Annotated in this window: 54 protein-coding genes, 1 tRNA gene, 2 pseudogenes and 2 riboswitches (1 of these 59 running past the window's edge); of the genes and pseudogenes, 35 read left to right on the top strand and 22 right to left on the bottom strand. The window is 57.2% G+C overall.

The genetic code is table 11. The features are described from left to right. Positions 1-74: 74 nt before the first annotated feature. Positions 75-176: riboswitch (TPP riboswitch) on the top strand. Positions 177-213: 37 nt separating this feature from the next. The 3 genes from RLO149_RS19630 to thiQ are packed head-to-tail and all read left to right on the top strand — an operon-like array spanning position 214 to position 3405. Next, positions 214-1194 (top strand): thiamine ABC transporter substrate-binding protein, encoded by a 981-nt coding sequence (locus RLO149_RS19630; RefSeq protein WP_013963824.1) that lies wholly within the window; start codon positions 214-216, stop codon positions 1192-1194. Beyond that, positions 1170-2726, top strand: coding sequence for a thiamine/thiamine pyrophosphate ABC transporter permease ThiP (locus RLO149_RS19625; protein ID WP_013963823.1), 1557 nt, complete (start codon positions 1170-1172; stop codon positions 2724-2726). Before RLO149_RS19630 ends, RLO149_RS19625 begins: the two co-directional genes overlap by 25 nt. Further along, positions 2713-3405 (top strand): thiamine ABC transporter ATP-binding protein, encoded by a 693-nt coding sequence (thiQ, locus tag RLO149_RS19620; protein WP_013963822.1) that lies wholly within the window; start codon positions 2713-2715, stop codon positions 3403-3405. Before RLO149_RS19625 ends, thiQ begins: the two co-directional genes overlap by 14 nt. A 99-nt stretch (positions 3406-3504) precedes the next feature. Here thiQ and RLO149_RS19615 read toward each other — a convergent pair whose 3' ends face one another. After that, positions 3505-3957 (bottom strand): 6,7-dimethyl-8-ribityllumazine synthase, encoded by a 453-nt coding sequence (locus RLO149_RS19615; RefSeq protein ID WP_281015736.1) that lies wholly within the window; start codon positions 3955-3957, stop codon positions 3505-3507. Positions 3958-4031: 74 nt separating this feature from the next. Next, a riboswitch (FMN riboswitch) is annotated at positions 4032-4184 on the bottom strand. 63 nt (positions 4185-4247) lie between these two features. Between RLO149_RS19615 and RLO149_RS19610 the strand changes: the two genes are divergently transcribed. The 5 genes from RLO149_RS19610 (at position 4248) to RLO149_RS19590 (ending at position 8443) form a co-directional block, all read left to right on the top strand. Next, positions 4248-4874 (top strand): FMN-binding negative transcriptional regulator, encoded by a 627-nt coding sequence (locus RLO149_RS19610; protein WP_013963820.1) that lies wholly within the window; start codon positions 4248-4250, stop codon positions 4872-4874. Between the two features lie 40 nt (positions 4875-4914). Beyond that, positions 4915-5526 carry a glutathione S-transferase gene (locus RLO149_RS19605; protein ID WP_013963819.1) on the top strand — a complete coding sequence of 204 codons (612 nt, stop codon included), beginning with the start codon at positions 4915-4917 and terminating at the stop codon, positions 5524-5526. Positions 5527-5723: 197 nt separating this feature from the next. Then, positions 5724-6284, top strand: a complete 561-nt coding sequence (petA, locus tag RLO149_RS19600; protein WP_013963818.1) for a ubiquinol-cytochrome c reductase iron-sulfur subunit — start codon at positions 5724-5726, stop codon at positions 6282-6284. A 12-nt stretch (positions 6285-6296) separates the two neighbouring features. Further along, on the top strand, positions 6297-7640 hold the full coding sequence (locus tag RLO149_RS19595) for a cytochrome b (protein WP_013963817.1): 1344 nt from the start codon (positions 6297-6299) through the stop codon (positions 7638-7640). Positions 7641-7654: 14 nt separating this feature from the next. Continuing rightward, positions 7655-8443, top strand: coding sequence for a cytochrome c1 (locus RLO149_RS19590; RefSeq protein ID WP_013963816.1), 789 nt, complete (start codon positions 7655-7657; stop codon positions 8441-8443). Between the two features lie 362 nt (positions 8444-8805). Here the strand turns inward: RLO149_RS19590 and RLO149_RS23870 are convergent, their stop codons facing one another. The 5 genes from RLO149_RS23870 to dapF form a co-directional block, all read right to left on the bottom strand. After that, entirely contained in the window at positions 8806-8961 is a 156-nt protein-coding gene (locus RLO149_RS23870; RefSeq protein ID WP_013963815.1) for a hypothetical protein, read from the bottom strand. A gap of 123 nt (positions 8962-9084) precedes the next feature. After that, positions 9085-9759 (bottom strand): Crp/Fnr family transcriptional regulator, encoded by a 675-nt coding sequence (locus RLO149_RS19585; protein ID WP_013963814.1) that lies wholly within the window; start codon positions 9757-9759, stop codon positions 9085-9087. 100 nt (positions 9760-9859) lie between these two features. Next, complete coding sequence (locus RLO149_RS19580) at positions 9860-10219, bottom strand: putative quinol monooxygenase (RefSeq protein ID WP_013963813.1); 360 nt, start codon at positions 10217-10219, stop codon at positions 9860-9862. Positions 10220-10305: 86 nt separating this feature from the next. Next, complete coding sequence (gene mtaB / locus RLO149_RS19575; RefSeq protein WP_013963812.1) at positions 10306-11559, bottom strand: tRNA (N(6)-L-threonylcarbamoyladenosine(37)-C(2))-methylthiotransferase MtaB; 1254 nt, start codon at positions 11557-11559, stop codon at positions 10306-10308. Further along, a complete protein-coding gene (gene dapF / locus RLO149_RS19570; protein ID WP_044025454.1) occupies positions 11556-12389 on the bottom strand; it encodes a diaminopimelate epimerase in 834 nt (277 codons plus the stop codon). Before dapF ends, mtaB begins: the two co-directional genes overlap by 4 nt. A gap of 107 nt (positions 12390-12496) precedes the next feature. Here dapF and RLO149_RS19565 point away from each other — a divergent pair. After that, positions 12497-12572 (top strand) — tRNA-Lys (locus tag RLO149_RS19565). Positions 12573-13603: 1031 nt separating this feature from the next. Continuing rightward, positions 13604-15102, top strand: a pseudogene (locus RLO149_RS19550) (IS1182 family transposase). A gap of 192 nt (positions 15103-15294) precedes the next feature. On the opposite strand, the gene RLO149_RS19540 reads toward RLO149_RS19550, so the two are convergent. The 4 genes from RLO149_RS19540 to RLO149_RS23925 all read right to left on the bottom strand — a co-directional run bounded on the left by RLO149_RS19540 (position 15295) and on the right by RLO149_RS23925 (position 17194). Further along, the gene (locus RLO149_RS19540) at positions 15295-15660 is read right to left on the bottom strand and encodes a carbohydrate ABC transporter permease (RefSeq protein WP_281015735.1); all 366 of its coding nucleotides are present in this window, start codon (positions 15658-15660) and stop codon (positions 15295-15297) included. A 277-nt stretch (positions 15661-15937) separates the two neighbouring features. Continuing rightward, complete coding sequence (locus RLO149_RS24560; RefSeq protein ID WP_425357865.1) at positions 15938-16093, bottom strand: hypothetical protein; 156 nt, start codon at positions 16091-16093, stop codon at positions 15938-15940. Between the two features lie 52 nt (positions 16094-16145). Next, on the bottom strand, positions 16146-16271 hold the full coding sequence (locus RLO149_RS24385) for a hypothetical protein (protein ID WP_281015708.1): 126 nt from the start codon (positions 16269-16271) through the stop codon (positions 16146-16148). 449 nt (positions 16272-16720) lie between these two features. Continuing rightward, positions 16721-17194: a hypothetical protein gene (locus RLO149_RS23925; RefSeq protein WP_217517510.1), complete on the bottom strand. Its 474-nt coding sequence runs from the start codon at positions 17192-17194 to the stop codon at positions 16721-16723. 208 nt (positions 17195-17402) lie between these two features. On the opposite strand from RLO149_RS23925, the gene RLO149_RS19525 reads away from it, so the two are divergent. The 8 genes from RLO149_RS19525 (at position 17403) to RLO149_RS19490 (ending at position 25862) form a co-directional block, all read left to right on the top strand. Next, positions 17403-18383 (top strand): P-loop NTPase family protein, encoded by a 981-nt coding sequence (locus RLO149_RS19525; RefSeq protein ID WP_013963804.1) that lies wholly within the window; start codon positions 17403-17405, stop codon positions 18381-18383. Beyond that, complete coding sequence (locus RLO149_RS19520; protein WP_013963803.1) at positions 18380-19903, top strand: ABC transporter transmembrane domain-containing protein; 1524 nt, start codon at positions 18380-18382, stop codon at positions 19901-19903. Before RLO149_RS19525 ends, RLO149_RS19520 begins: the two co-directional genes overlap by 4 nt. Position 19904: 1 nt before the next feature. Next, positions 19905-21482, top strand: coding sequence for a sensor histidine kinase (locus RLO149_RS19515; RefSeq protein WP_013963802.1), 1578 nt, complete (start codon positions 19905-19907; stop codon positions 21480-21482). 74 nt (positions 21483-21556) lie between these two features. Next, positions 21557-22228: a response regulator transcription factor gene (locus RLO149_RS19510; RefSeq protein WP_013963801.1), complete on the top strand. Its 672-nt coding sequence runs from the start codon at positions 21557-21559 to the stop codon at positions 22226-22228. 314 nt (positions 22229-22542) lie between these two features. Beyond that, the gene (locus tag RLO149_RS23865) at positions 22543-22704 is read left to right on the top strand and encodes a hypothetical protein (protein WP_158308172.1); all 162 of its coding nucleotides are present in this window, start codon (positions 22543-22545) and stop codon (positions 22702-22704) included. Positions 22705-23797: 1093 nt separating this feature from the next. Then, a complete protein-coding gene (locus RLO149_RS19500; RefSeq protein WP_013963799.1) occupies positions 23798-24139 on the top strand; it encodes an SH3-like domain-containing protein in 342 nt (113 codons plus the stop codon). Beyond that, the gene (locus RLO149_RS19495) at positions 24130-24675 is read left to right on the top strand and encodes a nitrile hydratase subunit alpha (protein ID WP_083825488.1); all 546 of its coding nucleotides are present in this window, start codon (positions 24130-24132) and stop codon (positions 24673-24675) included. Before RLO149_RS19500 ends, RLO149_RS19495 begins: the two co-directional genes overlap by 10 nt. Further along, positions 24672-25862 (top strand): amidase, encoded by a 1191-nt coding sequence (locus tag RLO149_RS19490; RefSeq protein ID WP_013963797.1) that lies wholly within the window; start codon positions 24672-24674, stop codon positions 25860-25862. Before RLO149_RS19495 ends, RLO149_RS19490 begins: the two co-directional genes overlap by 4 nt. Here RLO149_RS19490 and RLO149_RS19485 read toward each other — a convergent pair. The 6 genes from RLO149_RS19485 to RLO149_RS19460 are packed head-to-tail and all read right to left on the bottom strand — an operon-like array spanning position 25851 to position 33298. After that, complete coding sequence (locus RLO149_RS19485) at positions 25851-26324, bottom strand: RidA family protein (protein ID WP_013963796.1); 474 nt, start codon at positions 26322-26324, stop codon at positions 25851-25853. The two genes, RLO149_RS19490 and RLO149_RS19485, sit on opposite strands and share 12 nt — an antisense overlap. Continuing rightward, on the bottom strand, positions 26321-28126 hold the full coding sequence (gene atzF / locus RLO149_RS19480; protein WP_013963795.1) for an allophanate hydrolase: 1806 nt from the start codon (positions 28124-28126) through the stop codon (positions 26321-26323). The genes RLO149_RS19485 and atzF overlap by 4 nt, the downstream gene beginning before the upstream one ends. Next, positions 28086-29774 carry a dipeptide ABC transporter ATP-binding protein gene (locus RLO149_RS19475; RefSeq protein WP_013963794.1) on the bottom strand — a complete coding sequence of 563 codons (1689 nt, stop codon included), beginning with the start codon at positions 29772-29774 and terminating at the stop codon, positions 28086-28088. Before RLO149_RS19475 ends, atzF begins: the two co-directional genes overlap by 41 nt. A 4-nt stretch (positions 29775-29778) precedes the next feature. Beyond that, positions 29779-30657, bottom strand: coding sequence for an ABC transporter permease (locus RLO149_RS19470; RefSeq protein ID WP_013963793.1), 879 nt, complete (start codon positions 30655-30657; stop codon positions 29779-29781). Then, positions 30654-31688: an ABC transporter permease gene (locus RLO149_RS19465; RefSeq protein WP_013963792.1), complete on the bottom strand. Its 1035-nt coding sequence runs from the start codon at positions 31686-31688 to the stop codon at positions 30654-30656. The genes RLO149_RS19470 and RLO149_RS19465 overlap by 4 nt, the downstream gene beginning before the upstream one ends. Before the next feature lie 2 nt (positions 31689-31690). Beyond that, positions 31691-33298 carry an ABC transporter substrate-binding protein gene (locus tag RLO149_RS19460; RefSeq protein WP_013963791.1) on the bottom strand — a complete coding sequence of 536 codons (1608 nt, stop codon included), beginning with the start codon at positions 33296-33298 and terminating at the stop codon, positions 31691-31693. A gap of 137 nt (positions 33299-33435) precedes the next feature. Here RLO149_RS19460 and RLO149_RS19455 point away from each other — a divergent pair, with 137 nt between their 5' ends. The 9 genes from RLO149_RS19455 to RLO149_RS19415 all read left to right on the top strand — a co-directional run bounded on the left by RLO149_RS19455 (position 33436) and on the right by RLO149_RS19415 (position 41825). Beyond that, entirely contained in the window at positions 33436-34338 is a 903-nt protein-coding gene (locus RLO149_RS19455; protein ID WP_013963790.1) for a LysR family transcriptional regulator, read from the top strand. Between the two features lie 155 nt (positions 34339-34493). Continuing rightward, positions 34494-35609, top strand: coding sequence for a BMP family ABC transporter substrate-binding protein (locus tag RLO149_RS19450; protein ID WP_013963789.1), 1116 nt, complete (start codon positions 34494-34496; stop codon positions 35607-35609). Between the two features lie 3 nt (positions 35610-35612). Further along, positions 35613-36716: an ABC transporter permease gene (locus RLO149_RS19445; protein ID WP_013963788.1), complete on the top strand. Its 1104-nt coding sequence runs from the start codon at positions 35613-35615 to the stop codon at positions 36714-36716. Next, positions 36716-37639 (top strand): ABC transporter permease, encoded by a 924-nt coding sequence (locus tag RLO149_RS19440; RefSeq protein ID WP_013963787.1) that lies wholly within the window; start codon positions 36716-36718, stop codon positions 37637-37639. The genes RLO149_RS19445 and RLO149_RS19440 overlap by 1 nt, the downstream gene beginning before the upstream one ends. Positions 37640-37651: 12 nt before the next feature. Continuing rightward, complete coding sequence (locus tag RLO149_RS19435) at positions 37652-38668, top strand: formamidase (RefSeq protein ID WP_013963786.1); 1017 nt, start codon at positions 37652-37654, stop codon at positions 38666-38668. Then, complete coding sequence (gene biuH, locus RLO149_RS19430; protein ID WP_013963785.1) at positions 38665-39339, top strand: biuret amidohydrolase; 675 nt, start codon at positions 38665-38667, stop codon at positions 39337-39339. The genes RLO149_RS19435 and biuH overlap by 4 nt, the downstream gene beginning before the upstream one ends. After that, positions 39336-40832: an ABC transporter ATP-binding protein gene (locus RLO149_RS19425; protein ID WP_013963784.1), complete on the top strand. Its 1497-nt coding sequence runs from the start codon at positions 39336-39338 to the stop codon at positions 40830-40832. Before biuH ends, RLO149_RS19425 begins: the two co-directional genes overlap by 4 nt. After that, positions 40832-41500 carry a cysteine hydrolase family protein gene (locus RLO149_RS19420; RefSeq protein ID WP_013963783.1) on the top strand — a complete coding sequence of 223 codons (669 nt, stop codon included), beginning with the start codon at positions 40832-40834 and terminating at the stop codon, positions 41498-41500. The genes RLO149_RS19425 and RLO149_RS19420 overlap by 1 nt, the downstream gene beginning before the upstream one ends. Beyond that, positions 41493-41825 (top strand): cupin domain-containing protein, encoded by a 333-nt coding sequence (locus RLO149_RS19415; RefSeq protein ID WP_013963782.1) that lies wholly within the window; start codon positions 41493-41495, stop codon positions 41823-41825. The genes RLO149_RS19420 and RLO149_RS19415 overlap by 8 nt, the downstream gene beginning before the upstream one ends. 121 nt (positions 41826-41946) lie before the next feature. On the opposite strand, the gene RLO149_RS19410 is transcribed toward RLO149_RS19415, so the two are convergent. The 4 genes and pseudogenes from RLO149_RS19410 to RLO149_RS19385 form a co-directional block, all read right to left on the bottom strand. Beyond that, positions 41947-42888: a hypothetical protein gene (locus tag RLO149_RS19410; protein ID WP_148264409.1), complete on the bottom strand. Its 942-nt coding sequence runs from the start codon at positions 42886-42888 to the stop codon at positions 41947-41949. A gap of 1076 nt (positions 42889-43964) precedes the next feature. Further along, positions 43965-45463: pseudogene (locus RLO149_RS19395) on the bottom strand (IS1182 family transposase). A gap of 335 nt (positions 45464-45798) precedes the next feature. Next, complete coding sequence (locus tag RLO149_RS24555) at positions 45799-45960, bottom strand: carboxymuconolactone decarboxylase family protein (protein ID WP_425357853.1); 162 nt, start codon at positions 45958-45960, stop codon at positions 45799-45801. A 263-nt stretch (positions 45961-46223) separates the two neighbouring features. Continuing rightward, positions 46224-47135, bottom strand: a complete 912-nt coding sequence (locus RLO149_RS19385; RefSeq protein ID WP_013963777.1) for a LysR family transcriptional regulator — start codon at positions 47133-47135, stop codon at positions 46224-46226. A 131-nt stretch (positions 47136-47266) separates the two neighbouring features. Here RLO149_RS19385 and RLO149_RS24425 point away from each other — a divergent pair, with 131 nt between their 5' ends. The 3 genes from RLO149_RS24425 (at position 47267) to RLO149_RS19370 (ending at position 48427) form a co-directional block, all read left to right on the top strand. Next, a complete protein-coding gene (locus tag RLO149_RS24425; protein ID WP_013963776.1) occupies positions 47267-47491 on the top strand; it encodes a DUF1127 domain-containing protein in 225 nt (74 codons plus the stop codon). Beyond that, on the top strand, positions 47481-47696 hold the full coding sequence (locus RLO149_RS23990) for a DUF1127 domain-containing protein (RefSeq protein ID WP_013963775.1): 216 nt from the start codon (positions 47481-47483) through the stop codon (positions 47694-47696). Before RLO149_RS24425 ends, RLO149_RS23990 begins: the two co-directional genes overlap by 11 nt. Before the next feature lie 179 nt (positions 47697-47875). Then, positions 47876-48427: a GNAT family N-acetyltransferase gene (locus RLO149_RS19370; protein WP_013963774.1), complete on the top strand. Its 552-nt coding sequence runs from the start codon at positions 47876-47878 to the stop codon at positions 48425-48427. 151 nt (positions 48428-48578) lie between these two features. Here RLO149_RS19370 and RLO149_RS19365 read toward each other — a convergent pair whose 3' ends face one another. Continuing rightward, complete coding sequence (locus tag RLO149_RS19365) at positions 48579-49154, bottom strand: metallophosphoesterase family protein (protein ID WP_013963773.1); 576 nt, start codon at positions 49152-49154, stop codon at positions 48579-48581. A gap of 41 nt (positions 49155-49195) precedes the next feature. Next, positions 49196-50137 carry a homocysteine S-methyltransferase family protein gene (locus RLO149_RS19360; protein WP_013963772.1) on the bottom strand — a complete coding sequence of 314 codons (942 nt, stop codon included), beginning with the start codon at positions 50135-50137 and terminating at the stop codon, positions 49196-49198. 850 nt (positions 50138-50987) lie between these two features. Here RLO149_RS19360 and RLO149_RS19355 point away from each other — a divergent pair. The 5 genes from RLO149_RS19355 to RLO149_RS19335 form a co-directional block, all read left to right on the top strand. Beyond that, positions 50988-51572 (top strand): ANTAR domain-containing response regulator, encoded by a 585-nt coding sequence (locus RLO149_RS19355; protein ID WP_044025757.1) that lies wholly within the window; start codon positions 50988-50990, stop codon positions 51570-51572. After that, positions 51569-52702 (top strand): CmpA/NrtA family ABC transporter substrate-binding protein, encoded by a 1134-nt coding sequence (locus RLO149_RS19350; protein WP_013963770.1) that lies wholly within the window; start codon positions 51569-51571, stop codon positions 52700-52702. Before RLO149_RS19355 ends, RLO149_RS19350 begins: the two co-directional genes overlap by 4 nt. 260 nt (positions 52703-52962) lie before the next feature. After that, positions 52963-54333, top strand: a complete 1371-nt coding sequence (locus RLO149_RS19345; protein WP_013963769.1) for a CmpA/NrtA family ABC transporter substrate-binding protein — start codon at positions 52963-52965, stop codon at positions 54331-54333. 75 nt (positions 54334-54408) lie between these two features. Further along, positions 54409-55482, top strand: a complete 1074-nt coding sequence (locus tag RLO149_RS19340) for an ABC transporter permease (protein ID WP_013963768.1) — start codon at positions 54409-54411, stop codon at positions 55480-55482. 5 nt (positions 55483-55487) lie between these two features. Next, positions 55488-56511: the 5' portion of an ABC transporter ATP-binding protein gene (locus tag RLO149_RS19335; protein ID WP_013963767.1), read on the top strand. Its footprint extends 635 nt past the window's final position; only the first 1024 of its 1659 coding nucleotides appear in the window; its start codon is at positions 55488-55490; its stop codon lies beyond the right edge, outside the window.

Raw genomic sequence — 56511 nt, 5'->3', positions numbered from 1 at the left:
CAGGTGCTTAGCCGCGCAGACCGAGCGCCTCAAGCCCTTATCGCTTGCCAAGCCCCGCCGCGCGTAATACGTCCCTGCTTACCTCGGGGGGCCAATCCGGCTGAGATGCGCACGCGCGCGGACCCGTAGAACCTGAACCGGTTAGAACCGGCGGAGGGAAGGTTGAGCATATCATCCTCTTTCGCCGTTCGACGCATTTGAAAAGGATAGATCATGCGAAGAACTCTGATAACTGCTGGCATCGTGTTGGCCTCGCAGGCTGCGGCTGAAACGCCCGTGCTTACCGTCTACGCGGGCGATTACTTTACCTCCGAATGGGGGCCCGGCCCGATGATCGAAACCGGGTTTGAAGAGATTTGCGGGTGCGATCTGCAGTTTTCGACCGGTGATCTTGTGCCGCGTTTGCTGTTGGAAGGCGCGCGAACCAAGGCTGATGTCGTGATGGGTCTGACGTCGGATGTCACATCCAAAGCACGTGCGACCGGCTTGTTTGCACCGCACGGGCAAGACAACGGGGCGCTGACACTGCCGGTTGACTGGACGGATGACACCTTCTTGCCATTCAACTACGGGCATGCGGCCTTCGTTTACAATACAGCGACAGTTGCCAACCCGCCCGCGAGTTTCGAGGCCATGCTGGACATGCCCGATGATGTAAAAATCGTCATTCAGGACCCGCGCACGTCTTTGTCGGGTCTGGCGCTGGTGCTTTGGGTGCAATCTGTCTTTGGCGATGACGCAGGCGCGGCCTGGGAAAAGCTCGCGCCGAACATCCTGACCGTGACCAAGGACTGGTCGGCCAGCTACGGCATGTTTACCGATGGCGAAGCAGACATGGTACTGAGTTATACCACCTCACCCGCCTACCACATGTTTGCCGAGGATGATTTCACCAGACAGGCCGCGATTTTCCCCGAGGGCCACTATTTTATGGTCGAAACCGTCGGCAAGATCGCAGCGACGGATCAGCCTGAACTGGCCGATGCCTTCATGGCCTATGTGATGAGCCAGAGCTTTCAATCCTCGATCCCCGCGGCCAACTGGTCGTTGCCATCTGCGTTGCCGCAGGATCAATGGCCCGAAGGCTGGGCGCAATTGCCGCTGCCGGACAAGGTGCTGTTTTACTCCGAAGCCGATGCAACCGCGCTTCAGGCAGAAGCCATTGAGACATGGCGCGCAGCGCTCAGCCAATAAGCGGACGTGCGGGGATCGTTGCGGGCACCTTGGTGGTCGCGGCGGTCCTGTTGGCGTTTCTTGGCATCGGTTTGCGGGCCGAGGCCAGCGCGGGCTTTGGGGCTGCGGAATGGCAAGCCATCCGCTTTACTGTTGTGCAGTCCGTCCTGTCCGCGTCGATATCCGTGGTGCTGGCCATTCCGCTGGCCCGTGCGCTGGCGCGGCGTGACCTGCCGGGACGTCAGATGCTGATCACCTTGCTGGGTGCGCCTTTTATCCTGCCGGTCATCGTCGCGGTTCTGGGTCTGCTGGCCGTATTTGGTCGCAATGGGTGGGTCAATGCCGCCTTTGGCACCTTGGGTTTGCCGCCGGTGTCGATCTATGGCTTACACGGTGTGGTATTGGCCCATGTGTTCTTCAACCTGCCCTTGGCCACACGCCTGTTGCTGCAAGGCTGGCAGAGCATCCCGGCAGAGCGGTTTCGCCTTGCCGCGCAACTGAACCTGTCGCCATGGGTTATCTTTCGCACCATTGAGGTGCCGCTGCTGATCCGTATTCTGCCCGGTGCGGCCGCCTTGATCTTTGTGATTTGTCTGACGAGCTTTGCGGTTGCTCTGACACTGGGGGGCGGTCCGCGCGCGACGACAATCGAACTGGCCATCTATCAGGCGTTCCGCTTTGATTTCGATCTGTCAAAGGCGGCTTTGCTGTCGGTGATCCAGCTTGTTCTGGCGGGCGGCGCTGCCGTGCTGGCGCTTTGGATCATCCCGCAGATTTCACTGACCGGTGGGATGGACCGGCCGGTGCAACGATGGGACGGGCGCGGCGGTCTGCAACGGTTCGGGGACGGCGTCGCGATCCTGCTCGGTGCTGGGTTTTTGTTGCTGCCGCTGTTCTCGGTGGCGGTGTCAGGGCTGATCGGCCTGCCAGAGGTGCCCGCCTCGGTGTGGCGCGCGGCGCTGACCTCGCTCTGGGTGGCGGGTATCAGTGTATGCGTTTTGCTGGCCGTTGCGCTGCCTCTTGCCGGCTGGATCGCCATCCATGCGCGGGGCAGTGTTGAGGCTATCGGCCTTTTGGGACTGTCTGCATCGCCTTTGATGATCGGCACCGGGTGGTTCATCCTGATCAACCCGATTGCTGATCCTGTCAGCCTGTCGCTTTTGGTAACGGCAGTGGTCAACACGCTGATGGCGCTGCCCTTTGCGCTGCGCATCATGGTGCCGGGAATTCGCGAGGCGCTACAGTCGCATGGGCGGCTGTGCATGACCCTGAACATGACCGGGTGGACCACCTGGCGCTGGGTGATCCTGCCGCGTGCGCTGCCGCAGATCGGGTTCGCCGCTGGGCTGACGGGCGCACTGTCGATTGGTGACCTTGGCGTCATCGCACTGTTCTCGGACCCGGATCGCACAACGCTGCCCTTGCAGATGTATCGCCTGATGGGGGCCTATAAGACCGAAGCGGCGGCGGGTGCTGCGCTGATATTGCTGGCCATGGCACTTGGCATTTTCTGGAGCTTTGACAGGGGGGCGCGCTGGTATGCTCGTACTTGACAACGTATCAATCGCCCAAGGCAGCTTTGCGTTGGACGCGGATTTCACGGTGCAACAGGGGCGCAAAGTTGCTGTAATCGGGCCCTCTGGTGCGGGAAAGTCAACGATACTGGGCGCGATCAGTGGCTTTATCCCGCTTGCCCGGGGGCGTATCCATCTGGCGGACAAGGACGTCAGCGACGCGGCACCCGGTGATCGGCCCATCGCGATGCTGTTTCAGGACAACAACCTGTTCCCACACCTGAGTGTTGCGCAAAACGTCAGCCTTGGCCTGCGCCCCAACCTCAAGCTCAGCGCGGATGACAAGGCCCATGTTGCTGCCGCCATAAGTCGGGTTGGCCTCGCGGGGTTTGAGGCGCGCCTGCCGGGGGCCTTGTCAGGCGGTCAGCAAAGCCGCGCGGCACTGGCGCGCGTTCTCGTGCAGAATAAGCCGCTTGTGCTGTTGGATGAACCCTTTGCCGCGCTTGGTCCTGCCTTGCGACATGAGATGCTTGATCTGGTCGCAGAGCTGGCAACCGAAACGGGGGCGACGCTGCTCATGGTGACACATGCGCCGGAAGACGTCGCGCGGATTGCAGATGACGTGATCTTTGTCGAAGGCGGGGGCGCGCATGCGCCTGCACCTGCGGCGGATCTGATGAACAACCCGCCGCCTGCATTGCGCGCCTACCTCGGTTAGAGCGTCATGCGAAAAACCCGGATCATCCAGTGCTGCGTGAAATCAGAGATTTCAACGCGTCAGTTGATATGTGATGTTCCCGGTATTTCGTCAGACGCCTCATGCGGCGCTGCGCGCGCTGAGCGACTGGCGGGTTTTGAGGATACCCAAGGCCGCCTGCGCCGCTTCGCGCCCCTTGGTGGCGAAATGACTGCGGTAGATTTCGTTGTGATGATCGGTTTCCTGATAATGATGCGGTGTCAGGGATACGGATAACACCGGCACACCTGTGTCCAGCCCCGCGCGCATCAGACCATCCACGACCGTCTGGGCCACGAAATCATGTCTATATATACCCCCATCCACGACAAATGCGGCGCAGACCACGGCATCATATCGCCCGGTGCCTGCAAGATCACGCGCCATCAAGGGCATTTCAAAAGCGCCGGGCACGTCGAAAACATCGACCTGTGCCGCGGGAATTATCTCGGTAAAGCCATCCAAGGCCCGGTCGACAATATCGGCATGCCATTGTGCTTTGACAAAGGCGAAGCGGGTGTGTGTCATAGTGATCTCCTTTTTTGCGGTCGACACGTCCACCCAAGGCGATCACGCCCGCGAAAAGGCACAGGCGTGCCTTCTTGCGGTCGCATTCTCTTTCATCCGGACTATGACCGTCGGCTCTGGCATCTCACCAGATCTGCTGACACCTTTCAGTTCGGGAAAGGCCGCTCGCGGGCTCGTAAGGTCAGGCCCCACATACCGCCGGTGGGGAATTTCACCCCGCCCTGAGAATACGCCAAGGTTGCCAATAGTTTCAAAAATCTGCAAGACCAAATACGACACACTACAAAGGCAAAACGATGCACCCGAACCCGGCTTTTCACACGCGACAAGAGATCGAAAACCTTGCCTTCGCGCGTGAACGAGGCTTCGGCGTGCTTGCGGTGAATGGTGAAAATGGCCCGCTTTTGTCTCATATCCCGTTTCTGGTGGATGACGACGGCAAAACGGTCTGGCTGCATCTTGTACGCTCCAACCCGATTGTGCGCGCGCTGACAGAAAACCGCGCGGCCAGAATCGCGGTGTCTGGCCCTGACAGTTACATTTCGCCCGATTGGTATGGTGTGATCGATCAGGTGCCCACATGGAATTACGTGGCTGTGCATCTCACCGGAGAGCTTGAGTTGCGCCCGCAGGACGAGTTGCACGGCATTCTGGATCGGCAATCGGCGCATTTCGAGGATCGACTTGTCCCCAAACAACCATGGACGACAGATAAGATGTCGGATGGCGTGATGACACGCATGATGCGCGCGATTGTGCCCTGCCGGATGGTTCTGACGTCGGTTGAGGGGACTTGGAAACTTAATCAGAACAAAGCGCCCGAAGTACGACAGAGTGCTGCGGATCATGTTGACGCCTATGGTCAGGGCACCGAGTTGAAACTGTTGTCGGCACTGATGCGCGCGGTGGATGGACAGAGCTAGCGGCTCTGATACCATCGTTATATATAGTGAGGGCCATCCTATGAAACTCTACCATTCGCCAGCGTCACCTTTCGTGCGCAAAGTCACCGTTTTGCTGCATGAGCTTGGTCAGACCGATGCTGTGACGCTGAAAACGGTCACGACGACAGCGCTTGCGTCGGATGAGGCGCTCAAGACGGCCAATCCGCTGGCGCGTTTGCCTGCCCTTGAACGCGACGACGGCATTACCCTCTATGACAGCCGCGTGATAACGGCCTATCTCAATCATTTGTTCAACGGCGCATTTTATCCGCAGAACTCGTCGCGCTGGGAAACACTGACCTTGGAAGCGACAGGGGACGGTATCATGGATTCAGGTGTATCCATGGTTTACGAATTGCGCCTGCGGGATGCCGAACGGGTCTCGCAAGCGTGGATCGACGCGCAGTGGGCAAAAATCGAGCGCACGCTTTTTGCCCTGAACACACGTTGGATCAGCCATTTGTCAGGCCCTTTGACGATGGGGCATATTTCGGTGGCTTGTGCCTTGTCCTACCTCGATTTCCGACATGATGCGCGCAACTGGCGAGAGGGAAACGAAGCGTTGGCGAAATGGCACGCGGGTTTTGATTCGCGCCCCTCAATGCGTGCGACTCACCCGCCAGCGGCATGAACCTTTCCCAACCGTTTAAAAAAACAGCCCGAATCCGTGTTTTTGTCAAAAACATTAGGGGACTGCGACGGTTTGCGCGTTTAAGGTCACTGGACTGAACCAAACCACGGCGCTACATAGCCCAACAAGCAAATGTCGTGTTCTACGCGGCCAAATCGCTATTGGCCGTATAACCGGCCCCTAAGAGGAGTAAACCTGTGTCGCATGCAGAAGACCACGAAGGCACCCGGCGGGATTTCCTTTACTACGCCACGGCAGGTGCCGGTGCAGTAACCGCAGGGGCCGCAATTTGGCCTTTGGTCAATCAAATGAACCCGACAGCCGACGTTTTGGCCTTGTCATCCATCCGGGTTGACGTGAGCGGGATCGAGCCCGGCACGCAGTTGACCGTGAAATGGTTGGGCAAGCCCGTATTCGTCCGTCGCCGGACCCAAGAGGAAATCGACGCCGCGCGCGCCGTTGATCTTGCCGATTTGCCGGACCAATTGGCTGAAAACGCAAACATCGCCCCTGATGCGGATGCATCCGATGAGAACCGTTCACTGGATGAAAGCGGTGAGTGGCTGGTGATGATGGGCGTATGCACGCACTTCGGCTGCGTACCGCTCGGCGATGCGGGTGATTATGACGGGTGGTTCTGCCCCTGCCATGGTTCACACTACGACACCTCCGGCCGCATTCGCAAAGGTCCAGCACCAACAAACCTGCCGGTACCAACAGCAGTATTCGTGGATGATACCACGATCCAACTCGGGTAAGGGAGAAAACGAATGGGTGGAATTCCTCACGATCACTACGAGCCAAAGGCAGCCTGGGAGAAAAGTCTCGCCAAGCGACTGCCGATTGTTGGCTTGATGTACGACACACTTATGATCCCGACACCGAAGAACCTGAACTGGATGTGGATTTGGGGTATCGTCCTCACATTCGTACTGGTTTTGCAGATCGTCACGGGCATCGTCCTCGCAATGCACTACACGCCGCATGTGGACCACGCCTTCGCATCGGTTGAGCACATCATGCGCAACGTGAATGGCGGCTATATGCTGCGATACATGCACCAAAACGGCGCGTCGCTCTTCTTTGTGGCGGTCTATGCGCACATCCTGCGCGGGCTTTACTACGGCTCTTACAAGGCACCACGCGAGATTACATGGATCATCGGCATGCTGATTTACGTGCTTATGATGGGCACGGCCTTTATGGGCTACGTTCTGCCATGGGGTCAGATGTCCTTCTGGGGTGCGACCGTTATCACCGGCCTGTTCGGCGCGGTTCCTTTCGTTGGTGAAGCGCTGCAAACTTGGCTGCTGGGTGGACCAGCGGTGGACAATGCAACCTTGAACCGCTTCTTCTCTCTGCACTATCTGCTGCCCTTCGTTATTCTGGGGCTGGTTGTGGTGCACATTTGGGCCTTCCACACCACGGGCAACAACAACCCGACAGGCGTGGAAGTGCGTCGGACGTCCAAGGAAGAAGCAGAAAAAGACACGCTGCCATTCTGGCCCTACTTCGTCATGAAGGACCTCTTTGCGCTGGCGGTTATCCTTGCGGTGTACTTCGCAATCGTAGGCTTTATGCCAAACTACCTTGGCCACCCGGACAACTACATTGAAGCCAACGCGCTTGCGACGCCTGCACACATCGTGCCCGAATGGTACTTCCTGCCGTTCTACGCCATTTTGCGTGCGTTCGATGATACTGTCTGGGCAGTGCAACTGGCATCCTTCATCACCGGTGGTATCGTCGATGCCAAGTTCTTCGGTGTGCTTGCGATGTTCGGTGCGATCGTCGTGATGGCGCTGGCCCCTTGGCTGGACACATCATCTGTTCGCTCCGCACGCTACCGTCCCATGCTGAAGTGGTGGTTCTGGGTGTTCGTCGTGAACTTCTTTGTGCTGATGTGGGTTGGCGCAATGCCTGCCGAAGGTATCTACCCGGTCATTGCCTTGATTGGGTCCGCCTACTGGTTCGCGTATTTCCTGATCATCCTGCCGTTGCTGGGTGTGATCGAAAAGCCGCTGGCACGGCCAGAAACCATCGAAGCCGACGTCGCCGCCCAAAAAGCTGCCGCAAATGGTGGATCGCAACCGCTGGCAACACCGGCCGAGTAAAGGAACAAAAGAAAATGTTCAGAAGACTTATACTGAGTGCTGTGGCGACCTTTGGGTTTGCCACGGCGAGTCTGGCGGCTGGCGCCTATGACACGCATATCGAAGACTTCGACTTTTCGTTCGAAGGGCCTTTCGGAACTTTCGATCAAAACCAGCTGCAGCGGGGCCTTCAGGTTTATACCGAAGTCTGTGCCGCATGCCATGGATTGAAGTTCGTTGCGATCCGCTCGCTGTCCGAAGAGGGTGGCCCAGCGATGCCGGAAGATCAGGTCCGGGCCTATGCTGAGAACTTCGAAGTCTACGACGAAGAAATCGAAGATTTCCGTCCTGCTAAGCCGGCAGATCACTTTCCGGAATCCGGTTTGGAGAATGCGCCTGACTTGAGCCTGATGGCCAAAGCGCGTGCGGGTTTCCACGGGCCTTATGGCTTGGGGATCAACCAGTTCTTCAAGGGTATTGGTGGTCCTGAGTACATCGCGTCGCTCCTGACAGGCTATACAGGCGAAGAGAAAGAAGAAGCAGGCATCGTATTGTATGAGAACACGGCCTTCCCCGGCGGCTGGATCTCAATGGCGCCGCCACTGGATGACGAGCTTGTCGAATTTGCGGACGGCCATGCAAATGACCTGCATCATCTTTCAGAAGACGTCTCCGCGTTTCTGATGTGGACCGCTGAACCTAAAATGATGGCACGCAAACAGGCCGGTTTTGTCGGCGTGCTTTTCCTGACGATCCTGTCAGTACTGTTGTACCTGACAAACAAACGGATCTGGGCGCCTGTTAAAGGCAAGAAGTCAGCCTGATAAACACTTTCCATTCCTGAAAAGAAACAACCCCCCGAGCACGAGCGGCTTGGGGGGTTGTCTGTCTGCACCTATAAAAAGGCTAATAACAGACCCTGGGGAGAGTAAAAATCAGAGGGGTATCCAAAATTCGTCAGTTTCGCTGGCCTTAGGCCACTCCAAAAACCAACCAGATTCCCCCTCTGGACCGTGAAATAATTTCCCTTGTTACCTTTGAAACACCTGTTGCGAGGCTTTCTACTTTTTACCGGTCACTTCAATACCTAACAAATACCTAACATCTGATTCGAGTTCTGTGATCTTGTTCACACAAGGCTGAATTAGTTTTGTAAAAGGGAAACCCACCGCATTTTTCCCCTCAATTATTTTTGGTGTTTGTCTTGCGTCTCGTTCACGATCGACTGAGTTGCGCGCACCTCACGATCAGTCTCTATCAGCCACGTAATCATGGCTTTGACAGGCGAGGGTTTTTGCGGTGTATTCTGCTTCACAAATGAATTTTCAGGATCGCGTTCCATAATCTGGCTCCTTTGAAATATAGGCCCACGTCGGGGCACTTGCCGCAGGTGAAAATATCCCTGCCAGCTTTCAATATGGTATAAACGCAAGGCGCAGTCTGTGACCCTAATCACATGGATGCATCAAATGTGATGCAGGTCCGCCATGATCTGCAGGGCGTTGCGGTCGATAACTCGTACGCCGCCCCGCGTGGCGTCAATGACCCCCGCTCGCTTCCAAAGAGAGAGCGTTTTGGAAACCGCTTCTCTGGTCGCACCGACGAACTCTGCCAGTTCGGCTTGGGACAAATTCAAAAGCCCGAGATCGTCCGATCCGTCTATCGTAAGGTACAATATTTTACGTGCAAGCCGTGCTGGCATGGGAAGGAACACCTGCTCGTTCAACTGACTGCTCATCCAACGCAGCCGCTCACCCGCCAGCTGGATAAGGTCAATCCCCAGCTCTGGCGACTTGCGAATGGCTGCAAGAATATCGGCGTTCTTAACGCCACGTACACGGCAGGGCTCAAGCGCCGTCACTGTGGCTGTGCGCGTGCCGGGATCAAAAAGTGCAATCTCACCGAAAAGCGCACCGGGGCGCATAACATCCAATGACAGTTTGCGCCCTTCCCGTGATATGATGCTGAACTCAAGGCTGCCGGAGACGATCGCATAAAGCGCATCACCGGTATCGCCTTGTTCGAAAAGCACCTCGCCTTCGCTTAAATCAACTTCCGTCGCGACCGAGTTCAACAGATCGGACAAGTTCTGCGAGGCATGCGCCAAAAATCCTGTTTTTGGCAACTCCGAACTGTCCATTGTACTCCAATCCCCGATTTCTGTGTTTTCAAGTGAAAGAAACTTGTACCAGTCACACTGTTTTATAGCCGTCTAGATTACGCAAAACACACGTTCTGTGTTATCGTATGAAACCGCCGACGCCGATATCAAAGGTCGCGCCAAGGCTGCCAAGAGCATTTCTGACACCTTCGTTGGCTGGACCATACACACGAAAGAGGCTGGGCTCAAATAAAGCAAAAAACCTTTCGGCAAAATGATCCTCGAAATTCTTCAGATGAACCATGACCGCAGCGCAATCCGCATATCGCTCAACAACAGAACACCGACTTCTATCTTCCGAAAGATAGTATTCGTAAATCAATGCACCCGGTTCATTCGCCTTTGTGGCGCTGACTATTTCATCGACGAGTTGCTCGACCGCATCTATGTCGTCATCGCGCACATTCATTTCCAGAATCCACTGGATGTGTTTTGTCATCAAAAATCTCCCTCAGGTAGCGTGAAGGTTAATGGCCAATACGCTATTTTGTCACGGGGTTTTCGCCTGAGATTTGAATTTTTCCGCTATGCCTGCAATGCGGCGCCGACGGTCCCTTCAACGCGCAGCGAGACAATCGTACCTTCGCTTTGAGGTGTCGACACCTGAACCTCGGTGAACTGTTCGGTACGACCCATAACGGGGCTTTCCATTAGAACGCTGTGCGTTTTACCCACCTGAGCGGAGAGATGTCGTTGCACTTGCGCATCACCAGCAGCACGCAACTGCGACGCACGTTCCTTGATGATCTGACCATGCACCGCTGGCATCCGTGCGGCGGGCGTACCGGGGCGTGCGGAGTAGGGAAAAACATGCAGCCAGGTCAGGTCGCATTCCTGTACCAATGCCAGAGAGTTTTCGAACATCGCGTCAGTTTCGGTCGGGAAACCCGCAATGATATCAGCGCCAAAAGTCATATCCGGACGCAACCGCCGCGCATCCTGTGCGAAACGGATGGCGTCATCCCGCAAATGCCGCCGTTTCATCCGTTTCAGGATCATGTCATCACCGTGCTGCAATGACAGGTGCAAATGTGGCATCAACCGCGGTTCGGTGGCAATGGCCAGCATCAGGTTTTCGTCAACTTCGATACTGTCAATTGAGCTGATCCGCAGACGCGGTAAATCCGGTACAAGCCTGAGGATGCGCATCACCAGATCACCAAGTTTTGGCGCAGCCGGTAGATCTGCCCCCCAACTTGTCAGATCCACGCCCGTCAGGACGACTTCGTTGAAGCCTTTGTCCACCAGACGTTTGATCTGATCGATTACAACACCGGCAGCTACCGAACGCGAGTTGCCTCGGCCATAAGGGATGATGCAAAATGTGCAGCGATGGTCGCATCCGTTTTGCACCTGAACATACGCACGGCTGCGGGTGCCAAACCCGTCAATAAGATGACCTGCCGTTTCGGTCACAGACATGATGTCATCGACCTGCACCGCTTCACTTTCGCCTATGAAATCCGCGGCCAGCGCGTTCCATGTGTCGCCCTGCATCTTTTCGGTGTTACCAATGACAGCATCGACTTCGGGCATCGCCGCAAACGTCTGCGGCTCCGTCTGAGCGGCGCAGCCGGTCACGATAAGGCGTGCGGACGGGTTTTCCCGGCGCAGTTTACGTATTGTGCTGCGCGCTTTTCGCACCGCTTCGCCGGTTACCGCACAGGTGTTGACAACCACAGCATCCGAAAGTCCCGACTGCGCGGCGAGCTCTTTCATCGCTTCGGTTTCATAGGCATTCAAACGGCAGCCCAAGGTCGTGAACTTTGGGGCGCTCATGCAAGGTTGGCCAGATAAGACGGCGTAAGCGTACCGGAAAACACGTGCTGCGTCGGGCCGGTCATCCAAACGCCATCGTCGCGCCAGTCAATCTCCAAGCGACCGCCATCCAGATCAATCTGAACCTTGCGCCCGGTCAACCCGCGCCGGGCGGCAGCGACTGCCACGGCGCAACTGGAAGACCCCGACGCCAGCGTTATCCCCACACCACGTTCCCAAACCCGCATGCGTATCTGGTCAGGCCCTGTAATCGAGGCAAACTGTACATTTGTCCGCTGTGGGAACAGTTCATGGTGTTCGAATTCGGCACCAAGCTTTGCAACGTCTATCTGCATGGCGTCATCCACAAAGAAGGTGCAATGCGGATTGCCCATACCAGTCGCAGTTGGAGCGCCCTTCATCGGGAGCTCAAGCGTGTCCATCTCGCGCGCGAGAGGCACCTCGGCCCAATCAAGCTGCGGCGCACCCATATTGACCGAGGTCTGACCATTTGCCGCACGGCACGCGGCCAGCACGCCCCGGTCCGTGGATAAGGTAACATCCGAAGCCCCAGTCTGCGCCATGATATAATCGGCAATGCAGCGCGTCGCATTCCCACAGGCCGACGAAACAGAGCCATCCGCATTGAAGAACGCGAGGTGCACCCCGGTTTTTGTGTTTGTTATCAAGGCAAGTTGGTCAAATCCAACGCCGGTATGTCGGTTGGCCAGAGCTTGCGCAAACAGCGGCGTAACTCCGATCGACCGTACACGCGCATCCAAAACGACAAAGTCGTTCCCCAGCCCGTGCATCTTCATGAAGGGCAAACCGCTATCGTCTTTCTGGTACATTGCGGCGATATAAGCCGATGCGTCCGAACTATCCAGTGGAACCTTTGGAAAACACTGATTTAAGGGCTTGACCCGCTCGCCCCACCTTTCTAAGTACACCGCTTAGTGGGCCGTTAGCTCAGTTGGTAGAGCAACTGACTTTTAATCAGTGGGTCGCAGGTTCGAACCCTGCACGGCTCACCACTGAATCACATGTGTCGAATGACAGTAAGTAGTGAACTTCGACACAGTCTTTGAAATTATCGACACTCACATATGAAATTTTGCCGTTTTTGGCCCGTTTGACGGTCAAGCAGCCAGCTTGGTACGAAAAAAAGAACCAGAAGGTTATGCTTTGCAGGATATTCATCTGCAGCGAAAAACACCAAGGGCGAGAAGCGGAAGTTCGCTGCAGCTGCGCAGACAAAGTATCGGCTTGGCAAAAGCGGCCGCTCAAGGAACCAATCACCAAGGTGCTATCGCTGCGGTCTGAATCAATTGCATCAATGCGCAGAAACCGGACTTTGCAAAGTCTTGTTGCTGAACCGCGCTGGCAATCCACCATTGCTCACGCCAACAGACTCTGAACCAGTTACTCTGACATACTCACTACCAAGTGAAATCGGAGCATGTTCTGCGACTTCAGAACCGCCAACCTTTACCTTACCACCCACTTATTTTTTCCTTTTAATGATTTTTTCCAAGTATTTTATAGTGGCCACACCCGAGATGATCATCCAAGCCAACCAAACCCATAAGAAAATGGTAACAATCGAATCTGCGTGATCTGGGAAGACTGATATGAGCCAAGGTACAAGTATTGAAAGTGAAAAATGAGACGCCAGAACCAAGATGCCCGTGATTATTGGCCTCTTTTCGTAAGCGTCATCTAAATCGTGAAATTTCATGATTTGAATTGAACCTGATGTTTCATGCCGGCCTTACCCCATAATTCCCCCCCCAGCTGCTTCATCCCGATCCTCCGACAGAACCAACCAGCGCGCGCTGGCTCGACCAACACGTTTCTATCTGAAAGCGTCTTATGACCAACATTGCCAAACAACCGGCCTTAATGATGCAGTGCAACGAGAATATTAGCGCAACAATGAAAATTCTAAAGTTGCGCTCTCTCGCAGCGAAGCTACAACTATGCTTTACGAGGATGTCTTCTTCGGGCTGAGGGTGTGTGAAAACTCTGGATGTTGTATGCTTCTCGTCAAGAATAGGAGGCGTGCATGTCGGGATATATCGAAGGTGCAGATCGAAGTCAGATGACGCTTTTTCCGGACCGGCTGGAAGACTGGATCGACGAGGACAATGCGGTTCGCGTGATTGACCTCTTTGTGGAGGAGATCGACCTTGAGGCGATCGGTTTCCTGTGGACGGCGCCGGCGCGGACAGGGCGGCCCGGCTATTACCCATCTGTCCTGCTTAAGCTGTTTATCTACGGCTATCTGAACCGCGTGCCCTCCAGCCGCGCGCTGGAGCGGGAGGCTGGTCGCAATGTTGAGGTGATGTGGCTGACGCGGCGATTGGTCCCGGACCACAAGACACTCGCTGATTTTCGCCGCGATAACGGTCCCGCCATTCGGCGAACTTGTGCACAGTTCGTCGAACTCTGTCGCCGGATCGGGGTGCTGAAGGGGGATTGTGTTGCCATCGACGGCTCCAAATTCAAGGCGGACAATAATCGAGACAAGAACTTTACCAAGGGCAAGATCGCGAGCCGCACCACCCATCTGATTGCGAGTATCGAGCGCTACCTCGATGAAATGGTCCGGATCGACCGTCAGGAAGAGGGTGAGGTCCGGGCCGAGAAGGTCGCCAATCTGGCACAACGCTGCGCGCGTATCCGGCAGGAGATCGAACGCTTGGTGGACATCGGCCAGGCGCTCAGGGAAAGCCCGGACAGTCAGATATCCCTGACGGATCCGGATGCCCGCTCCATGGCCACCAGCGCCAAGGGCAGCGGTTTTGTTGGCTACAACGCCCAGTCCGCGGTGGATACCGAGACCCATCTGATTGTCACACATGACGTGATCAATGCCGGGCACGACATCAATGCCGGGCACGACCGTGAACAACTGTCGCCGATAGCCAAGGCGGCAAAGGCCGCTCTCAGACGTGACGAAATGAGCGCGGTGGCTCCCTCTCGGGATATTGCTTCGCAATACCCTGCCGGGCAGTGGACAAGGGCTACTTCAGCGGCCGCGAAATCCTGGCCTGTCACGAGGATGGCATCACCCCGACCCTCCCCCGGCCCGAGACTTCGGGCAATCGCAAGAAGGGCATGTATGTGAAGGCCGACTTTGCCTATGACGCGGATGCGGATCTTTACCGATGCCCGGCAGGTGAGACGCTGACTTACCGCTATACGACCGAAGAAGGCGGCTTGATCGTGCGACGCTACTGGACCAACGTCTGTCAGACCTGCCCGGTCAAGGCGCGCTGCACCACCGGAAAAGAGCGCCGGATCACACGTTGGGAACACGAACATCTGGTCGACGAGATGCGCGACCGCATGAGCAGCGAACCCACATTGATGAAACTGCGTCGCTCAACGGTCGAGCACCCATTCGGCACGATCAAAGCGTGGATGGGGGCGGCGCACTTCCGGATGCGCACGCTCAAGAATGTCCGCACCGAGATGGCATTCCATGTCCTCGCCTACAACATCAAGCGCATGATTAACCTAATCGGTGTACGTGGGCTTCTGGCCGCCATTCCGGCCTGATGGGCGGCGCTCAGCTCAAATCGTATCGCAGCAAACGTCACAAGTGCGCAGATTCAGCCCTCTCCGGAGCAAAAGGCGCAAAAGTGGCCCAAAATCAGGATACCTCCACAAAATCGGTTGAAACGTCCTCATCGTCGAGAAACCAAGCGAGTTTCCACACACCCTCAGCCGGGAGCGGTCATTGTGCCGCGTTTATTTCACCGCCCCGGCTGCCATGCCCTTGATAATGCATTTCTCCAGAAACACAGCGACGATTATCAACGGAAAGATCGCAGCGGTCGACAGGGCGGCCATGGACCACCAGTTGATGCCTTGCGATCCGGTCTGAGAGGCCACCATCACCGGCAGCGTCGTTGAGTTCGTGGCCGTCAGAAGGGCGGCAAAGAAATATTCGTTCCAGCACAGCACGAGGCTGAGGATAAAGGCGGCGACCATGCCGGGCAGGGCGATGGGCAGGACGATCTGCATGAACGCGCCCCAGATGCCAAGCCCGTCGACCAATGCTGCTTCTTCCAGTTCCACGGGGATGCCCTGAAACTGGTCGCGCATGATCCAGATGACAATCGGCAGTCAATCTGCAGGGGCGATATACTTGCTGTCCCGTCTTTCCTGCATGGCGGCCTTGGCGTTCAGGCTTTCAAGCGAGATCGTGTCTAAAATCGTGAGGGTATTTGTGATATCGAAGGTCATATGACAGTCTTTTTGCGGGCCGGCTCATTTGTGATAGCCGACGCTGATCTGCGCCATATTGGCGATGAAATTGAAGGCGACGATTTGATAGTTCATGAATTCGAGGCCCAAGCGCTCTGAAAGGTTGCGGTGCATCTTGTTGGGGTTAGACAGAGCGTCGGCCAACCTTGTCGAGGGTGGTATTCAAACCATCGACAGACTTGAGAATGCGTGGATGGCCTACAAGGTAGGCCGCCAGCAACACTGACACGACCACGGTGATTACAAACGGCAAAGTCGTTCGCTGGATTGAACAGTTCACGGCAATGGTGAGGGAACCGAAGAAATAGCTGACCTCGATCTTGGTGATTTGCTCAGAGAGCAGGGTAAAAGAGTGCCAGGATCGCACAGGGGCCAAAGCCTGTCGCCAACCAGAACTCTACCGGGCCGAGGATTGTGAGAACGCAGAAGGCAAAGATGTTGAACAGCGCTGCTGTCATCACCAATTACTTGTCGCGGTAGCGTTGATACAAAAGTCCGAAAATGAGGCAGGTCATCGCAGTGCTGTTGAGGGTAAAGCGTGCGATGATACCGCTTGCAATCAGACGTTCCAGCATAGTCCCAACCGTTCTGTTCATACCATCGGGATGGTCGGCGTTCTTTGCAAAACTGGCGGCACTCTGTGGAGTGGTTCTGCATCTGTGATGCAATGCGTGTCACGGTTTAATGCGCAATGTAGACAGCGGTGGCTTGGTCAGTGGTGAGAGTGTTGCTCTGAGCAGCGCGACGACGCATGGCATTCCCTTTGGATCCGCTTTCGTGTTCATCTGGCGTTCATTTAGTATTAGAGCGCGCTTCATGTGCCGGTGCGACCCTCATCCGCTTGAGACCACGGGAGCAGACCAGTGGTGCGGCATATGTTTGGGAATCGGATTAGATGCTGGACAGTTTATTGGCACCGAGATGCATGGTGAAAAATCTCATGGCGCAGCTGGGCGCATGGATTGGTGGCGCCTGTGCGGTTCTCGTAATCTGTGCCTTTTTGACACCCGCCCTCGCGCAATCCGCCAGCTTTCGCACCGTAGATACCAATTCGGACCGGGTGCTGAGCCGTGACGAACTTATCAGTGCGTTTGGGGTCCGTGGTGCCGAGCAGCTCCTTGCGCAGTCCGATCGCAATGGTGACGGCAAGCTGACAATCTTCGAGTTGCGACAGGGGAGCAGAAGTAGGGGAGATACAGGCGGCACCGGCAGGAACGATCGGGACGATGGGGACGAAAACGACGACGATGATGGGGACCGTGATGACAACAGCAGCGACCGGGATGGAGGCGGTGACGGCGATGGAGGCGGTGACGGCGATGGAGGCGGCGATGGCGATGGAGGCGGCGATGGGGATGGTGACGATGACTGATTTGCCCACCAATCGCCCCGTTCATCTCCCGTTCACCAGATTTAAGAGCAATGGTTCATCGGACTGCCGGAAAGCTTTCAGCACCAGACGTCAGACAGGAGGCATAACACATGCTTCATAACGGAGACGACCAATGACCCAAATGAAATCACTTTCCCCCGCCCTGTGAACAAACGCAAAATGGGCCTTTACCACCCGCCGCGTCACTCGCACCGATGTGCGCGGCCTGTCCACGAACTTTGCCACGGCCAAAGCCGGTGATCTGATCCTTTGCGAAATCGCAGAGCTCGGACAGCACAAGAAAATTCAGCTTGCCGAGCGCCGCGTGTCAGTCAGCTATCCGGGCGATCTTGTGGTTCTGTGTCTGGGTGATCGCTACGCGCCGGATCAGTTTCTGGCATCTGCCATCATCGACGACGATCTGATCGACCTTGTCGCAGGTGGTGGTGTCGCAGGACGCGTTGATGTCGCGCATATCCAGATGGATGAGCCAACCCGCCTGAAGCCACTGGGCCTATTGACCGATGCGCGGGGTCAGGTGATGAACATCGCTTCATACGCCTTGCCCTCTACAGCCCCGAACAATGACGTAACGGTCATCGGTGTCTTTGGTGCCTCGATGAACTCGGGCAAGACGACGGCAGCATCCAGCCTTGCGCATGGCCTCATGAAATCGGGCTACACCGTGGCCGGGGTCAAAGCGACCGGAACGGGTGCTTTTGGTGATTTCAACAGCTTTGAGGACGGCGGCGCTCCCGCGCTTGATTTCACGGATGTCGGCATGCCCACCACCTACCGGATGCCGATGCACAGGATTGAAAAGGGGTTCGATACGCTGATCGCTACTGCTGCGGCACGCGGTGCTGAGGTTGTGGTGGTCGAGATCGCGGATGGGGTGTTTCAGCAGGAAACCCGCGCCATCCTCAAATCGTCCAGAATTCGCGACCGGCTGGACGGGATCCTCTTTGCGGCGCCCGATGCGCTCAGCGCTCTGGGGGGCGAAACGGTCCTGAACAAGATGAACCTTGGCGCATTCGCAATCAGCGGCATGGTCAGCTGTTCACCGCTCGCCGCTTCTGAGGCCGCAGCGGTCACAGGCCTGCCGATCCTGACCCGCGAGGACCTCTGGTCCCCTGACACGATTGCGCCGCACGTCGCCCCCCTCATGCGCGGTGCGTCGCAGACTGTGGCCGCATGACACTTCTTCCCCCAGTAGCCACAAGGGATCGCGTCTTTGACGCGGTCCTCGTCGTGTCATGCGGGATCGTGCAGGCCGCAGCGCTTGCCGTTGCCGCCTTTGCCACCCGCGATGCCTTTGCAGCACTGCACGGTGGTGTCCCGCTCGCATCCACAACGATGCTGGAGCTGGCGCTGGCCGGTGCGCTGACAGCGCTGTGCCTGTTCATCTCCGGGTGCCGGGCCGAACGGCTTGGGCAAAGCTACGCCATTGACCTGCGCCGCACGCTTTACGCCAAGATCGCGCAGATGCCCAAAGCGCGGCACGAGGAACGCCGTGTCGGTGCCCTGTCATTGCGGTTTGTAGGTGATCTGTCTGCCGCGCGGCTGTGGTTCGGGCGTGGGCTTCCCGAAGTATTGTCGGCCTGCGTGGTGCTGCCGGGTGCTGTCGGTATCCTTTATGCGCTGAGCCCGGTTCTGGCGACACGCGGTCTGGTGCCGCTTGCAATCGCGCTGGTGGTGATGGCTGTTGCCGCGTGGCATCTTGAACGACGCCACCGCCGTTTGCGTCAACGCCGTGCCGGGATCGCAATTTCCATGATCGAACGCATTGCCATTGCGCCGGAACTGGACGTGATGGGACGCACCGGCACTGAACTGCGTCGTCTGGACGCGCAAGGCGTACGACTGCGCGATGACGCCGTTGCCAGACGTGGCCGCACGGTCGGGCTGCAGTCGCTCTTGCAAGCTGGCACGGCGGCGTCCGGTCTGACGATGCTGTGGTTGGCCAGCATGGCTGGGATTGCCCCCGCGACAGTTGCCGCCAGCCTTTCGGTTCTGGCGCTGGTCGCCCTGCCGCTGCAACATCTGGGCGCAGCCTGGGATCAATATTGCGCCTGGCGCGTGGCGCGGGGAAAAGCGCAAAACCTGCTGCGGGAACCGGCGGTGCGCAGATATTTAAAGACCTCAAAGGCAGCGGTTTCGGTAAAGGCCGTTGGACGTCTGGGCGATACGCCGGTCGCTTTCGAGGTTGCGGGCGGAGAGACGTCTCATCTCACAGGTTCCACCAGCCGTCACCTCGCGCGTGCCATTGCAGGGCTGGATACGTTCGATACCCTTGACTTGCGCTTTGATGGTAAAGCGCAACATCCCTGCGTGTCGTACATCGGTGACGATCACGTCGGATTGCAGGGCAGTCTGCGCCGCTCAGTCACATTGATGAACCGAAAACGACCCACGGACGAGCGTATCGCAGAGGTCCTGAGGGGCTTTGGGCTTGGGGGGCTTCTCGCCTCGGGCGGGTTGGATCAGCGCCTGTCGGAAAATGGAAACGGGCTTAGTGCGGCGCAAACGCTCCGGCTTGATCTGGCACGCGCGGTTCTGGGCAAGGCCGACGTGATTGTGATCGCATCGCTGCGCTGGTCTGTCGAGCCAGAAGCACGTGCGTTGCAAGAGGTCCTGCAGGAATATAGTTCTGCAACGCTGGTGTTAGCAGAACCTTCAGATACATCGTCTAAGACGTCGACCCCAAAGGTAATCTGACATGCGTTCCACCACTCTTTTTGGCATTTATGCGGTCGTTGTCATCGGCCTGATCGGTGGACTGGCCGGGCTGACCCTGTACAACCTCGAAAAATCGCGGTGGTGGGACGCGCGCACGCAATTGGCGCAGGAATCCTATGGGCTCCACCTGAAGCTGGAAACGAAACTCTACCGTCTGTTCAAGCAACATAGCGGGTCTCTGCTGCTCGGGCGCAGCGAGGGAGGCGCTGCGGAACGCGAACTGCGCGCCAGGATTGATCAGACACTGTTGGACATTCGCCGGACGATCGAGCGCGAGATCGAGATGGTTGGTGAAGAGGAGCTTGAGGAGCTTGAACTGCTCGCTGAGATAGAAGCCGACATTCGTTCCCTGAATGCCACGGTTGCGGCCATGACGAGCACCAAAGATCCGCTGGAGTCCTTTGTGCAGGCAGAGCGCCTTGCCGCGCTCATGGACGGTGGCATTGACGTGGAACTGGACCGCAAGATTGCTGCCGCACTTGAAGAGGAAATTGAAGAAACCGAAGAAGTTCTGGCCGATGCTGTCGCATTTCGAGCGCGAAATGAAAAGCTGGTCTATGTGTTGGTGGCACTGGCGGTAGGAACGTTGATCGTTGCTTTGTTCTCCTTCAACGGACAAATCCGGCAACCTATCGTCCGCCTGCGTATCGAAATCGATCGGTTGCGCGGGGCGGACTACTCGAAACCCGTGGTGCTCGGCGGCAGCCTTGAGTTCCGTGAACTCGGTACGGTCCTGCAGGACATGGGTGAAGGACTTGCCGTGCGAGAGGCGACCCGCGCGGAGCAGAAGAAAAAGCTGGAAGAAACGGTCCATGACCGCACTGCAGAATTGCAGCAGCTGATCAACAAGCTTGAAATGGGTGAAGAAAACCGCAAGCAACTGATGGCCGACATCAGTCACGAGCTGCGCACCCCGCTGGCGATCATTCTGGGCGAGGCCGATGTGACCCTACGCACCCAGCACAAGTTGAGTTTGGAAGTATCGGACGCGCTGGCCCGCATTCGCGACTCCGCCAAACACACAAACCAAATTGTTGATGATTTGCTGACCGTCGCCCGCCTTGAGGCAGGACAACTCAGACTTGATCGTAAGAAGGTGAACCTGCTCAAGATCGTACAGGACGCGGTGTCTATGTTCCCAGAGACGGTGTTGGTGGAAAGCTCTGGCGCCAGAATTATCGGGAGCGTTGATGAGGTCAGGCTGCGCCAATCGGTGCTGGCGTTGTTGCACAATGCCAAGCGTTATGGCGGCCCATCGATATCCGTATCACTGCGCCAGAGCGCGACAACTAACATAATTGCGGTCGAAGACGACGGGTCGGGTCTAAGCCCGGATGAGAAATCCAGAGCCTTTGAACGGTTCTTCCGCGGATCAAACGCGTCTGGGCGGGGGATTGAGGGCAGCGGCCTCGGCTTGCCGGTGGTGAAATCCATTGTGCTTGCCCACGGCGGTACAGTTGAATTGGAAGATCCGGACGGAGGTGGCCTGCGCGTTATTATGAAGATCCCAAAAGAGCCGCCTCAACGGCCAGTGCCAACCGATGTTGCGCCCGGTTGAACGCGGATTCTCTTGGGAGCATAATTGCGGTTGGGTGCTTGGGCGACCGCGCGATGTGATGAAGGAGATGGTCGATGAACATTCTATTGATTGAAGACGAGGCGCGCGTTGCTGACTTTGTTCGCCGTGGTCTGGCAGCGGAAGGATGGTCAGTCGATCATGCCGCCAACGGAGAAGATGGTCTGGAGCTTGCCGCCCAGAACAACTACGACGTCGTGTTGCTGGACCTGATGTTACCGGGCATTCAGGGACAGGGTGTCTGCCGTAAATTGCGTGCTCGCAAATCCAAGACACCAATCATGATGCTGACGGCGCTTGATGGGTCCGAAGAAAAAGTCGAGGGCCTGAAAATTGGCGCGGATGATTACTTGCCCAAACCTTTTGATTTTGACGAACTGGTCGCACGTATCGAGGCGTTGCACCGACGCGCCACTGGCTATACCGCCGACGTGAGTGACACGATTATCACCAACGGCGCCATTACGTTTGACCGTGCTTCCCTTGAGGTCAATGTGGAGAAAAAGCCGATTGAGCTCACAAAGAAAGAGCGTGATCTCTTACAGCTTCTCCTGACAAGCAATGGGCGGGTTTTATCCAGAGAGCGCATTCTGAACACGGTCTGGGGCCTGAATGCAGACCCTTTGACCAATGTGGTGGATGTGTATGTCGGTCGGCTGCGCCGAAAGCTCGGTCAGGAAGGTCAGCGCATCGTGACGCTGCGCAATGTGGGATACCGAATGGCATAGAGTTTGAAGCCAACAGGTACATGTTGGACCACGATCCTAGGGATAAATGTCAATGAATCGCTGCAGCACGATCGGCACGTTTCCCATGGCCAAACCACCCGAACACTCAGTCCAAATGCGCGGGTGTGATGTAGTCCACCATCCGTTTCCTCTATCAGGCCCGAGATCCGCCTTCCCAATTCGGCGCGTTGCGCAGAGACCATCATTCTGCGTGCCATTGGCCCACGATAGTTGCCTTATGAAGGCGTGTTGGCGGCAAGGATGACCTGATGGGCGTCAAACACGAAACTGCTAAAGGTCACGTTTGAATTTCCATGGGCAATCCGGATCCGGCGCATGGTCTGTACCATGTATTTGGCACGGATCAGATCATCGTCGTACTGGCGGGTCAGCGTCCCTTTCTTGGGTTAGACCTGCAGATTACGTCCCTCCCGCTGCGACCTGCGTTTGATCAGGACTGGCGCAGGTTCGGATAGATCTGCAATCTTTTCTCTTCGGGGGTGCGCCGCTCTACCCATCGGATCTGTCGGAACCGAGTGTTCGCTTGCAGACCAAATCGCCAGTGAGCGCCCGTCGTGATGGCGCAGGCCGGTCGCAATGAATGAGTAACTAGAGCGTCTGACGAAATACCTGAAACATCAAGTATCACGTAACGCGTTGAAATCTTTTATTTCAGGCAGCGTTACGTGATTCAGGTTTTTCGCATGACGCTTTAATTGTTCCACTCCGCGGAGAGATTGGGCGACCGCTATTGAGACGTTAGCTGCAATGCGACGTCAGTCATGCCGCAGACGCACAGGTCCTCTGCGACAGCCAAAGCCGCAACTGGAAAAGTCGGGTTTGTCCCGCAGAACGCTCTTCGACCAACCCCTGATTTTGCGCTTGCAGTGAACGGTAGAAAAGCGGTTTGCCACCGCAGCAATTGAAGACCACGAACAAGGTCTGGAAAGGGCCGTCCATGTTTGGGCGGATACATTAATGCCGCGGACAAGCTGCGATCAATCTAATGACTACGCAGATCCCAGACTATCATGCGCTGCAGTATATGCCGATGGTCGGAAAACGACCAAAGTCGCCTTTCAACGTGTCAGTCCAGCATGACCAGTAACAGGTTGGAAATATGTCCATCAATTTTGGGAGGTTCATCGCCGTTCGTGTGCCTTATCTGTGCGCGTGATCTCGCCTTCTGGAGCGCTTTGGCGGTTGATGTGGTTATCTTGAATTCAAACGCGTCAAACCTTGAACGGCATTGGGCCCTACCCGCGCCGCAAAGAGATGTAGTGATTGATACCGCTTTGCAATTTTGAACGTCCCTGTCAGTTGAGAATTGGTTTAGGGCGGGGACGCTTGCTTCTCTTGCTGATCAGTCTTCAGCGGGCGTCGTCACTGTTCAAAACGTCTACAACGAATGCAGTTAAGTCCGGCAACAGTAACTTGGTTCGCCTCATTTTCAGGGTGACGGCGTCACCTTTTCCAATGACCGGTTCGATTTTCGCACCGCTAGTCTGAAAAAATAGCATTTGTTCGCATCATGGCGCTGCACCACGATAATCAAGGAGGCAAATACGCATGAGCGATGAAAAAGGACCCCGAGGTTACCATGATGTCGGTGGCGATACGGCTGGCGAGATTCCTAAAGTCGAACTGCCGTGGCTCCATTGGGAAAAACAGGTTGAGGCGATCCGCGGTCTCCTGGGGGACGGCACGCGGCGTATCGTATCGCTCGATGAGGTGCGGCGGGGCTTTGAGAGCTTCGGCGTTGAGAAGTACAACCAATTTTCGTTTTATCGGCGCCGGCTTGAGGCCATGAACGATATCCTCCTTGAGAAAGGCATCATCACGCAGGCGGAACTGGACGCTGCTGTTGCAGCAGGACGCGACCGCTGGCAGGAAACGGCTGGATGCGAATGACACGGTTTCGCGCAGGCGATCGTGTTCAGGTACTGGCGCTTGGAAAGGCTGGGCATGTGCGCATTCCTCATTACATCCGTCGCAAGGCTGGTGAAATTGTGGGCTATTGTGGCACCTATCTTAATCCCGCATACAAGCGGCGTTTGCTGGATGATGGACGCGCTGCGGTGCAGGAATTGGGCATTCCGGTCACCGAGGCCAGCATCATCGTGGTCGAAAACACACCGTCCCTGCACAACTTGATCACGTGCACCTTATGTTCCTGCTATCCGCGTTCTATTCTGGGGCAACCACCATCGTGGTACATCTCCAAAGCGTACCGGGCCAGGTCGGTCCGCGAACCCCGGCAGGTGCTGAAAGAGTTTGGGCTGGACTTGCCGATGGAGGTTCAACTGGATGTTCATGACAGCAATGCAGACATGCGGTATCTGGTCTTGCCCGCCGCCCCTGCTGGTGTGGAAAGGTTCGACCTTACGCAACTCGAGGCCATGATATCGCGGGACCATTTGATCGGCGTGGCGCGAGAGGTCGAATGACAAGCGCGCTTTACGCTTGGGAGCCATATATACAAGCCTTCGTGGAACTCTCCGACGTGCCCGTCACCAAGCCCTCCATCAGGCCCGGCCCGTTAGCTGGTCTGACTGTGGGGGTTAAAGACATCATCGACGTCGCGGGGCTGCCGACAAGAAACGGAAGTGCGGTCTGCGCAGATGCAATGCCTGCAGAACATGACGCGGTGGTTGTTGAGCGGCTGCGCGCGGCGGGCGCACAGATTGTCGGAAAGACCACCACAACGGAATTTGCGTTTACTGACCCCACACCGTGTCACAACCCACATGATCTGTCACGCTCGCCCGGTGGCTCCAGCAGCGGGTCGGGCGCTGCGGTTGGAGCTGGGGTTGTAGACATTGCGCTTGGAACGCAGACCGCCGGGTCTTTGATTCGCCCCGCTGCCTATTGTGGGGCGGTGGGATTTAAGCCAAGTGCAGGGCTGTTTCCGATGGGTGGAGTGACACCCTTGGCGCGCAGCTTTGATACGGTAGGCATCATTGCGCGCGACGTCAGCTTGGGGCAGCGCGCGGCCCGTGTGCTCGCCCCGGCCGCCACAATGGGAGCGCTCAACGCCCCGAGGGTCGCATGCGGGCTTTGGGATACGAAAGCCGAGGTTTCGCCCGATTGGTTGCAAGCCTTGGACGACGCGCGAGGCGCGCTTGGTACACTGTCGGGCGTAACGGAAATTGTCCTTCCCGCTGATGTGGGGAGCGTGGTCAGCGCCCACCGTTGCGTGATGTGCGCCGAAGCATTCGCAGCGCATCACGCCTTGTTGGACGACAAAGCCCAGATGCTCAAACCAAATTTTCGAGCGGGAATGGAGGCTGGCCGCGATCTGGATAAGACCACCCTTTCCGAGGCGCGAACCCTCTTGACCGGCGCGCGCACTGCGTTCTGGGATGCGATGCGGGGCACTGACCTGATCCTGACTTTACCCGTCCCCGATGGCGCACCGCTGATCGACGGAACCACCGGTTTTCAGGACTGGCTGACACCGTGGACGGTGTTCGGCGGGCCGCTGGTGTGCCTGCCCTGGGGCATCGACACGCTGTTGCGGCCCCGTTCAGTGATGCTGGCCGCGCATCCCGGTCAGGACCTCTTTTTACTAGAGATGGCGGCCCGCCTGGAACACCACGCGCCCAGACTTTCAGCGCCCCGTTTACCGCGTTAACCTGACGATTGCATCGACCTCGACCATGGCATTGCCGGGCAAGCCGGACACGCCGACGGCGGTACGGGCATGCCAGCCGTCCTCGCCGAACAGGGCGATGAAAAGCTCGGTTGCGCCATTGATGACAGCCGGGCTTTGGCCAAAGCCAGAGGTGCAGTTGACGAAGCCGCCAAGGCGCAGGACCGCATCGACACGGTCCAGATCACCGTCACAGGCCTCGCGCAGCCGATATAGTAGGTTCAGGGCGCAAATTTGCGCGGCCTTGCGTGCTGTCTTGATGCCCTCGGGCGTATCTTGCGCAGGTCCGGTATGGGTGACAGCGCCATCCCATTCACAGATCTGGCCCGATAGATAGACGATGGCCCCGTCGCGGCGAAATGGCAGGAACTGCCCGCGCGGGGTCCAATCCGGGGGCAATTCAAGACCCAACTTGGCGAGGCGCTCTTCCGCGCGCGAGGTCATGCCAGTTCGCTTTGCTGTTCAATAAACACACGCCAGTCGCCCAGACTTGTGATGTCCAAGGCACCGTCCAATCCCGCTGTTTCGCACAAGAAACCTTTCACCGATGTTCCGTCAGCCAGATCAATGGTGCCGATGCCTAGCGGCGCGGGGATGCCCGCCATGAACGCCCCAAAAGCTGTCGCTGGCAGGCTCCATACTTCGAGCGCGATTGATCCCGCATGTAATCCCGCGGCCTTAATCAATCCGGGGCGCGCCAGTGGTCCGCCGGCAAGGGCGTAGAACTTATAATTGGGCGTTGTCCTGGCTGAGCGCAGCAAGCGCCCCCCCAAATCGGTCAGTTGCCAGTTCAGCGGCAGTCCGGTCATATGCGCGCCGCACACGGCGATCTCGATCGTATCCGGCGTGGCGGGAGGCAAAGGCGCAGGCGTGGGAACGGCGTGGCCGGTCGCCCCCATGTTGCGCGGGCAGTCGTGTTCAAACCCGCGTGCGACACTGGCGACCAGCGCATCCTGACCTGCGGCCGCCAGCAAAGTGACACTGCCCGGTCTTCCATCGCTGCGCGGAGCCGTTGGCACAGCAAGGCCACACATATCCAAAAGGTTCACGAAATTCGTATAGGTGCCATTGTTGGAATTGGGCGTGACCGGGTCGGCCTCTAGGTCGGCGACGGAAAAGAAGGTCGGCACCGTCGGTACGCATAGCAGATCAAGCTTGTCCAGCACTGGTTCTGCAGCACGTTTCAGTTCGGCCAAGCGGTAGATGCCGGTGAACGCGTCAGCAGCAGACATGCTTTCTGCATGGGTGATGATCTGGCGGGTCACTGGATGCACCGCGTCGGGGTCGCTCGCCAGCAGGTCGGCGATCACGGTATAGCGCTCGGCGACCCAGGCCCCTTCGTAAAGCATCCGCGCAATGGCGTAGAGCGGCTCGAAATCGATTTCTTCGCATACGGCGCCGCGAGCCTTCAGCGCGGCCACGTCCCGCTCGAACGCGGCCTGCTGAACCGTGTCGCCAAAGAACTCGATAGAGCCTGCATCCGGGATGCCAACCCGCAAAGGCTGCGGCGGTTCGGTCAAGTCCTCATGGACAAGCGGTTTGGAATAGGCGTCTTTTCCGTCGAAACCGCGCGCCACGGCGAAGGCCGCGTAAGCGTCGTCCACCGTCATCGCAAAGATCGACACCGTGTCCAGCGTGCGGCAGGCGGGCACAACCCCGCTTGCTGACAACGCACCCAAAGTCGGTTTCAGCCCGACAATATTGTTCAAGGCGGCAGGCACCCGGCCAGAGCCCGCCGTGTCAGTGCCCAGCGAAAACGACACGATACCGTGCCCCACGATCACGCCAGAGCCGCCGGATGATCCACCCGGAACGATCTCCGGATCGACCGCATTCAGCGGCGCACCATAGGGCGTGCGGACACCGACAAGGCCGGTCGCGAACTGATCAAGGTTGGTTTTGCCGATCATCAAGGCCCCCGCCGCACGGAGCTTCGCTATCACAAAGGCATCCTGATCGGGCGTGTAGGCATAGGCGGGGCAGCCGGCAGTCGTCTCAATTCCGGCGACGTCGATATTGTCTTTGGCAGCAAAGGGAATGCCCCAAAGTGGCACCAACGGGTCATATGGACCAAGCGCATTTGCCTCAGCCACAAGGTCGTCGCGATCACGAAGATGGATAAAGATGCCTGGGTCGCCCACGGCGTCTAGCCGGCTGAATATCTCGTCGATGACATCCGCCGGGCGCGTGCCCGAGGCGTAGGCCTCACGAAGCGCGTTGATCGTGAAGGGCAGAGTGCTGAGCATCGGATGTCTCCAATTGGTCTATGGTTGCAGCGCGTTTCGGCGGTTTGGGCGCGGCGGCAATAAGGGATTTGGTGTAGGGGCTCTGTGGCTGTGACATGACCTGCGCAGCGGGACCTTCTTCAACGATTTCTCCGTCTTTCATGACAATGACATGATCGCAGAGCAGCCTCACCACATGCAGGTCGTGGCTGACAAACAGGTAGCTGAGACCGAGCTTGGCGCGCAGATCGACCAGCAAGTTCAATACAACCGCTTGGATCGAGACATCAAGAGCGGCAGTGGGTTCATCAAGGATCAAAAACTTCGGGTCCAACGCCACAGCACGCGCGATTCCCACCCGCGCCTTCTGGCCCCCCGACAGCTGATGCGGAAAGCGATCCAGCAGCGATAGCGGCAGGCCGACCAGACCTGCCAACTCTTCGATCCGCACGCTCAGTGCAGCACCGCGCATCTTGCCCAAACGCTGCAACGGCTCGGCAATCGCCTGGCGCGCGCTATGTCGCGGATTCAGGCTATCTGTGGCGTCCTGAAATACCATCTGGATTTCGGCGCGCCTTGGGTCTTTGGCAAAGCCGCGTGCGGGCGTTTGGGCGATATCATTGCCGTCAAAGATGATCTGGCCAGACGTGGCGTCCATCAGCCGCACCAGCATCTCGGAGGTTGTGGACTTGCCACAACCGCTTTCGCCCACAAGCCCAACGCATTGGCTCTTGTTCACTGTGAAAGAAATCCCTTTGACCGCATGCACAGGCCCGGACTTGCCCGCATAGGTTTTGACCAGATCGCGAACCTCAACCAACGGCTGGTCGGAGATCACAATGCGCGGCTCTGGCGCGCGGGCCTCGGCGGGCAGCAGGTCCCGCACGGAGGCACCGGCGCGCGGGGTCGCATCGACCAGCTTTCGGCTATAGGGGTGCTGGGGCTGGCTGAAAATCTGCTCGGGATCGCCCTGTTCGATGATCTGCCCGTCTTTCATCACGATCAGCCGGTCGCAATATTGCGCGGCAAGACCCAGATCATGGGTGATCAGGATGCTGCTCATGTCGCGTTCGCGGATCAGGTCACGCACAAGATCCATCACCGCCTTTTGGGTTGTGATATCAAGGCCCGTCGTTGGCTCGTCCGCGATCAGCAGGCGCGGCTTGCAGGCAAGCGCAATGGCGCAAACGATGCGTTGGCACATCCCGCCTGACAGCTCGAAAGGATAGGCTTCATAACGCGCGGCGGCGTCGTTGATCTTGACCGCCTCCATGGCGGCAATCGCCTTGTCGCGCGCATCATAGCGGGTGGCGCGGGCATGTTGGCGCAGCACGTCCTCGATCTGATGACCCACTTTTCGGATAGGGTTCAACGCCGCACGCGGATTTTGGAAGATCATCGAGATTTCGCGGCCCCGGATGTCGCGCATGTCGTGTTCGCGCGCACGCCGCAGGTCGATACCGGAGTATGTGGCCTCCCCCGCTTTGATCGTGCCACCCGCATCCAGAATGCGCATCAGCGCGTAGGACGTGACCGATTTGCCCGACCCGCTTTCGCCGACAATGCCCAGAATCTCGCCCTTGGCCACGTCAAAACTTACGCCACGCACCGCGTCAACGGCACCGCGTCTTGTATGGAAAATGACGCTCAGGTCTTTGACACTCAGCATCCAGTCACGTCCTTTTGCGCGGGTCGACAATGTCGCGCAGCCCGTCGCCCAACAGGTTGAAGGTGAAGACCGCGAACATGAGCCAAAGGCCCGGGAAAACCGCCAACCACCACTCACCAGAGACGATGAAGTTCGCACCTTCGGCCACCATGATACCCCATTCCGGCGTGGGCGGGCTGACGCCGAGACCGATGAAAGACAGGCCCGCGGCATTCAGGATCGCCCAGCCGAGGTTGAGCGACACCTGCACCATCATGGGCGGCAGCGCGTTGGGAAAAATTTGCGTGGCCAGCACCCGGATGTCGGAACTGCCCGCCAGCTTGGCCGCGCGTACAAAGCCCGCGTCGCGGCGAATGTTGACCTCAGCGCGTACGAGGCGCGCATAGAAGGGCATGTTGATGATGGCCGTCGCGTAGATGATGTTTTCGACCGTGTTGCCCAAGGCGGCCACAATGCCCATGGCCAGCACGAACAGCGGGAAGGCCATGATCGTGTCGAGAAAGCGGTTGAGGATGATATCGGGCCAGCCGCCCCAATAGCCCGCGATGCAGCCCATGACAGATCCCACCACAAAGGAGATCGCAACGGCAGCCACAGAGATTGTCAGATCCAGCCGCGTCGCCACGATGACCCGGCTGAACACGTCGCGCCCAACCTGGTCTGTGCCAAACCAATGCGCGGATGATGGCGGTTGCAAGGCGTTGCTGGCATTTGTGGCCAGCGGGTCATATGGCACCAATGCGGGGCCGATGATCGCCGACAGGATGAGGAAGGCGAACATGCCAAAAGCGATCAGTGTGACCGGGTTAGCGCGCAAAACGTAGACCACATGATCCAGTGTGCTTTGCTTGCGCGGCAGGTCGGTGGGGGTGAAATCGCTCATTGCGCGTCAAACCCGATGCGAGGGTCGATCGCAGTGTAAAGCAGGTCGATCACGAGGTTCAACACCACGAACAGCAGCGCCATGGCCAGCACAAAGCCCTGCACGGCGGCATAGTCGGAGACCACCAGCGCCTCGACCGCATAGGATCCGATGCCGGGCCAGGCGAAGACCTTTTCCACCAGCACATTGGCCCCCAGCGCGAAGGAAAAGACCATGCCAAGCGTCGTGACCACCGGCAAAAGCGCGTTGCGAAAGGCGTAGCGGTAGAGCACCGCGCGGTTGGACAGCCCTGCCGCCTTGGCGGTACGAATGAAATCCGATGACAGCGCGGTCAGCATCGCGGCGCGGGTCATGCGGGCGATGGGTGCCAGCGTGAACAACGCCAAAGTCGCGGCGGGCAGCACCAATTGCTTGGCCGCGCCGCGCCACGTCTCCCAATCGCCCATTAGGGCGGCATCGATCAGGTAGAAACCTGTAACATGATCGGGGGAAAGGTAGATAAAATCCAGCCGTCCCAATGGTGAGGGGGCAATGCCAAGTAGATAATAAAATATATAAATCAGCAGGATGCCGGTAAAGAACGTTGGAAGCGACACACCTGCCGTAACGAGCACACGGCAGAGGTGATCCACCCAGGTGCCGGGCCGGGTCGCGGCCAAAACGCCAAGCGGAACGGCGATGACCACGGCGAGGATCAAGGCTGTCAAAGTCAGCTCCAACGAGGCGGGCAAGCGGTTCGCCAGATCAGTCGCGACGGCCCGCCCGCTGGACAACGATTGCCCCAGATCGCCCCGCAACAAATCTCCGACGTAGTGGAGAAACTGAACGGGCAAGGGTTTATCAAGGCCCATTGCCACGCGCGTTTCCTCGATCGAAGCCTCATCGGCCGCGACCCCTGCGAAATAGACCGCAGGGTCCCCGGGCAGCGCCCGGGTCAACAGGAAGCTGATCACCACGACACCGATGACCACCGGAATGGCCTGCGCCACGCGCAACAAGATTGCGCGCAGCCGGGGGGAGGAGGCCAACATGCCTAGACAGCGCTGAGAACGCGGACGTCAAGCTGGCGGTGGAACCAGAATTCGTATCCTTCGGCCCCATTGGTGGCAACGTTCAGCGCTGGTTGGTACAGCGGGATGCGCGGCAGCTCATCCAGAGCGATCTCAAACATACGCTGGATTTGCGGCGCATATTCCGGATCATCCATCGGCATATGGAGGGTGGCGTCGACCAGCGCCTCGATCTCTTCGTTGCGGTAATTCGACGAGTTGAACAAGTGCCCGTCCTTGTAGGCCCAGAAGAAGTAGTAATCGGGCGTGTTCAGCCAGCCGCCAAAGTTTTCCAGATGCAGCGGCAAGCGCTTTTCAACCAGAACGGCGGTGCGCCAATTGGCGCCGGGGATCTTCTCAATCGTGACGTTGATCCCGATCTTGCCGAGCGCTTCTTGCACGAGCAATGCGGTCGGTTCCATCCACGATGCCAGATCGAGGCTGATCGACAACGGGACGTCGAACCCGTCCGCGTAGGCGGAATTCGCCATGTGCTCTTTGGCTTTGTCCAGATCGGTGAAATATTGCGTCTTGCGCGGCCAAGCGATGTCGGTGATCTCTTCTGAGCCACCCCAAAGTGGCAAGCCTCGCCCGAACGCTGCGGCTTGGAAGATGTCCTCGTAAGGCACCGCATAGGCAATGGCCTTGCGCACGTCGGGGTCCTGAAACGGCTCGAACGAGAAGTTCGGGCAGAGGCAGTGAATGCAGTTTTCCACCGGGGTCGAGAACACATCCAGCGTGTCGGCAAGCTCTGCTGCGTCCTTGTCGGGGATGTTGAAGGCGACCTGCACGTCACCGCGCTCGATCAGGGCGCGCCGTGTGGCTGGGCTTGGCACCTCGCGGATTACAACGCGCTTGGTGGCGGGCAATGGTCCGCCGACCCAGTCATCGTTGCGTTCATAAACCAGCTGCTCGCCGGGATTCCAGCGCGCGACCTTATAGGCCCCGGACCCGGCCGGTGTCGTGTGCAGATACTCCAGCGCCCAAGGATCGTCTTCGGTGGCATTGGCCACAGCCTCGGCCGAGTTGATGATGTAGGGCACCGGCACGGCCAAATCAGGGATGGTCAGTTTGGATGGACGGTCGAGCTTGATCACAAAGGTCTCGTCATCCACGGCCACGAACTGCTCGGGGCGCTCCAGCCCGCCTGCCTTCATCTGAACTGTCGGGAAGCCACCCACTGACACCGCTCGGTCAAAAGACCATTTCACGTCTGCCGCGGTCACTTTACGGCCATCCCAGAAGGTCGCGTTGGATTTCAGCTTGAAGGTCAGCGTCAGGCCGTCGTCGGATTCGGTCCAGCTTTCTGCCAGTTCCGGCTCCACCACAGTGTAGTCATAGGACAAACCATTACCCGGCACCTCCTTTGTGCCGAATGTCAGCAGACGGTCATAGCAATTGATGCCAACCTGATAGGAGGCGCGGCTTGTCCCGGTACGGTGCAGATCAAGGCTGTTGATCGTGGCTCCGGTCACCACAACCAGCGTGTCACTGCCCTGCGCCGAGGCAGGCAACGCGCGCAAAAGCGGCAGCATTGATGCGCCGGCAGCGCCCATTTTCAGGAAGCTACGTCTCGAAGTCTGATCAGTCATGTGAACCCCTCACTGTTGGTGCCGCGCCGAGCGACTCGCATTTCCAGGAAGGTTGCGATGGAAAAGCGTTCACTTCTAATGCTATAAAAGAATATAACCGGTGCAAAATTTGCATCGGCCTGGGGAAATTGCTTTATATGAAGTATTTGCGAACCTTTGAGCTCATTGAGGCGGTCGTGCGCGCGGGCTCAATCAGAAAAGCGGCAGAGGACACCAACCTAACAGCGTCGGCGCTCAACCGGCGCATCCAAGGGTTCGAGCAGGAATTTGGCTGGCCAATCTTTGAACGCCTGCCGCGTGGCATGCGGCTGAATCCGGCGGGCGAGTTGCTGATGCAACATATCCGACTGCAACGCACCGATTTGGCCCGCGTCCAAAGCCAGGTGGCTGATCTGTCAGGCGAGCGGCGCGGACATATATCGATCGCCTGTTCACAGGCGTTGTTACCGTATTTTCTGCCGCAGCAGATTGCAATTTACCGGGCCAATCATCCCGGCGTGACCTTTTCGATCAATGTGCGTGACCGTGTGCAGGCAGAGCGTGATCTGGCCACCTACAGCAGCGATCTTGCCCTCGTGTTCGAGCCCGTTCATCTGGTCGAATTTGATGTGCTCTACGCCGTGCCGCAACGGGTGCATGCTGTCTATTCAAAAGACAGTCCGCTTGGGAAAGGGCCGGCCTTGCGATTGCGCGATTGCCTGAACCACCGACTTATCCTGCCGACCTCTGCTTACGGGGTGCGCAACCTTCTGGAACTTGCGGCCACCTCGATAGGACGCACGCTGGCGCCGACGCTGGAGACAGAGTCCTTTGACCTGATTCGCCATTACGTGTTGCAGGAAGATGCTGTGGGGTTTCAGATTCCGATTGGCCTGAGACCGCCTCAAGAGGCCGGGTTTGGGCACAGGCCGCTGGCGGAACGCGACGTCCGGCCGGGGCAGCTGTTATTGGGGCAAATGAAGGGGCGTGCGCTGCCCGTTGCCTCTGCCAAATTCGGACAGCAGCTTGTTGCAGCGCTTGAAGCGCTTGTCGCCCAGTAGCGCGCATCTCACTGATGCATTTTTTGCATCGTAACGGTGAATTATTAGCAGAAGACAACAGCGCTTCTCTCCTTGCATCCTAGGCAAGATCCAAACCGGGCGTTGCGAGATGTCTGCGCAGCCGGGCCATACATCGCGTTGAAGGAGCATTTCTCATGTCATTCTCACCCCTGTCGCGTCGCGGCTTTCTTAAGGGCACCGCCGCTTTGGCCAGTGCCGCCACCGTGCCCCAGATGGGCTTTGCGGACGGCCACAGCCCTTTGACTATTGGCTTCATCTATGTTGGACCGAAAGACGATTTTGGTTACAATCAGGCCCATGCCGAGGGTGCCGCCGCCGTGAAAGCGATGGAGGGCGTCGTCGTCGTCGAGGAAGAAAATGTGGCCGAGACCATCGACGTACAGAAATCCATGGAGTCGATGATCAATTTCGACGATGCCAAACTGCTCTTTCCGACCTCATTTGGCTATTTCGACCCGCATGTGCTGGCGGTTGCCCCCAAACATCCCGATGTGCGGTTCCAGCACGCAGCCGGGCTTTGGACGGACGGTATGCCCACCAATGTCGGCTCTTATTTCGGCTATATTGGCATGGGGCAGTATCTGAATGGCATTACCGCCGGGCACGCTACCAAAACCAAGAAAATTGGCTTTGTCGCAGCGAAACCGATCCCGCAGGTGCTGCTGAACATCAACTCTTTCCTTCTGGGCGCGCGGCAGGTCGATCCTGAGATCACCTGTCAGGTCATCTTTACGGGCGAATGGTCACTGGCGGTCAAAGAGGCGGAGGCCACCAATGCCCTCGCTGATGCGGGCTGCGATGTGATCACCTGCCATGTGGACGGACCCAAAGTGGTGATGGAAACCGCCGCCGGACGCGATTGTTTTGTCTGCGGCTACCATGCCAACCAGTCGCCGCTGGCACCCGAGAAGTACCTGACCGGGGCCGAATGGAACTGGGCGGGCGTCTACACGGGCATGGTGCAGACCGTGCTGGACGGCGGCACCATCGACAACTTCGTGCGCGGCGGTTTGGCCGACGGCTTCATCAAGATGTCCCCGCTTGGCCCTGCAGTTTCAGACGCGTCCCGCGCCCAGTTTGAAGCCGTGAAGGCTGAGATCATGGCCGGAGGGTTCGCAGCCATCAAAGGCCCTCTGAAGGACAACACCGGCAACGTGATCGCGGCCGCAGGCGAAGGCTTTGCCGAGGATGACATCGCCTTGGAGAGCATGGATTATCTGGTCGAGGGCGTGATCGGCTCGACCTCCTGATCAATGACATTGCCTGTCTCAGACACTGCTCCCGCACGGCCTGCTGTTGGCTGGGCCGGGCTTGCGCGCCGCGCGGAGGCCGTTGTCTTGCCTATTGGCGCATTGCTGGTGGGCTTTGCCGCATTTAGCCTGTTTTTGCTGCTGCAAGGCAAGTCGCCTGCGGATTTCTTTGCGCTGGTCTACCGCGCGGGCTTCGGCACCGCGTTTTCGTGGGAAAACACCCTGTCGCGCGCGGCACCTTTGTTGCTGGCCGCCTTGTGTGTGGCCTTGCCCGCGCGACTGGGTCTGGTGGTTATTGGCGGCGAGGGCGCGATTGTGCTGGGCGGCGTCGGCGCGGGGTTTGCCGGTGCTCTGTTGGCCGGAACACCGGCGCTCATCGCCCTTCCTGCCATGCTGCTGACCGCCATGGTGATCGGCGCGGTTTGGATCGGGGCCATTGGCGTTTTGCGACATTATCGCGGCGTGAACGAGACCATTGCCAGCCTTCTCATGGCCTACATCGCGATTGCGCTGATGAACCATATGGTCGAGGGACCCTTGCGCGATCCGGCGAGCCTGAACAAGCCGTCCACAGAACCCTTGGTTGATGCTTTGCGGGTCGGCACGCTCCCCGGCTGGGACGTGCATTGGGGTCTGGCCTTTGGCGTTATCGCCTGCGTGCTGGTCTGGATTTTGATCGACAAAACCACATGGGGCTTTGCTGCGCGCATCGCGGGCGGCAATGTCCGCGCAGCGCAGGTACAGGGTCTGCCCGTGGGCAGGTTGATCGTGGGCTTCACCGCTTTGGGCGGGGCTTTTGCGGGCATGGCCGGTTTTTTCGAAGTTGCGGCGGTACATGGCTCTGCCAATGCCAGCCTCGCGGGCGGCTACGGTTACACGGGCATCCTGATCGCCTTCCTCGCGCGGCACAATCCGCTGGCCATCATCCCGGTCGCAATCCTGCTGGCCGGATTTGAGGCCTCATCGGGCCTGGTGCAGCGCCGCATGGACCTGCCAGACGCGACTGTGCTGGTGCTGCAAGGCTTTGTGTTCATGTCAATTCTAATGTCTGAGACGCTCTATGGCCGTTTCAAGCTCTTCGCGCCTGAGCGCTGGAGGGCCGCCTGATGGAAACGGATCTGGGCTATTGGATCATCCCGCTTGCCATTCTTGGCGGCGCGATCCGGGTGTCGACGCCGTTCCTGTTTGTCAGCCTTGGTGAGGCGCTGACCGAGCGTTCCGGCCGCATCAATTTAGGCCTGGAAGGCACGCTCGTCTTTGGGGCGATGTCGGGCTACGCGCTTGCCTATCTGACCGGCTCGCCCTGGCTTGGCGTGTTGGCAGCGGCCATTTGTGGCGCGCTGTTCGGGCTGGTGCACGGCGTCATATGCTCCCTGCCGCGCGTCAACGATATCGCGGTGGGCATCGCCATGATGATCCTCGGCATGGGGCTGGCGTTTTACTTTGGCAAACCTTTCGTGCAGCCCGTGGCCCCGGATTTGCCCGCGATCAGCTTTGGCTGGTGGTCCGATGTTCCGCAGGTCCGCGCCGCTCTGGAAGTCAATGTGTTGTTCCTGATCGGCGCGGCTTTGGCCGTTCTGTTGTGGTGGATGCTGCGCACCACGCGGGTCGGTTTGACCCTGCGCGTTGTCGGCGACAGCACGGATGCCGCGCGCGCCATGGGCCTGCGCCCAGCCCTGATCCGCACCTGCGCGACCGCAGTTGGCGGGGCTTTTGCCGGCGTCGGCGGAGCTTATCTGTCGCTGTACTACCCGGGAAGTTGGAATGAAGGGATATCCTCCGGCCAAGGTCTGATGGCAGTCGCCTTGGTGATTTTCGCGCGCTGGAACCCGCTGGCCTGCTTTGGTGCGGCGTTGCTGTTTGGAGGCGCTGGTGCACTTGGGCCGGTGCTGCAATCGGTGGGTGTCTCGGAAGGGTACTACTTGTTTTTCGCCGCACCCTACGTGCTGACGTTGGGTGTTTTGATCGCAACCTCCTCCCCCACCCGCGCCATGACCGGCGCGCCGGGGGAGTTGAGTATAACCAAATAGGGAGACGCAGCTATGAACGGACTCGGAGGCTTGAACAAATCGCCAAACGGCGTTGTGATCGGCTTGGTGCAATTGAAACTGCCCGTGGTCGAAACCCCCGCCGATCTGGCCACCCAAACTGCCCGCATCGTCGAGATGACCGCCAAGGCGCGGCGCAACATGGGCACGATGGACCTGGTGGTCTTCCCCGAATATGCGCTGCATGGGCTGTCGATGGACATCAACCCTGAGATCATGTGCACGATGGACGGCCCCGAGGTCGCCGCCTTCAAGCAAGCCTGCACCGACAACGACATTTGGGGCTGCTTTTCGATCATGGAGGCGAACCCCGGCGGCATGCCCTATAACGTGGGCCTGATCATCGATAATCTGGGCGAGGTGCAGCTTTATTACCGTAAGATGCACCCTTGGGTGCCGGTCGAGCCCTGGGAGCCCGGCGACGGTGGCATACCCGTTATAGAGGGGCCAAACGGGTGCAAACTGTCCCTAATCATTTGCCACGACGGTATGTTCCCCGAAATGGCGCGGGAGGCGGCCTATAAGGGCGCCGAGATCATGCTGCGCACCGCAGGTTATACCGCGCCGATTCGGGACAGTTGGCAATTCACCAACCAATCCAACGCCTTCTGCAACCTCATGGTCACCGCCAATGTCTGCATGTGCGGCAGCGACGGCACGTTTGACAGCATGGGCGAGGGCATGATCTGCAACTTCGACGGGTCCATCATTGCGCATGGCACTTCGGGGCGCGCGGATGAGATCATCACCGCCGAGGTCCGCCCCGATCTGGTGCGCGAGGCGCGGACAAACTGGGGGGTAGAGAATAACATTTACCAATTCGGGCATCGTGGCTACGTGGCAGTCAAGGGCGGCGCGCAGGATTGCCCATACACTTACATGACCGATTTGGCGGCGGGTCAGTATCGCCTGCCGTGGGAGGACGAGGTGATGGTTACCGACGGCAGCGGCTTCGGCTTTGACGCGCCGACCCGCGTGTTCAACTCTCCAAAATCAGAGGCCGCGGAATGACCATCCAAGCCAACCCCTATGCATGGCCCTATAACGGTGATCTCAGGCCCGAAAACACCGCGCTGATGATTATCGACATGCAGACAGATTTCTGCGGTGAAGGCGGGTATGTCGACAAGATGGGCTATGATCTGTCGATGACCCAAGCGCCCATTGAGCCGATCAAGGCAGTGTTGAAGGCCATGCGCGCCGGGGGCTACCACATCATTCACACCCGCGAAGGGCACCGCGCTGATCTGACGGATTTGCCTGCGAATAAACGCTGGCGGTCGCGGCAGATCGGGGCGGGCATTGGTGATCCGGGGCCTTGCGGCAAGATCCTCGTGCGTGGCGAAGCGGGTTGGGACATAGTCCCGGAACTGTACCCGCAAGACGGCGAGCCGATCATCGACAAACCCGGCAAGGGCAGTTTCTACGCCACTGACCTGGAGATGATCCTGCGCACGCGCGGCATTGAGAACATCATCCTGACCGGGATCACCACCGATGTCTGCGTCTCCACCACCATGCGGGAAGGCAACGATCGGGGCTTTGAATGCCTTGTGCTGTCCGATTGTTGCGGGGCAACGGATCAGGGCAATCACAATGCAGCTTTGAAGATGGTCACCATGCAAGGCGGCGTGTTCGGCGCCGTCAGCGACAGCCGCGCGGTTTTGGACCAGTTGCCATGACAGCCATCGGCGTCGAAACCCTGAATATGACGATGAAATTTGGCGGTTTCACGGCGCTGGAGGATTGCTCTATCAAGATCGCGCCCGGTAGTTTTCATGCGCTTTTGGGCGAGAACGGCGCGGGCAAGTCAACGTTGGTGAAATGCATGATGGGGTTTTACCACGCTACCTCTGGCCAGATGCTCGTCGACCAGCGCGAGGCACGTATCAGCGATCCCAAAGCGGCCCATGCGCTTGGGCTAGGCATGGTGTATCAGCATTTCACGCTGGTTCCGTCCCTGACGGTGGCGGAAAACCTTGTGATCAGCCGCGAGGACGCTCCAAACATCATCGACTGGCGGTCCGAACGCGCCGCGTTGCAGGACTTCATGGACGGCATGCCGTTCCAGGTGCCGCTTGACCAGCCGGTGCGCGCTCTTGCGGCCGGCGAGAAGCAGAAGCTTGAAATCCTCAAGCAGCTTTATCTGGGCAGGCGTTTTTTGATACTGGACGAGCCGACCTCCGTGCTGACCCCCGACGAGGCAGACGAAGTGCTCAGTCACATGCGTGCGCTTTGCCGGGACGGTGCGATCTCGGTTCTCATGATCACCCACAAGTTCCGCGAGGTGACGGCCTATGCCGATACGGTCTCCGTCCTGCGGCGTGGCAAGCTGGTGGGCGGAGGCAAGGTCGCTGAGCTAAGCCATGATGATATGGCCGGATTGATGATGGGGGAGGCGCAATTGGCTCAGCCAGCGCACCGCGCTGGCACACGTGGTGCGCCGATATTGGAACTGGCCGGGATCAAAGCCACGGACCGCACCGGGCGCAAGGATATCCGGATCGACAGTTTGCGCGTGCATGCAGTTGAGATCGTCGGTGTCGCCGGAATTTCGGGCAACGGTCAAATGGAGCTGATGGAGATCCTCACAGGCCAGCGTCCTTGCCAAAGCGGCGAGATCCGCGTCAAGGGCACGCCCTACATTGCCAGTCGCAGCGAGGCACACCGCCATAACATCCGTTTCCTGCCCGAAGAGCCACTGCACAACGCCTGCGCCCCGCGCATGTCTGTCTGTGACAACATCGCGTTTCGCAGCTTTGACACAGATGGCGGCTTCTGGCTGTCGGGCCGCAACATGCGCGCCCGCGCTTTTGATCTGGTTAACCAATTCAAGGTCAAGACGACTTCCATCAGCGCACCCATCAGCGCGTTGTCTGGTGGCAACGTCCAGCGCACAGTTTTGGCGCGTGAGCTGTCCGGGCAAGTGGATTTACTGATTATCTCCAACCCGTGCTTCGGCCTCGATTTTTCGGCTGTTTCTGAAATACGCGCGCGCATCATGAAGGCGCGAAATGCAGGCGCGGCTGTCTTGATCCTGTCAGAGGACCTTGACGAAATCATGGAGCTGACGGACCGCGTGCTGGTCATGTCCGAAGGGGCAATCACGTATGACATGCCGACGGCTGAGGCCGATATCGCGACCATTGGGCACCATATGGGGGGGCACGGGTAATGGTCAAAATCGATGCGGCCTTGCCATTTGTGTTCACCTTCGACCCGGCGACAACGGCGCTTGTGGTGATCGACATGCAACGCGACTTTATAGAGCGCGGAGGGTTTGGCGAGACGCTGGGCAACGACGTCTCGTTGCTTCAAGGCATCGTACCGACCGCGTCCGCACTGCTGGCGTTTTGCCGCGGTAAGGGGATCGAAGTGATCCACACACGCGAATGTCACAAGCCGGATTTGTCCGATTTGCCGATGTCAAAACGCGACCGTGGCGCGCCCAGTCTGCGGATTGGTGACCCGGGCCCAATGGGGCGGATCCTGGTGGCGGGTGAAGACGGCGCGGATATTATTCCAGAACTTTACCCAATCGCGGGCGAGCTGGTCATCGATAAACCCGGAAAGGGGGCTTTCTTCGCAACGCCGCTTGGCGACCACCTGCGACAAAGACGGATCACCAGCCTGATCTTTGCGGGCGTCACCACCGAAGTCTGTGTTCAAAGCACGATGCGCGAAGCCAATGACCGTGGCTATGATTGCCTGCTGATCGAGGATGCGACCGAAAGCTACTTCCCCTCATTCAAGACGGCCACGCTGGAGATGATCCGCGCGCAAGGCGCCATTGTAGGTTGGACGGCCCAATTCGCCCAGTTGGAGGCAGCTTGGCATGACTGACCCGATTTGCATCTCAGATTTACCAGACCAGATAGCGGATCTTCCCTTTGCACCGTTCCGGGAAGGCGTTGACATTTATCACATAACGCAAGGTGCACCGGCCGTCGCCTTGCTGCGCTATGCGCCGGGTGCACGTATTCCGCTGCACCGCCATGCAGGGCTGGAAACCATTTTTGTGCTTGAAGGCGCGCAATCTGATGAGCGGGGCACCTATCCGAAGGGCTCGCTCGTTGTGAACCCCGTCGGAAGCACACATTCTGTCTGGTCGAATGAGGGCTGTGTTGTTTTAATCCAATGGGAGCGGCCAGTAGAATTTCTGGACTGAACGCTGCCACGAATTCAGTCAAACACAGTAGAACCGCGCTAAACTTGGCGCACGCTAGAATTGCGTGAGCAACGCTGAGTGCACTCTGTGTGGGGCGTGTACAGAACGTCCGTAGCAGCCATCAGAGCAGCCTTTTAGGCAAACTTGTCGAACGGAAGTTTTGTCCCGCGAAGTGTGAATTCACCCTCCATCTGGTTCTGCTTTGCTGTCTTTTTAGGGGCGCCAGATCTAACAGCAGTGACGACAAGCCAGATGGACGCTGAACTGCGATCAACCATTCGTGGCAGTTTTCTTCGCCCCGGGCGGTGTTTGCTGTCTCAAATATCGCCTCGTTAAGTTTCGCATTTTCGTTTTGAATATGACATTTCAAATGCCCGTCGTGACCCTTCGTCAAACCATCTTTCTGAGCCAAAATGCGTTCTGTCTCATCATTCTCAACGATGATGTCAACCGATGGTAATGCTATTGCTAGCCCAACCTTCACTCGGTTGAGTTCGGTCAATACTGCGGAATACCGTGATTTGAGTTGGACAAAGGTGCGTCCTTTCTCAACATCTTTTGAATGATGCGGCAGTAGAAACTTGGTTTCCTCTATCGCCGACCAAGGAACATGACTGGCGCTCTCAGTGAACGCAATGCTCATGGCATCGAACCATACCTTGTCTGAATTCAGCTTGACGCCTAGCCGTCTTCCTATTTTGAGTCTCTTTCTGAGAAAGGCATAGTCTGCTCGCTTGCCTAGTACTGCAGGTGGTGGCCCAATCAGGGTATCGAGCGTCGGTTGATGCGTTGGTTGCTTACTGAGAAATTCCCAGTCCGGGTTTTGAAGCCGGTTAAGCCTCAAATCATAGTAAACGCCCCAAGGACTGCGGACAAATTTCAGGCACGTCGAATTGAGCATCTGCAGGTCTTTTGATGCTTCACCCGGTCTACGGATCAGTAGAGCGATAGCTCTTGCCTCGACAGCCTGAGAGACAGAATCGAGCGCACGGCGCCATCTGCCAAGATTGACGGCGGGGTGATAAATTTCTGTTGGAGCAAAGCAGCTTTCATGATCGCGCAAAGTGCTTCCTCAGAAGCCAAATCATAAAATCCGGACGCATGATCTGTTTGTTTCATGCTCACTGGCTCGCCGGTTGGCAACAATTAGAGATGGGCGCAGTTTTCATGTGCCCACCACATTTGGAGGAAGAATATGTTTTATTTTTCCAAAGTTCTGGGATGCCACAAACAATCAAGCTGGTAACTGACGAAGAAAACGATTGGTGCACCAATTGCTTTGCTGGCCGCAACCGTCAGTCCGACGGCGACGGAGGTTACCATCCGTGGCGAATGTAGAAAAACGAGTGATAGCGGTTGTACGTTCTCGTCATACGTTGGTTTCAATGCGCCTGCCGGGCACTATATTGTGCGCGATTATATTTAAGCAGGCACCGTTGTGAACTCCGAGGATCGCAGAGGTCATAGACCACTCTGCGATCCTCGGGAACCTGATGCAACAGTTCCATTTCCTGTTCCGGGGATGGATATCGTGGCTGATCTAAATGTTTCCGGAAAAGCCATCTTGCATGTAGAGAGCGGGAGCGGGTTCGGCGACCTGAATCAGGTTTTCTTTGTTAATTACAAATATACTTACCAAACAAAGCCAATACCTTGATAACTGCAGAAATTGCTATGTTGTGGGCGCTCTGAGGGTGCCCACGATCACAATATCTACGAATGTTATGGCCCCTCCTCAGATATCCAGGTTTCGCGCAACCTGATCTATTCCCTTGTAATGCTTGAAAGTGCTTTGCGCTCGCAGCGAAGGGCAGCAATGCGAGCTGCTACTGCAGCATTCGATTAGAGCGTTTGACGAAATACCTGAAACATCAAGTATCACGTAACGCATTGAAATCTTTGATTTCAGGCAGCGTTACGTGATTCAGGTTTTTCGCATGACGCTTTAGGGCGCTCAGTGTCCAGTTTGGGCTGAGGGTGTGTGGAAACTCGCTTGGTTTCTCGACGATGAGGACGTTTCAACCGATTTTGTGGAGGTATCCTGATTTTGGGCCACTTTTGCGCCTTTTGCTCCGGAGAGGGCTGAATCTGCGCACTTGTGACGTTTGCTGCGATACGATTTGAGCTGAGCGCCGCCCATCAGGCCGGAATGGCGGCCAGAAGCCCACGTACACCGATTAGGTTAATCATGCGCTTGATGTTGTAGGCGAGGACATGGAATGCCATCTCGGTGCGGACATTCTTGAGCGTGCGCATCCGGAAGTGCGCCGCCCCCATCCACGCTTTGATCGTGCCGAATGGGTGCTCGACCGTTGAGCGACGCAGTTTCATCAATGTGGGTTCGCTGCTCATGCGGTCGCGCATCTCGTCGACCAGATGTTCGTGTTCCCAACGTGTGATCCGGCGCTCTTTTCCGGTGGTGCAGCGCGCCTTGACCGGGCAGGTCTGACAGACGTTGGTCCAGTAGCGTCGCACGATCAAGCCGCCTTCTTCGGTCGTATAGCGGTAAGTCAGCGTCTCACCTGCCGGGCATCGGTAAAGATCCGCATCCGCGTCATAGGCAAAGTCGGCCTTCACATACATGCCCTTCTTGCGATTGCCCGAAGTCTCGGGCCGGGGGAGGGTCGGGGTGATGCCATCCTCGTGACAGGCCAGGATTTCGCGGCCGCTGAAGTAGCCCTTGTCCACTGCCCGGCAGGGTATTGCGAAGCAATATCCCGAGAGGGAGCCACCGCGCTCATTTCGTCACGTCTGAGAGCGGCCTTTGCCGCCTTGGCTATCGGCGACAGTTGTTCACGGTCGTGCCCGGCATTGATGTCGTGCCCGGCATTGATCACGTCATGTGTGACAATCAGATGGGTCTCGGTATCCACCGCGGACTGGGCGTTGTAGCCAACAAAACCGCTGCCCTTGGCGCTGGTGGCCATGGAGCGGGCATCCGGATCCGTCAGGGATATCTGACTGTCCGGGCTTTCCCTGAGCGCCTGGCCGATGTCCACCAAGCGTTCGATCTCCTGCCGGATACGCGCGCAGCGTTGTGCCAGATTGGCGACCTTCTCGGCCCGGACCTCACCCTCTTCCTGACGGTCGATCCGGACCATTTCATCGAGGTAGCGCTCGATACTCGCAATCAGATGGGTGGTGCGGCTCGCGATCTTGCCCTTGGTAAAGTTCTTGTCTCGATTATTGTCCGCCTTGAATTTGGAGCCGTCGATGGCAACACAATCCCCCTTCAGCACCCCGATCCGGCGACAGAGTTCGACGAACTGTGCACAAGTTCGCCGAATGGCGGGACCGTTATCGCGGCGAAAATCAGCGAGTGTCTTGTGGTCCGGGACCAATCGCCGCGTCAGCCACATCACCTCAACATTGCGACCAGCCTCCCGCTCCAGCGCGCGGCTGGAGGGCACGCGGTTCAGATAGCCGTAGATAAACAGCTTAAGCAGGACAGATGGGTAATAGCCGGGCCGCCCTGTCCGCGCCGGCGCCGTCCACAGGAAACCGATCGCCTCAAGGTCGATCTCCTCCACAAAGAGGTCAATCACGCGAACCGCATTGTCCTCGTCGATCCAGTCTTCCAGCCGGTCCGGAAAAAGCGTCATCTGACTTCGATCTGCACCTTCGATATATCCCGACATGCACGCCTCCTATTCTTGACGAGAAGCATACAACATCCAGAGTTTTCACACACCCTCAGCCCAAACCGGATGTGATGACATCTCGCTGCGTGCGCTTGTAACACAAATAATTCCGCATCCTATTGAACTTTTTTTCCGTAGCGCGACGCGCGGACCAGACGTTCATACTTCTCACAGCGAAAATGATAGACAAGCAACAAGGGGTATGACCTTGCTGTTTTCTGGCCTCGCAGTTCTTGCTGAGACGGTACCTGATTGGAGTGGACCTGTGAACTCAGGTTTCACGCAACAGATGTCCTGATCGCCGCTTTGTCGGGGAACTGGGCTTCCACGCCTCAGCTATCTTCTTCGCCGAAAACCTCCAGCGCCGCGTTCAACGCATTGATCGCCGCCGGGAACCCACCATACAACGCCATTTGCCAGATTACTTCTGCAATCTCTTCTTGCGACAAGCCTGCTTTGCGCCCGCCGGCGATATTCACCTTGAGTTGAGGCATTGTTTGACCCCCCAAAGGCCGTCAGAGCGGCAATGGTTCCCAAATATCTGTCACGAAGACCAAGGCCAGGCCGTGCGTATTGGCGACCATAGGCGAAATCGACCACACCTTCGGCCATGCCAGGCAATAGATGCCCGTAGCGCGCGTTCAATGCGTCTTCCATCCCCGGGTTAAGGTGCTCGGACAGCTTTCTTCCGATGTCAGTTGTGTTCTTGGTCAAATCGCCACCTTTTCCTTCCTCATCAATCATGTTTCCGCACCGGTTACCCAGTCATCTGATAGTCTCGAACCTCACGAAACCGCCGTACCAGAAAATCCACAAACGCGCGCGTTTTGGGGGCAAGATTACGTTTTTCGGGAAACATCACGACGATATCTGTGCTTGGCGGTGCATACTCCGGCATGACTTGGACGAGCTCGCCTGATTGAAACTTTCGATTTGCCATGTAACAGGGCAGTCGCGCGATTCCGATCCCAGCAAGTGCCGCTCGAAAGACGACATCTGTACTATTTCCCTGAAAGCTGCCTTGGGCTTCAAATCCGTCACAACTGATCGAATCTCCGTCGCTCCACGCGTTCCGTCGGCTGTTCCCGGCAATCCTCAGGCAATTGTGGTGGGCCAGCTCGGCAAAACTTGTCGGCGTTCCCGACCGCTCAAGATAGCTTGGTGCGGCGCACAGCACCCTGCGGCTCTGCATGATGCGCCGGACGACAATATCGGGGTTCTTGCGTTGTTCGGCAAAACATATGGCCACATCAAACCCTTCGCTTTGAAGGTCAATTTCGCGATCCGTCAGATCGAGCGCAACCTGAACCTCCGGGTTTTCCTCCATGAAGGCAGGTAACGCAGGAATCAGCTGGGATTTTCCGAAGGCAACGGTGGACGCGACTTTGAGAGTACCGCGCGCGACGCCGTCAAGAGTGTGAATCATCGCCTCGGCCTCTTTGAACTTTTCAGCCATTGCTCTGCATTTTTCGTAGAAGTCCTGGCCTTCTTGCGTTGGCGAAACACCGGTTCTCGTCCGATTCAGCAGGCGGTAATGCACGTGATCCTCAAGAAGACCAATCTGCTTGCTGACGGCTGAAGGCGTCTGCCCCATTGATCTTGCGGCCGCAGAAATGCTTCCCTGTTCCACCACGGTTGCGAAGATCAGCATCTGTGCTGAAATATCCATCTTGTATCGCCTACCTGTTCCAATCTGGCATGGGTCCCTTGCCAAATCGACTAATTGTGAGCGCTACCAAATGCGCGTACTTCTGCAGTGCAGCATAAATACTGCACTGCAGCAAGAGACGAGGTAATATCATGGCAATAACACGATCAAATAGTGGGCTGGATGCCGTTTTTGATGCTGGCCGCACGTTCTTTAATCAAAAAATGGACCACATGCGACGGGCGCAGGCCAAACGTAGGGTCTACCGCGCAACGTATCATGAGTTCTCAGTACTTACCGACCGAGACCTGAAAGACCTTGGTATACCACGCAGCAATATCAAAAGACTGGCGATGGAGGCGGCTTATGGCTGTTAGTACGCAGACGCACAATCACGCTTTCGCCGCACCATTCGCGCTGTTGGTGAGGCTCGGCGCAAAAGTACATGCTGGCATAAGGGCGCTTCAAATGGCCCGGATGCTGTCGACGCTTTCAAGCATGAGTGACCACCAGCTTGCGCAGGTCGGCATTTCACGATCCGATATCCCGAAATACGCCGCAACGCTCATGGAGAACGAATAACGGCCCGGTCCGCAAAGGCGGAACGGTCCTAGAAAAGTGCTGGTTCTCGCTCCTCCCAGAGTAAGTCAGCACGAGCCGCGGCGAAAATCCAACAGGGAGCGCCAACGCAAAGGCCAGCATCCTCACCTCCTCCCGAGGGTGCTGGCCCAAACCATTCTGTCAGGCAGGAGCCCTGCAAAATGAGTGATAGAAGAACCCCACAACATCTGGTCGTCCGTCGTCTCCATTCAGGCGATCAGGAAGATATTTGCGATCATTTCCTCCGCCTGGATGTCCAAACGCGGCGGTCAAGGTTTTGCGGGGCCGCCAGTGACAATGGCGTTTTGAACTACGCGAAAAACATCCTTCGCTACGATAGTATCGTGTGTGGCGCTTTTATCGACGGGCACCTAAAGGGACTGGTGGAGCTGAATGGTCTCTTTCATGCTTGGCCGTCAACGACCGAAGCTGCGTTCTGTGTTGAGACTGAATGGCAAAACATCGGGATCGGCGATGCCTTGTTTGAACACATTCTCATCATTGCCCGGAACAGGGGCGTTCGAACAATTAAAATGGTGTGCCTGAAAGAAAACATCCAGATGCGGCATCTTGCGGCGAAACATAACGCGCGGCTCGTATTTGACGCGGACGCCGTTGAAGCCGTCTTGCACCCTAGCTGGCCTACACCGGGCTCTGTTGTAAAAGAGATCCTTGCGGGAACCAGGGAATACTCACATCTGTTTTTTAGGTAGGTGGTAAAGTACCGCCGACGCAAAGCAGTTGCCGAATGGTTACGGTGGCCTCATCCAAACTGACGTTCGCTGCATCGCGCATGAACATGCGAAACGCGTGACAGTTTTCCTTTGATCGAATGACCGGTTTGCGAAAACCGGTGCGCTCAGTTCACCCAGCCCGTAGCCAGTCTTTTTCCCAGTTGGAATGACCAGAACACTTTGCCAATTCTATCCTACGGCTCGGATCATTAGGCACATGCAGAAACGCGGTAGCCCATCCGGCAGTCGTTTTCCCAGCGACGGCATGGCAGGCTGCGCTGGTGCCTGTTTGAACGACATGACGCACTGGTGTGTCGTCGACATAGTCTGAGCACCCGACACTGCCGGGGTTCAGGATCATACGGCCATCAGGTAGGTCCATTCGACGTGGTAGATGAGAATGGCCAAATAGCAGGGGGCTCGCCTTGACGCCGTATGCCTCGCTCGCACCTTCGTTACGCGATCTGAGGATAACTTCGCCTTCTGGCGAAACCCTCTCCAACCAATAGGTCGTGTCGCTCGTCGGTGTCCCGTGACAGGCGAAAACGTCTTCTGACAACCAGAGCGTCGGAGATTTCTCGCGAAGCCAGTTCAGTTGACGTTCCTCAAGCTGATCGAAGGCGGTCGCAATCACAGCGAGTTGGGAAGGCTCACTCCAACCAAACACAACATCTAGTATGTCGAGTTTTTCACCTAAATCGGTCATTCTTTAACAAGGTAGTTTTTTAGGGGTTATTGTCGGACTGGCTATGCCGATATTGATCCACTTATATTGGCGATCTTCGACATATGTCGCATGTCTGTGCCGCAACATCCGCCCAAGACCATGATGTGTGGGAACGTGTGACGGATTTCGGAAAGCTGTTGAGCCAACTCGGTTGGGTCACCGGCATCAAGCTCTTCGGCTTCATCAAGTTCGGCGTGGCTGCATTTTGAAGCGTTGGCGATGATCCCCCTGACGCGCTGCATCCAAGGCCGATCTTCAAGGACTGTTCTAAAGTGGTCAGGGTGCGCGCAGTTTATCATGAAGTAGGCCGCATAGCCGTTGGTCGCAGCATCTACCTGTAAAATTGCGTCTTCCAATGAACTGCCGGTTGGAAGCTTCCCGTCCGTCTCGACGGTGAATGAGATCACGACAGGTAAGCCAGAACGCCGCGCAGCGCGCACAATCCCTATCGCTTCGGCCGGATACGCGAGTGTGTACCCACTGATCACATCAACAGCTGTGTCGGCCAAAGCGGAAATCTGTTCGGAATGATAGCGTTCTGCGTCCTGCGGACTCATTTGCGCCTCGGGCGTATAGGCATCGTCGCGTGGGCCCAAGTTGGCGCTGATTACCGTTGGCACATCGCCATGGGCGGCGCGCATCTCGGCCATCATGGCGACTGCTTGCTGATTGAGGTCTTTCAGAGAATTGCGCGTATAGCCGAGAGCCGCGGCGCGGTCTCGATTGGCGACCCAAGTCGGGCTTTCAAGTATCACTCCGGCGCCCATCTCACTGCCCAAAGCAATCATGTCTTTCAGATACCCTTCGAGAAGTTCACGACCCTCTGTGGTTTCCAAGAGCGGGTAAGAGGCAAAACCAGGCAGGTCTACGCCACGATTGAAGATCAAGTCGGTCTCCATGCCGACATATGCCAATAACAAATCAGCATTCACCTTTGGAAACGTATTTCGATAGATGGCCATCGCGTCCTCCAAATAGCTCTCAATTCAAAGTGTAGCATGACGAAGGTGAGCTTTCACCTACGTCGAAAATTCCGTGAAAACCCATACGTTTCTGCCACCGGCGAAATCCACCGCTTTTACCTTGTTATCCCAAAGCCGCCATTGGCACGCATGCAGTGAAATCTCACTTCGTCCCGAACTTCGTTAGTTCAGCCTTTACTTCGTTTCGCGTACGCCGCGAAGGTCAGCCAAGCGCGCTGCAACTGCAGAAATCGAAGTCAGCGCTCAAAGTCCGCTAAGGGCCGGCCTCATGCGTGCGAAATACGCCTAAATGCTGCGCTTGCTCCAAAGACGGTAGCGAGCCTATTCTGTGCGTCCGGTTTTCATGCCGCATGCGCTCACAGGACGAAATTTGCGGCTAATGCATAATTCTCTGGGTCGCCAAGCGGAGGAAAAACGAGACGTTCATGCTCGCAGCCAAGAAAACCAGAAGGCCGTCAAATACTAAATGGTAAGGACAGCCGTTCGCGGGGTATCTAATACTTGCGAACGACTGCGTTATTTTTGCACAAAATATCTGCTGCGACGCTTTGTTTCCGTCTGACCTCCTCGCACTGCGAAGGCTATAATTAAATTGTCAGAACCTTCACGCGGCAACGCTCAGGGGGCTGCTTCTTGGTGGAAATCCGGCTTGTCCGTTGAGTTGCCTAACTGATTGTCCGAGAACTGACTTGAGTCAGAAGTTTCAGACTGCGAAAAAAATGGGCATCCTTGCCTTCAAGCTTCTTTTAAGTGCTCGCAAACTCTTGCGACAATGGCGTTCCTCGAGATTCGCGTTGACCACGGCGATGCAAGGGCATTTTACGGTTTCATGAACCAAGATCTGCGCATTCTGGTCGTTGAGCCTGACCCCGAACGAGTGCGGGCGATTTTTGATGCCTTAAAGGATGCAGGCTGGTCGGACGTCAAAGCGCTGGGGCACATGTCGGCACTCGACCGGACCGTCAAGGAATTTGCACCCGATATTGTGCTCATAGACCTGGCCAACCCGGATCGTGACACGCTTGAACATATTTCCCATGCGACAGAGACATCCAAACGCGCCGTTGCGTTGTTTGTCGACGAAACGGATGACATCCTGACGCAAGCGGCGCTCAGCGCGGGGGTAAGCGCCTATGTGGTCGATGGCCTCAAGATGGACAGGATCAAGTCGGTTCTGGAAACAGCAATTGCTCGGTTCAAGATTATGCGCCAGATTCAATCCGAACTGGACGCCGCCAAACAAGCACTGGAGGACCGCAAAACAATTGACCGCGCCAAAGGGATTTTGATGCGCCGACGCGGTTTTTCGGAAGACGACGCATATAATTTGTTGCGCAAAACCGCAATGAGCCAGAACCGCAAAGTCATCCATGTCGCCCATGCCCTTGTCACGGCTGCGGAGCTGTTGTCGTGAGCCAAACCGTCTTGAATTGCGGCTATGTACCGTTGGTGGATTGCGCCCCGCTGGTGATTGCAAAAGAACTTGGTTTTGCGGGCGAGGAAGGGCTGGCGCTTAACCTCGTGCGCCAGCCCTCGTGGTCTGCGCTGCGTGATATGTTGGCCCTTGGGCATTTGGACGTCGCGCAAATGCTGTCCCCGATGCCTGTGGCGATGTCCATCGGGCTCGGAGGATTGCCGGCGCGTGTCGATACCCTGATGGTCTTGTCCGTGAATGGCACAGTGTTTGGCGTTTCAAACGATGTGGCTTTAGACATCGGCGCTGTGCCGTTTGGCGATGCCAAGGCGCTTTTGTCAGCGTTAAGTACTCGAAAGGGCACGGCTCTGCGCGTCGGAGTACCCTTTCATTATTCCATGCATCGCTTGTTGTTGTCGCTTTGGACATCCAACGCACCTGACTTGCAGATCGAAGAAATCACGGTGCCGCCGCCACGAATGGCGGATGCCGTCGCGGACGGGTTCGTTGATGCCTTCTGGGTGGGTGAACCTTGGGGGAGCGTCGCGGTCGGGCAAGACGTGGCTCAGCTGATGATGACGGGCAAAGATGTTTGGCAGTTCGCACCTGAAAAGGTTCTCGCCGCGCGTCATGATTGGGTCGAGGGAAATGGCGATGCCGCTGCGCAACTGATGCGCGCTGTCTATAAGGCATCTGCCTGGCTTGATGCGAAAAAGAACACTCCCTTGGCAGTCGAAATACTAGCCCGCAGCGAACATCTGAGCATGTCGCCGGATTTAATTGATCCCGCGCTTTCCGGTGATATCGTCACCAAACGAAATACCGCTCCCACACCCGTGGGCCGTTTTTTGCAGTTTCATAAACATGCCGCGACGTTTCCCTGGCGCAGTCAGGCCGCATGGATCGCATCCCAACTTGGGGCGGATGCGGTTGGGATAGAAAAAGCCAAGGCATGTTTTCGAGCAGACCTTTATCGTCAGAACCTTGCCGGCATCGGCGCCGACATGCCCGGTGCATCGGAAAAAGAAGAGGGCGCATTGCACTTTGAAACGGCAGTCGCATCCAGCCGCGGTCATATGATTCTTTCTCCTGATGCCTTCTTTGACGGCAGAACCTACGATTTCTCCTAGACAAAGCGCCTAAATACTGAGCGATCTCTGCATTGCAGTAAAAATTCATGCGGCGGCGCAGCAAAAAGATTGCGCTCGCAGCTCTCGCTGGTTCACCATCGGAGTAAGGGGCAACGACGCCCGCAAATACGCGCTGGCCGATGTAGGTAGCGCACCTCCCAAGAGCAAAGCCGCTCGTATAGACCACGGACCTCCTCCCCCGTGATCTCTACGTGCGGCTTTTTTTGTTTTCCCATCTGGGTTTTGAAAAGGAATAATCGATGAAAAAGACACGCGCGATCTTACTGGCAACATCCAGCTTGTTGGCCTCCACTGCGGTGGCCCAGTCTTTGGATCTTGAAAAAGAAGACCTGACACTGGGATTTATCAAACTGACGGATATGGCCCCGCTCGCGGTTGCATATGAGCTCGGGTATTTTGAGGACGAGGGTCTTTTCGTGACCCTTGAGGCGCAAGCAAACTGGAAAGTTCTGCTGGACGGCGTGATCAGTGGAGAGTTGGACGGCGCGCATATGCTGGCCGGTCAGCCCTTGGCAGCAACAATCGGCTACGGCACCGAAGCCCATATCATCACGCCGTTTTCAATGGATTTAAATGGCAACGCGATCACGGTCTCCAACGAGATTTGGGACCAAATGCGCCCGAATGTGCCTTTGATGGACGATGGTCGCCCGCAACATCCCATCAGTGCGAGCGCATTGGCGCCTGTTGTCGAGGAGTATCTCGACCGTGGTGAGCCCTTCAACATGGGCATGGTGTTCCCTGTGTCCACTCACAACTACGAAATCCGCTACTGGCTGGCTGCGGGTGGACTTGAGCCCGGGTTTTACAGCGAGCAGGACATTTCAGGTCAAATCGGCGCGGATGTTTTGTTGTCCGTAACACCGCCGCCACAAATGCCGTCCACGATGGAAGCAGGCACGATCTTTGGGTACGCGGTCGGTGAACCGTGGAACCAGCAGGCTGTGTTCAAGGGCATTGGCGTTCCAGTGATCACCGATTACGACATGTGGAAGAACAACCCCGAAAAGGTTTTTGGCATCACAGCTGAATTTGCCGCAGACTACCCCAACACCACGACCGCCCTGACCAAGGCTTTGATCCGCGCGGCGATCTGGCTGGATGAAAACGACAACGCAAACCGCGAAGAAGCGGTCGAGATGCTGTCGAGGCCTGAATACGTCGGGGCAGATGCCGAAGTCATTGCCAATTCCATGACGGGCTTTTTCGAGTTCGAAAAAGGCGACGTGCGCCCCGCACCAGATTTCAACGTCTTCTTTCGCTATAACGCGACCTATCCGTTCTATTCGGACGCGATCTGGTATCTGACGCAGATGCGCCGCTGGGGCCAAATCCCGGAAACCATGCCGGACGCGTGGTATTTCGAGACCGCTGCCAACGTCTACCGCCCTGACATCTACCTTGAGGCCGCGCGCTTGTTGGTTGACGAAGGCATGGCCAACGAGGCTGATTTTCCGTGGGACACCGACGGTTTCAAAGATCCGACGCCTGCCAGCGATATCATCGACGCCATTCCCTATGATGGCCGCTCACCAAACGCCTACATCGACAGCCTGCCAATTGGACTGAAGTCCGGACAGACCGTTCTGGACGGCGAAATCCAAGGCTAAATCAAAGCAGCCCGCCTTGTGTCGTCGTGCGGCGGGCATATCCCATTTTTCAAAAGCAGCAGTTGGACACCCGATATGACCGCGATTGACCCCACCTCCTTTGACGCCGAAACCCGCCGCGCACGCCGCTTTGCTCGCATTAACAAAGCCGACGCATGGTTTGGCGTGCTTGGCCTGTCTTGGGTAACACCCATCTTGAAAGCTGCAGCGGGGGATAATCCGCGTGCACAGGCCGGCGAAATCTGGCGTCTGTTAGGTGTGCCCCTGCTTGCGATTGCGGTCTTTGTGACAATGTGGGCTACCCTTGCGCCGACTGTGCAGACATCGCTTGGTGCTGTGCCGGGACCCATGCAGGTTTGGGAGCAGGTGGGTGAGTTACGTCAAGACGCGATCCGTGAAGGAGAGCGCGAAGCTGCGTTTTACGAACGCCAGGATGCACGCAACGCAGAAGCGATTGCAAACGGCGATACCGACGCCGTGCGCAACCGTATCTATACTGGCAAACCAACCTATTACGATCAAATCTGGACGTCGATCAAAACGGTGTTTTTCGGCTTCATGATCGCGTCGATTGTGGCCATTCCACTGGGTATCGCGGCGGGGCTCTCCGTCACCGCAAACGCGGCGCTGAACCCACTGATCCAAATCTTCAAACCCGTGTCCCCGCTGGCCTGGTTGCCGATTGTCACCATGATCGTGTCTGCTGTCTACACCACCAACGACGGTTGGTTCGAAAAATCGTTCCTTGTGTCCGCCATTACGGTCACGCTGTGCTCGCTCTGGCCCACCCTGATCAATACAGCACTCGGTGTCAGCAGCATCGACAAGGACCTCGTCAGCGTGTCCCGCGTGCTGAAAATGAACACATATACCAAGATCACCAAGCTGGTGCTGCCGTCGGCCCTGCCGCTGATCTTCACGGGGCTGCGATTGTCTTTGGGTGTGGGTTGGATGGTTCTGATCGCGGCTGAAATGTTGGCGCAAAACCCCGGCCTTGGCAAATTTGTCTGGGATGAATTCCAGAACGGATCGTCCCAATCGCTTGCCCGTATCATGGTCGCAGTGTTCACCATTGGTATCATCGGGTTCCTGTTGGACCGCGTCATGTATGCGCTTCAATCCATGTTCACATTCTCGAACAATCGGTGAGTGGCATGAGCATTCTACAACTGAAAAACGTGTCCAAGAACTATGGCGACACACCGGTGCTCAAAGGCATCAACCTTGATGTGGCGGAGGGGGAATTCGTTGTCATCCTCGGGTTTTCGGGCACCGGAAAAACGACTTTGATCAACTTGATGGCTGGGCTTGAATACCCCACCACCGGATCGGTCACATTCAAGGGCGTGCCGATCGTGGAACCGGGACGCGAACGGGGTGTGATTTTCCAAAGTTATTCATTGATGCCGTGGCTGACGGTGAACGGCAACGTGGCGCTGGCGGTGGATACGATGTTTCCGGAACTGCCCAAGACCGAGCGCGCGGCCAAGGTCGACCATTATGTTGGCATGGTGGGCTTGAGCCACGCTGCCACGCGCCGCCCTGCGGAATTGTCGGGCGGCATGCGCCAACGGGTCAACGTGGCGCGTGCGCTGGCCATGGATCCTGAAGTGTTGCTGCTGGACGAGCCGCTGTCTGCACTTGATGCGCTGACCCGCGCCAATCTGGCGGATGAGATTGAAGCGATCTGGGACAAGGATAAAAAGACCTGTGTTTTGATCACAAATGACGTGGATGAAGCCATCATTCTGGCCGACCGGATCATTGCGCTGAACCCTGACGGCACGCTTGGTGATGAATTCAAAGTCAACATTCCCCGCCCGCGTGATCGGATCGCGATGAACAACGACGCGTCGTTTAAGGCGTTGCGCGCGCGGGTGACGACCTACCTGATGGACGTCGGGATCGCATCAAAAGTCGAAGAAACGCGCGCTTTGCCCAATGTGACACCCATCCACGGTTTGCCCGCTGCCGTTGCCAAAGCGCAGAGCGGCGGAATTGAGGAGAAGTTCCTGAATTTCTCGCAATTGGACAAAGTCTATCCGACGCCCAAGGGGCCACTTACGGTGGTTGAGAATTTCGACCTCAAGATCAAAAAAGGGGAATTCGTTTCGCTCATCGGGCATTCCGGCTGCGGCAAATCCACGGTGTTGACGATGGCTGCGGGCCTCAACCCGA

This window comes from Roseobacter litoralis Och 149 (genome assembly GCF_000154785.2).
In the GTDB taxonomy this organism is placed as follows: Bacteria; Pseudomonadota; Alphaproteobacteria; order Rhodobacterales; family Rhodobacteraceae; genus Roseobacter; species Roseobacter litoralis.
This window is presented reverse-complemented; position numbering and strand designations above follow the sequence as displayed.

What these genes read in the sequence shown, in the direction of transcription:
- RLO149_RS19630 (WP_013963824.1), top strand. Translation starts at nt 214, where the DNA reads ATGCGAAGAACTCTGATAACTGCTGGCATCGTGTTGGCCTCGCAGGCT.
- RLO149_RS19625 (WP_013963823.1), top strand. Translation starts at nt 1,170, where the DNA reads ATGGCGCGCAGCGCTCAGCCAATAAGCGGACGTGCGGGGATCGTTGCG.
- thiQ (WP_013963822.1), top strand. Translation starts at nt 2,713, where the DNA reads ATGCTCGTACTTGACAACGTATCAATCGCCCAAGGCAGCTTTGCGTTG.
- RLO149_RS19610 (WP_013963820.1), top strand. Translation starts at nt 4,248, where the DNA reads ATGCACCCGAACCCGGCTTTTCACACGCGACAAGAGATCGAAAACCTT.
- RLO149_RS19605 (WP_013963819.1), top strand. Translation starts at nt 4,915, where the DNA reads ATGAAACTCTACCATTCGCCAGCGTCACCTTTCGTGCGCAAAGTCACC.
- RLO149_RS19595 (WP_013963817.1), top strand. Translation starts at nt 6,297, where the DNA reads ATGGGTGGAATTCCTCACGATCACTACGAGCCAAAGGCAGCCTGGGAG.
- RLO149_RS19590 (WP_013963816.1), top strand. Translation starts at nt 7,655, where the DNA reads ATGTTCAGAAGACTTATACTGAGTGCTGTGGCGACCTTTGGGTTTGCC.
- RLO149_RS23870 (WP_013963815.1), bottom strand. Translation starts at nt 8,961, where the DNA reads ATGGAACGCGATCCTGAAAATTCATTTGTGAAGCAGAATACACCGCAA.
- RLO149_RS19585 (WP_013963814.1), bottom strand. Translation starts at nt 9,759, where the DNA reads ATGGACAGTTCGGAGTTGCCAAAAACAGGATTTTTGGCGCATGCCTCG.
- RLO149_RS19580 (WP_013963813.1), bottom strand. Translation starts at nt 10,219, where the DNA reads ATGACAAAACACATCCAGTGGATTCTGGAAATGAATGTGCGCGATGAC.
- mtaB (WP_013963812.1), bottom strand. Translation starts at nt 11,559, where the DNA reads ATGAGCGCCCCAAAGTTCACGACCTTGGGCTGCCGTTTGAATGCCTAT.
- dapF (WP_044025454.1), bottom strand. Translation starts at nt 12,389, where the DNA reads ATGTACCAGAAAGACGATAGCGGTTTGCCCTTCATGAAGATGCACGGG.
- RLO149_RS24385 (WP_281015708.1), bottom strand. Translation starts at nt 16,271, where the DNA reads ATGACAGCAGCGCTGTTCAACATCTTTGCCTTCTGCGTTCTCACAATC.
- RLO149_RS19520 (WP_013963803.1), top strand. Translation starts at nt 18,380, where the DNA reads ATGACACTTCTTCCCCCAGTAGCCACAAGGGATCGCGTCTTTGACGCG.
- RLO149_RS19515 (WP_013963802.1), top strand. Translation starts at nt 19,905, where the DNA reads ATGCGTTCCACCACTCTTTTTGGCATTTATGCGGTCGTTGTCATCGGC.
- RLO149_RS19510 (WP_013963801.1), top strand. Translation starts at nt 21,557, where the DNA reads ATGAACATTCTATTGATTGAAGACGAGGCGCGCGTTGCTGACTTTGTT.
- RLO149_RS23865 (WP_158308172.1), top strand. Translation starts at nt 22,543, where the DNA reads ATGGGCAATCCGGATCCGGCGCATGGTCTGTACCATGTATTTGGCACG.
- RLO149_RS19500 (WP_013963799.1), top strand. Translation starts at nt 23,798, where the DNA reads ATGAGCGATGAAAAAGGACCCCGAGGTTACCATGATGTCGGTGGCGAT.
- RLO149_RS19495 (WP_083825488.1), top strand. Translation starts at nt 24,130, where the DNA reads ATGCGAATGACACGGTTTCGCGCAGGCGATCGTGTTCAGGTACTGGCG.
- RLO149_RS19490 (WP_013963797.1), top strand. Translation starts at nt 24,672, where the DNA reads ATGACAAGCGCGCTTTACGCTTGGGAGCCATATATACAAGCCTTCGTG.
- RLO149_RS19485 (WP_013963796.1), bottom strand. Translation starts at nt 26,324, where the DNA reads ATGACCTCGCGCGCGGAAGAGCGCCTCGCCAAGTTGGGTCTTGAATTG.
- atzF (WP_013963795.1), bottom strand. Translation starts at nt 28,126, where the DNA reads ATGCTCAGCACTCTGCCCTTCACGATCAACGCGCTTCGTGAGGCCTAC.
- RLO149_RS19475 (WP_013963794.1), bottom strand. Translation starts at nt 29,774, where the DNA reads ATGCTGAGTGTCAAAGACCTGAGCGTCATTTTCCATACAAGACGCGGT.
- RLO149_RS19470 (WP_013963793.1), bottom strand. Translation starts at nt 30,657, where the DNA reads ATGAGCGATTTCACCCCCACCGACCTGCCGCGCAAGCAAAGCACACTG.
- RLO149_RS19465 (WP_013963792.1), bottom strand. Translation starts at nt 31,688, where the DNA reads ATGTTGGCCTCCTCCCCCCGGCTGCGCGCAATCTTGTTGCGCGTGGCG.
- RLO149_RS19460 (WP_013963791.1), bottom strand. Translation starts at nt 33,298, where the DNA reads ATGACTGATCAGACTTCGAGACGTAGCTTCCTGAAAATGGGCGCTGCC.
- RLO149_RS19455 (WP_013963790.1), top strand. Translation starts at nt 33,436, where the DNA reads ATGAAGTATTTGCGAACCTTTGAGCTCATTGAGGCGGTCGTGCGCGCG.
- RLO149_RS19450 (WP_013963789.1), top strand. Translation starts at nt 34,494, where the DNA reads ATGTCATTCTCACCCCTGTCGCGTCGCGGCTTTCTTAAGGGCACCGCC.
- RLO149_RS19445 (WP_013963788.1), top strand. Translation starts at nt 35,613, where the DNA reads ATGACATTGCCTGTCTCAGACACTGCTCCCGCACGGCCTGCTGTTGGC.
- RLO149_RS19440 (WP_013963787.1), top strand. Translation starts at nt 36,716, where the DNA reads ATGGAAACGGATCTGGGCTATTGGATCATCCCGCTTGCCATTCTTGGC.
- RLO149_RS19435 (WP_013963786.1), top strand. Translation starts at nt 37,652, where the DNA reads ATGAACGGACTCGGAGGCTTGAACAAATCGCCAAACGGCGTTGTGATC.
- biuH (WP_013963785.1), top strand. Translation starts at nt 38,665, where the DNA reads ATGACCATCCAAGCCAACCCCTATGCATGGCCCTATAACGGTGATCTC.
- RLO149_RS19425 (WP_013963784.1), top strand. Translation starts at nt 39,336, where the DNA reads ATGACAGCCATCGGCGTCGAAACCCTGAATATGACGATGAAATTTGGC.
- RLO149_RS19420 (WP_013963783.1), top strand. Translation starts at nt 40,832, where the DNA reads ATGGTCAAAATCGATGCGGCCTTGCCATTTGTGTTCACCTTCGACCCG.
- RLO149_RS19415 (WP_013963782.1), top strand. Translation starts at nt 41,493, where the DNA reads ATGACTGACCCGATTTGCATCTCAGATTTACCAGACCAGATAGCGGAT.
- RLO149_RS24555 (WP_425357853.1), bottom strand. Translation starts at nt 45,960, where the DNA reads ATGCCTCAACTCAAGGTGAATATCGCCGGCGGGCGCAAAGCAGGCTTG.
- RLO149_RS19385 (WP_013963777.1), bottom strand. Translation starts at nt 47,135, where the DNA reads ATGGATATTTCAGCACAGATGCTGATCTTCGCAACCGTGGTGGAACAG.
- RLO149_RS24425 (WP_013963776.1), top strand. Translation starts at nt 47,267, where the DNA reads ATGGCAATAACACGATCAAATAGTGGGCTGGATGCCGTTTTTGATGCT.
- RLO149_RS23990 (WP_013963775.1), top strand. Translation starts at nt 47,481, where the DNA reads ATGGCTGTTAGTACGCAGACGCACAATCACGCTTTCGCCGCACCATTC.
- RLO149_RS19370 (WP_013963774.1), top strand. Translation starts at nt 47,876, where the DNA reads ATGAGTGATAGAAGAACCCCACAACATCTGGTCGTCCGTCGTCTCCAT.
- RLO149_RS19365 (WP_013963773.1), bottom strand. Translation starts at nt 49,154, where the DNA reads ATGACCGATTTAGGTGAAAAACTCGACATACTAGATGTTGTGTTTGGT.
- RLO149_RS19360 (WP_013963772.1), bottom strand. Translation starts at nt 50,137, where the DNA reads ATGGCCATCTATCGAAATACGTTTCCAAAGGTGAATGCTGATTTGTTA.
- RLO149_RS19355 (WP_044025757.1), top strand. Translation starts at nt 50,988, where the DNA reads ATGAACCAAGATCTGCGCATTCTGGTCGTTGAGCCTGACCCCGAACGA.
- RLO149_RS19345 (WP_013963769.1), top strand. Translation starts at nt 52,963, where the DNA reads ATGAAAAAGACACGCGCGATCTTACTGGCAACATCCAGCTTGTTGGCC.
- RLO149_RS19340 (WP_013963768.1), top strand. Translation starts at nt 54,409, where the DNA reads ATGACCGCGATTGACCCCACCTCCTTTGACGCCGAAACCCGCCGCGCA.